This is a genomic window from Pseudomonas retamae, assembly GCF_043496865.1.
In the GTDB taxonomy this organism is placed as follows: Bacteria; Pseudomonadota; Gammaproteobacteria; order Pseudomonadales; family Pseudomonadaceae; genus Aquipseudomonas; species Aquipseudomonas retamae.
Genome location: NZ_JBIEIL010000009.1, coordinates 229,343 through 287,013 on the forward strand (window position 1 = coordinate 229,343; position 57,671 = coordinate 287,013).

Below are 57,671 nucleotides of genomic sequence, written 5' to 3' on the forward strand. Positions count from 1 at the left end.
TGCCCGCCATGCGCGGGCTGCTTTCGAGCTTGTGCAGTTCGCGGACCCATCCGCCATCGCGCTGAACCCGATGGCGCAAGGCCGAAAACTTCTCGATCCACAGCGCCAGCAGTAACACCAGAAAACTCATTGTCCTTCCTCTTGTGCCAGGGCCGCGCGGTAACGCGCCCAGTCGAACCCCGGGCCAGGATCAGTCTTGCGCCCTGGGGCAATATCACTGTGACCGCAGATGCGTGCGTCGGTGATCGCCGGAAATGCCGCTTGCAACTGCCGGGTCAACGCAATCAACGCTTGATACTGCGCATCGGTGAACGGCTGGTCATCAGTGCCTTCGAGCTCGATGCCCACGGAAAAATCGTTGCAGGTTTCCCGCCCATCGAAGACCGAGACGCCCGCATGCCACGCCCGCTCCAGACAGGAGACAAACTGGGTGACCGTGCCGTCACGTTCAATCAGAAAATGCGCCGAGACGCGCAAATCGGCAATCCCTGCAAAATAGGGATGTTCGGTGACATCCAGGCGATTCTGGAAAAACTCCTGGACCTTGCCGGTAGCGAACTGCGCTGGCGGCAGGCTGATGTTGTGGATGACCAGCAAGGAGATTTCGCCGCTCGGGCGTTCATTGAAGTTGGGCGATGGACAGACCTGCACCCCGTGACACCACCCGCTAGCGGGATCCAACTGCATACCGATTCCTTCAACGCCGACTGTGTTGGCGCCCAGTATGCCGTGATCGGCCACCGGCGCGCGATCACTTGCCGCGATTGAGTCGACGCAGATTGCCCAGCACCGACTCCAGCGCACGGTCAAACAGCAAAGTATTGTCCAGCGCACGTGCAACACCGCGACGCAACTCCAGGGCCAGCGCGGTCTTGCTACGCTCAAGCACTTTCATTCCGGTGCGATCGACGAAGACATATTTGCCAGTGGCGTCGATGATTGCCGCGAGTTTGCAGCGCAGCGTGTGCTCGTCGTCTTCGGTAAATACCACCCAACTGCCCACGCGCAATTGCTCGACCTGGCGCAGCCCGGGGTCATCATGGGGCAGGCGCACCGTTGGCAACGTGCTGTCGCCCTCGTCGGCAGCGGGCAGCACAATCTTTTGTGAGACTTCGATCATCGGCGCGGCCCGATCGGATTCGGCGGAACGCTCCAGCACGCTGACGTGCAGCGCTTCGAGCTCACTGAAAAACTCACTGGTGGCAAACGGATCGAATGCTGAGCTGTTCAAGCCATCACGCAACGACTTGAGCAACCCTGGCACCAGCGCCAGCAGGCGCAGGCTGGATTCGGCGTCTTCGTGGCGCTGCACGCTCCAGATCAGTTGTTCCATGGTCTGCACGTCGGCCTGCCATTCGGCGGACTGATCGCCATGTTTCAGGCAGGTCAGCAGCAGGACTTTGCTCCAGGCGTTCTCGACAAACGTGACCACCGATGGCGGCAGGGTTTTGCCCAGCAACGCCTGATTCAAAACCTGTTCGACCCGGCGCCGCGCCAGCTCGGTTCGGGCCCGGCCTTCTTCGGCATCGCGCAAACGCTGTTCCAGCAGTTCGCTGCGGCGGCGTTCGTCGCTGGTGAACGCGAGAAAGTCAGCCAGCAGCTCGGAAAAAATCGCCGGGTCATCGACGAAATCGGTGAGCAAGCGTTGCACCACTTGTTCGATGCGCAGATAAAGGCTGTCGCGCGCCTCGCCGTCGAAGTCGCCCCAGCCCATCGCCGCTTCGGCGATTTCGTTGAGCAGGCGCCGCGCCGGGTGCGTGCCGCGGCTGAAGAAACTCTTGTCGAGCACCGCTACCTTGAGCATCGGAATCTGCAAACGGGCGATCAGTGCCTTGAGCGAATCCGGCACATTGCGGTCTTCGAGAATGCAGTCGAAAACCATGGCGATGAGGTTGATCACGTCTTCGTCCGCATCGCCGACGATCCGCGATTTACCGCTCCTGACACTGACCCGGGTCAGCAATTGTTCGAGCTGATTGCGCAGATCGAAATCATCCTGAGTTGCCAGCGCCGGCACGTAGTGCTGCAAATGCGAGAGCAGACGCAGCAAGTCGCGGGTAGAGATCGGTTGCGCCGCAGCACTCGGCTCCAGAGTTGGCGCGACCGTGCCACGCACCTGCACGAGCAACTGCTGCAACGCAGCGAAGACTTGCTGCACATCGTCATCGGCGGGCGGCGACTCTTCATGCTCGTCGCGCTCGACATGGGCGGTCGCACGATCCAGCGCACGCCGCGCCGGCGCGGGTTTCAGTTCCGGCAGCACGCCGGTGGCGAGCAGCAGTTGATTGGCTTCGGCGTACAGTTGCTCGGTGTCGGCCAGGACATAGCGCTCGAACAGCTTGAGCAGTATCAGCTTGACCTTGATCTCCACGCCCAGATTACGTCCGGCCTGCAGGAAAAATTCGCAGAGCAGCGCCGGGCCGAGGGGGTTGTGCTGGTCGTCGAGGGTCTTGCCGAGCAACGCGTTGAGCCGCGCCGTCAACTGATCGAGGGCAAAGCCGTCACGCTTGAGCACGCGACGGACCATGGTTTCAATGGCCACGCTGCGCTCCATGTCGTCGGTGCGCGGCGCCGCCTCGTCGAACAGCAGCGTGCGCGGCAGAGCATTGTGAGTGGGGTCGTATTGGGTCAGGCCGACGAAGGCTTCGAAAAACTGCTCGAGAAAGCCGCGTTCGATGTGTTTGCGCTTGAGGCGCAGGTCACGCATCGCTTCGAAAAAGATGTTCTGCTCGACATCGTTGCGCGCCCGGTCGGCCATTTCGAACAAGGTGTCATCGGCGTTATCGAACAGTTCCTGCAAACCGTGGCGCAGTTGCTGCGCGGCCTTGTCGCGGACCTGAAGCAGAATTACCGGCAGGCGGGCGAGCGGCGAGTGATTCGCCTGATCGATAGCAACCTTGTGCAAAGGCACTACTTTTCCGTCGCTGTGCATCCAAGCCTCCTGAAACGGTGATTCGTTCGATCAAGCAACCCTCGATCCCCTGTGGGAGCGAGCCTGCTCGCGATAGCGGTGTGTCAGCCGCATCAATGTCACGGAAAAAGTGCATTAGCGAGCAGGCTCGCTCCCACAGGCTCGATCAGCACGTCAATGCTATGACGTCAAATGCAAGGCGGATTATCTTTCATAACGTGTCACACGCGCCATAGCCGTCAGGGTTTCCCCTAGCAACGCCCCTTCAATGACCACGCTATCGCCGGTTTGCTCAAAGAAAATCGACCGGCTGCAGGCTGGCACGTCTGTTCTCACCTTGGGTTGGCTCGCGCCCTGCCCCTATAATCGGGCCACTTTGTTTGTGGAGCCCGTTATGCCGAATCTACGTCTCGCCGATCTGACCGCCGAAATCGAAGCCAACGTGCGCCGTGCGTTGCTTGAAGACGTCGGCAGCGGCGACATCACCGCGCAACTGATTCCGGCCGAACGTCTGGCCAAAGCCACCATCATCACCCGTGACGATGCCGTCATCTGCGGAACGGCGTGGGTCGATGCGGTGTTCCGTCAGCTTGATCCGCGCGTTGCGGTGCATTGGCAAGTGATCGATGGCGAGCGGGTCAAACCCAATCAGCCGCTGTTCCATCTGGAAGGCCCGGCGCGTTCGCTGCTGACCGGTGAACGCAGCGCGCTGAATTTTCTCCAGTTGCTTTCCGGCGTGGCGACGCGCGCGCAGTACCTGGCCGATTTCGTCGGGCAAACCGAGGTCAAGCTGCTCGACACGCGCAAGACTTTGCCGGGCCTGCGTCTGGCGCAGAAATACGCCGTGACCTGTGGCGGCTGCCACAACCACCGCATCGGTCTGTACGACGCCTTTCTGATCAAGGAAAACCACATCGCTGCCAGCGGTGGCATCACCGAAGCCGTCGCCGCTGCACACAAGATCGCCCCGGGCAAACCGGTCGAGATCGAAGTGGAAAGTCTGCAGGAATTGAAAGAAGCACTGGACGCTGGCGCCGACATCATCATGCTCGATGAGCTGAGCCTGGACGACATGCGCGAAGCCGTGCGCCTGAACGGCGGCAAGGCCAAGCTGGAAGCCAGCGGCGGCATCAACGAGAGTACGCTGCTGCCGATCGCCGAAACCGGGGTGGATTACATCTCCATTGGTGCAATGACCAAGGATGTGAAAGCGGTGGACCTGTCGATGCGCCTCAGCCTTTAACAGCAGCTGCAGGTTTCAAGCTACAAGCCGCAAGCCAAAGCGCATCTGCTTTGACTTGCCGCCTGCAGCTTGAAGCTAGTAGCTAGTAGCTAGTAGCTAGTAGCTGCGGTTATACGACGAGATTGTTCATCTCGCAGTACTCATCCCATTCGACACCCAATACTTCAGCCGCCTCTTTGTGTAGCACTAGGCGTTGGGCCTCGAACTCCTCCGGCGAGCTGGTGTACTTGAGCGTCAACTCCCACGGCTGCAAACCCTGCGCCTCGGCTTCGTCTTCAAAGGCCCACTGAATCTGGTCTTTCTGATCATCGGGACTCAAGTCCTTGATCTCTTCCTTCAGATCGGGCACGTCCTGAAGATATTTTTCCAGCGCTTGTTCGTGACGCTGCTCTTGAGTTAATTCAGTCATGGCGTTCTCGTTGATCTGGGAATGGAGGGATGGATCTGGATCATCAAGGATCTCTCTGACGCGGACTGGCCGGCCTTCGGAACCATTCGGGATCATCTGAAAACTGCTAAGCGATGCTCATGCAGGCACCGAATATAGGACGTTTGCATGACGAATTACACGGCTCTTTACATCTCTCGCACAAAAAGCTGACTTGCGGAACATAAATGCCGATTTCAAGTCATAGCGATGTGCCACATCGGCACTCACTTACGCTGTTCACAAGGAAAACCAGTGATGCGCAGCTTCTCGAAAATTTCCGCTGTTGTCTCCACTACCACTTTGATTGCTGCCCTGGCCCTGCCGGCCAGCGCCATGGCCGTTGAGCTGAGTTCCAGCAGTCCGTCCTATGGCGACAAGGTTTCACTGATCCACAACGATTATGGCAAGACCGTCGTGATCAAAAGCGATATCAGCATCGATGAGCTGCAAAAGATGCGCGATACGCTCAATGATCAATCGCGCCAGATCGAAGAGCTCAAACGCAGCGGTGGTTCCAGCTCAAGCTCCAGCAGCAGGGAGATCGACGAACTGAAAAGCAAAGTGAAGGAACAGGACCGTGTACTTGAGTCCCTTGGCCGTCAGGTTGAAGAACTCAAGCGCAACAGCGGCTCCAGCTCCAACTCGAACAGCAGCGAGATTTCGAATTTGAAGCAGAAGGTCAACGACCAGGATCGGGACATGGATCAGCTCAAACGTACCGTCGAGGATCTGAGCCGCAAGGTGAAATAAGCGAGGGATGGTGCCCGAGACAGGAATCGAACCTGCGACCTTCGCGTTACGAGTGCGCTGCTCTACCGGCTGAGCTACACGGGCGGTGGGCTAAAACTAGCACCGCTGTTGTGGTCCGGCAACTTCGCAGAATGTCCGGGTGTTTCGCGGACAAAAAAATGCCCCGCCGTTTGCACGGCGGGGCATTTTCATTGCGCTACAGGCAGGGGGTGATTAAACGCCCGAAGCCTTGGCAGCTGCCACGTCTTTGATGGACAGCTTGATACGGCCGCGGTTGTCCACGTCCAGTACCAGCACTTCCACTTCCTGGCCTTCTTTCAGAATGTCGGTGACTTTCTCTACGCGAGCGTCGCTCAGCATCGAGATGTGCACCAGACCGTCCTTGCCCGGCAGAATGTTGACGAACGCGCCGAAGTCGACGATGCGCTCAACCTTGCCGACGTAGATCTTGCCGATCTCGGCTTCGGCGGTGATACCCAGAACGCGCTGACGAGCAGCTTCTGCAGCTTCCTTGGTTTCGCCGAAGATCTTGATCGAACCGTCGTCTTCGATGTCGATCGAAGCCTTGGTTTCTTCGCAGATCGCACGGATGGTCGCGCCACCTTTACCGATGACGTCACGGATCTTGTCGGTGTCGATCTTCATCGCGATCATGGTCGGTGCGTTGGCCGACAGTTCGGTACGCGACTGACCAATGATCTGGTTCATCTGACCGAGGATGTTCAGGCGCGCTTCCAGGGCCTGGCCCAGAGCGATCTCCATGATCTCTTCGGTGATGCCCTTGATCTTGATGTCCATCTGCAGCGCGGTCACGCCTTTGGCGGTACCGGCTACCTTGAAATCCATGTCGCCGAGGTGGTCTTCGTCACCGAGGATGTCGGTCAGAACGGCGAACTTCTCGCCTTCTTTAACCAGACCCATGGCGATACCGGCAACCGGTGCCTTCATCGGCACACCAGCGTCCATCAGGGCCAGGGAAGCGCCGCAGACGGAAGCCATCGAGCTCGAACCGTTGGATTCGGTGATTTCCGACACCACACGGATGGTGTACGGGAACACGTCAGCGGCTGGCAGCATGGCCGAAACCGAACGACGGGCCAGACGGCCGTGGCCGATTTCGCGACGACCGGCACCACCCATGCGACCACACTCGCCTACCGAGAACGGCGGGAAGTTGTAGTGCAGCATGAACGGGTCTTTTTTCTCGCCTTCCAGGGTGTCCAGCAGTTGCGCGTCACGGGCGGTGCCCAGTGTTGCAACAACCAGCGCCTGGGTTTCGCCACGGGTAAACAGTGCCGAACCGTGAGTCTTCGGCAGAACGCCGACTTCGATGTTCAGCGGACGTACGGTGCGGGTGTCGCGGCCGTCGATACGTGGCTTGCCGTTGACGATGTTTTCGCGAACGGTGCGGTATTCGATTTCGCCGAAAGCAGCTTTGACTTCAGCAGCGGAAGGCTGGCCTTCTTCGCCGGACAGCTTGGCAACTACCTGATCCTTCAGCTCGCCCAGGCGAGCGTAACGGTCGGCCTTGATGGTGATGGTGTAAGCCTGGGAGATCGCGTCGCCGAACTCGGCACGGATAGCGCCCAGCAGTTCGGTGGCTTCTGGTTGTGGTGCCCAGTTCCAGGTTGGCTTGGCAGCTTCAGCGGCCAATTCTTTAACGGCGTTGATCACGACCTGGAACTCGTCGTGGGCAAACAGTACCGCGCCCAGCATCTGGTCTTCGGTCAGCTCTTTGGCTTCCGATTCAACCATCAGCACGGCGTCGGAAGTACCGGCAACGACCATGTCCAGGCTCGAAGCGGCTTGCTGCTCGTAAGTCGGGTTCAGCAGGTAGCCGGTGCTTTCGTGGAAAGCTACACGCGCGGCGCCGATCGGGCCGTCGAACGGGATACCCGAGATAGCCAGGGCAGCCGAGGTACCGATCATCGCAGCGATGTCCGGATCGGTCTTCTTGCTGGTGGAAACGACGGTGCAGACAACCTGCACTTCGTTCATGAAGCCTTCAGGAAACAGCGGACGGATCGGACGGTCGATCAGTCGGGAAGTCAGGGTTTCTTTCTCGGAAGGACGGCCTTCACGCTTGAAGAAACCGCCAGGGATCTTACCGGCAGCGTAAGTCTTTTCCTGGTAGTGAACGGACAGAGGGAAAAAGCCCTTGCCCGGATCGGCTTGCTTGGCACCGACAACGGTCACCAATACGCTGACGTCGTCGTCAACGGTGACCAGCACTGCGCCGGAGGCCTGACGGGCAATACGGCCAGTCTCGAGGGTAACGGTCGACTGACCGAACTGGAATTTTTTGATTACCGGGTTCACGGTGTCCTACCTTCTTTGTGGCTCTTGGGGGAAACGGTTTCTTGCGAATTCTTGGGCAATCTCGGGAATCGGCCCGATATGTATTGTCCGGGTGCTACAGGTAAAGCCATGGTGCAGATAAAACTTGAGGCTGGGAGCCTGCAAGGCGCCAGCGGCGAACCGCTGACGTCTGGCAGACAACCAACCTCATAGCGCAATCGCTGATTAGCGACGCAGACCCAGGCGAGCGATCAGAGCGGCGTACCGGCTCACGTCCTTGCCTTTCAGGTAGTCCAGCAGCTTGCGACGCTGGTTTACCATGCGGATCAGACCACGACGGGAGTGGTGATCTTTACCGTTGGCCTTGAAGTGACCTTGCAGTTTGTTGATGTTGGCGGTCAGCAGTGCAACCTGCACTTCTGGCGAACCAGTGTCACCAACAGCTTGCTGGTAGTCAGCAACGATTTGAGCTTTTTCTTGAACGTCGAGAGCCATGAGGCAATCCTTCCTTATCAGGAAACTGTTTCAAAAAAACAGTTTCAACAGGCCAGGGACAAATCCCTGTATCTATAAATGAGTCGTGACCGTGCCTGTTGACAGCCACACTCGCCGACCTGCTGTGACACAGGCCGGTTCCGGTCATTCCGACCGAATCAAGCGACGTGGCGCGATGCGCCCGTCTTCGCTCACTTCACCGATGCCGATGAAGCGACCATTGTGATCCTGTACCCGTACCATGCCGAACTTCGGAGCATCCGGGGCACGTACCGGCTGGCCGTTGAGCCAATAGAACGCGCTCGCTTCCGAGAAATGCAGCAACGGCCAATCCTGCAGGCCGCTGTCCGATGGCATCAGGAAGCGATCGACCGCTTCGTTGCCGCCTTCGGCATGTACCGCTTCCAGCTCTTCGAGGGTCACCGTCTGCGCGAGGGTGAAAGGCCCGGCCTGGGTCCGGCGCAATTCTGCGACGTACGCACCACAACCGAGTTGCTCACCGATATCCTCCACCAGGGTGCGAATATAGGTGCCCTTGCTGCAGTCCACCGCAAGACGCGCAGTATCGCCTTCGAAGGCCAGCAATTCCAAGCGCGCAATAGTAACAGAACGCGGTTCGCGCTCCACTACTTCGCCTGCACGGGCCAGCTTGTACAACGGCTGGCCATCACGCTTGAGCGCTGAGTACATCGGCGGTATCTGACTGATTTGCCCGCGAAAATTCGGCAGAACCGCTTCGACATCGGCGCGACCAACGGTCACCGGGCGCTCCTGCAAAACTTCACCCTCGGCATCGGCCGTGGTGGTGGTCTTGCCCAGCTGCGCCAGGGTCTCGTAACCCTTGTCGGAATCGAGCAGGTACTGCGAGAACTTGGTCGCCTCGCCAAAGCACAACGGCAGCACGCCGGTGGCCAGCGGGTCGAGGCTGCCGGTATGACCGGCCTTCTCGGCATTGAGCAGCCAGCGCACCTTCTGCAACGCGGCGTTGGAGGTGAACCCCAGCGGCTTGTCGAGCAGGATGATGCCACTGACATTACGACGGATACGTTTGACCTGAGCCACCGAGTTACTCCTTGGTGTCTTCAGGTGCAGGCGCCGCCACGTGCTGATTGTCTTCAGCCACGGCGCGCTCGATCAGCGCCGACAAGTGCGCGCCACGCACGACGGATTCGTCGTAGTGGAAGTGCAATTGCGGCACGCTGCGCAGCTTCATTTCACGGGCCAGTTGCATGCGCAGGAAGCCTGCGGCGGCATTGAGCACCTTGATGCTTTGCGCGATGTCTTCGGCGTTGTCCTGGCCCATCACGGTGATGAAGATCTTCGCGTGACCGACGTCACGGGAGACTTCCACTGCGGTGATGGTGACCAGACCCACACGCGGGTCTTTGACTTCACGACGGATCAGTTGGGCCAGCTCGCGCTGCATCTGATCGCCGATACGTTGGGTACGGCTGTATTCTTTTGCCATGATTTGTTACCTGTTACTGCCCAGCGGTGAAACCCGCAAGGTCTGAAAGCGGCAAACGCCCGGCCTGACAAATGCCAGACCGGGCGTTGCGTTTAGAGTCCGGACGCTGCGCCGTGCATTGGCATGCTACGGCGCATCGTGGCCCTTGAAGTGCGCGAGTCAGAGGCTGCGAGCAACCTGGACCTTCTCGAAGACTTCGATCTTGTCGCCGACTTTGACGTCGTTGTAGCTCTTCACGCCGATACCGCATTCCATGCCGGCACGTACTTCGGAAGCGTCATCCTTGAAGCGGCGCAGGGATTCCAGCTCGCCTTCGAAGATAACGATGTCTTCACGCAGTACACGGATCGGACGGTTACGGTGCACAACACCTTCGATCACCATGCAACCGGCGATCGCGCCAAACTTCGGCGAACGGAACACGTCACGCACTTCGGCCACACCCAGGATGTTCTCGCGAACATCGCTGCCGAGCATGCCGGTCAGGGCTTTCTTGACGTCTTCGATGATGTCGTAGATCACGTTGTAGTAACGCATGTCCAGACCTTCCTGCTCGACGATCTTCCGTGCGCCAGCATCGGCACGCACGTTGAAGCCGAACAGTACAGCGTTGGAAGCCAGTGCCAGGTTGGCATCGGATTCGGTGATACCACCGACGCCGCCGCCCACTACGCGCACTTGAACTTCGTCGTTGCCCAGGCCATTCAAGGCACCGTTCAACGCTTCCAGCGAACCACGGACGTCGGATTTGAGGACGATGTTGAGCGTCTTCTTCTCGGCCTGACCCATGTTTTCGAAGATGTTTTCCAGCTTGCCGGCGTGAGCGCGAGCCAGTTTGACTTCGCGGAACTTGCCTTGACGGAACAGAGCCACTTCACGGGCTTTCTTCTCGTCGGCAACCACGCTCATCTCGTCGCCAGCGTCCGGGGTACCGTCCAGGCCGAGGATCTCGACAGGGATGGAAGGACCGGCTTCCTTGATCGGCTTGCCGTTCTCGTCGAGCATGGCACGCACACGGCCGTAGTTCGAACCGACCAGAACCATGTCGCCTTGACGCAGGGTACCGTCCTGAACCAGCACGGTGGCTACCGGGCCACGACCTTTGTCGAGACGCGATTCAACCACCACACCACGGCCAGGAGCCGATGGAGTCGCTTTCAGTTCGAGAACTTCGGCCTGCAGCAGAACGGCTTCAAGCAGCTCGTCTACGCCAGTACCCATTTTTGCCGACACTGGAACGAATGGAGTGTCGCCACCCCAATCTTCGGACGTCACGCCGTGAACCGACAGTTCGCTGCGGATGCGATCGAGATCGGCGCCCGGCTTGTCGATCTTGTTCACTGCAACCACCAGAGGCACGCCAGCTGCCTGAGCATGCTGGACCGCTTCGATGGTTTGCGGCATCACGCCGTCGTCGGCCGCAACCACGAGGATCACGATGTCGGTCGCCTTGGCACCACGGGCACGCATTGCGGTAAACGCAGCGTGACCCGGGGTGTCGAGGAAGGTGACCATGCCGCGATCAGTCTCAACGTGGTACGCACCGATGTGCTGGGTAATACCGCCGGCTTCGCCAGCAGCTACCTTGGCACGACGGATGTAGTCGAGCAGGGACGTTTTACCGTGGTCAACGTGGCCCATTACGGTCACAACTGGCGCACGAGAGAACGACTCACCTTCAAACTTCAGGGACTCGGCCAGGGAATCTTCCAGGGCGGTGTCGCTGACCAGGGTCACTTTGTGGCCCAGTTCTTCGGCTACCAGTTGAGCAGTTTCCTGATCAAGCACCTGGTTGATGGTCGCTGGGGTACCCAGTTTGAACATGAACTTGATGATTTCAGCCGCTTTGACCGACATCTGATTGGCGAGGTCGCCAACCGTGATGGTCTCGCCGATCTGCACATCACGCACGACAGGGCCGGTAGGGCTCTGGAAACCGTGGGCGTTGCGCTTCTTCAGCTTGGCCTTGCCGCGACCGCCGCGACGGAAGCCATCGCTTTCTTCGTCGGTAGTGCGTGGTGCCACGCGTGGAGCCGGGGCTTTTTCCTTGACCGATGCGCGATGCGGAGCGTTTTTACGCTCGCCATCACCACCGCCGCTGCGACGATTGTTGTCGTCGGCACGCGGTTTGTCCGGACGGCGCTGTTCGTTCTGCTTGTTGCGAACGTCAGCAGACGGCGCAGGAGCAGCAGCCACCGGCGCGCTTTCACGCACAGGTTCGGCCACGGCAGCCGGTGCCGCAACGGCGTCGCTGGCAGCGGCTTGCGCAGCAGCAGGCTGGCGACGCGCTTCTTCTTCGGCGCGCTGCTTGGCTTCTTCTTCAGCCTTCTGACGGGCAGCATTTTCTACTGCGCGACGCTCATCCAGTTCACGCTTGCGCTCGGCTTCGATTTCTTCCGGGCTGCGCTGTACGAAAACTTTCTTCTTGCGAACTTCTACGCTGATGCTCTTGCTACCAGCCACCCGCAGGGTGCTGGTGGTTTTACGCTGCAGCGTGATCTTGCGTGGTTCTTCCACTTTCGCCTTGTGGCTGCTTTTCAAGTGAGTCAGCAGGGACTGCTTCTCACTGTCAGTCACATTTTCGTCGGCGGCGGTGTGCGGCAGACCTGCCTCACGCATCTGCTGCAACAGGCGCTCTACCGGTGTTTTGACCTCATCGGCCAGTTGTTTCACCGTGACTTGCGTCATGCACTTCTCTCCTCAGGCCGCGCCTAATTACTCGAACCAGTGGGCTCGGGCGGCCATGATCAACTTGCCGGCACGATCATCGTCAATGCCGTCGATGTCGAGCAGGTCGTCAATAGACTGCTCGGCCAGGTCTTCGCGGGTAATTACGCCGCGCACCGCCAGTTCCATCGCCAAATCCTTGTCCATACCCTCAAGCGAGAGCAGGTCTTCGGCCGGATGGGCGTCTGCCAGCTTTTCCTCAGTAGCGATGGCTTTGGTCAACAAACGATCCTTGGCACGAGCGCGAAGCTCGTCGACGATATCCTCGTCGAAGCCGTCGATGTTGAGCATCTCCTCCACCGGTACGTAGGCAATCTCTTCCAGGCTGGTGAAGCCTTCGTCAACCAGCACCTGCGCCAGCTCTTCGTCGACTTCCAGCTCGTCGATGAAGTTGCGCAGGATGTCGCCGGTTTCCGCTTGCTGCTTGGCCTGGATGTCCGATTCGGTCATCACGTTCAGGGTCCAGCCAGTCAACTGGCTGGCCAGACGCACGTTCTGACCACCGCGACCAATGGCCTGAGCCAGGTTATCTGCGCCAACGGCGATGTCCATGGCATGGGCATCTTCGTCGACAATAATTGCCGCAACCTCGGCCGGGGACATGGCGTTGATCACGAACTGGGCCGGGTTATCGTCCCACAGCACGATGTCAACACGCTCGCCGCCCAACTCGCCCGACACTGCCTGGACGCGCGAACCGCGCATACCGATGCAAGCGCCCTGCGGGTCGATGCGTTTGTCCTTGGAGCGAACGGCGATCTTGGCGCGCGAACCCGGATCACGGGACGCGGCCATGACTTCGATCAGGCCTTCGGCAATTTCCGGCACTTCGATGCGGAACAGCTCGATCAGCATTTCCGGCGCGGTACGCGACAGGATCAGCTGCGGGCCGCGGTTCTCGGTGCGGATTTCCTTGAGCAGCGCACGCAGTCGCACGCCGACACGGAAGGTTTCGCGAGAAATGATGTCTTCGCGGGCCAGCAGCGCTTCAGCGTTGTTGCCCAGATCGACGATCACGTTATCGCGGGTGACTTTTTTCACGGTGCCGGAGATGATTTCTCCCAGGCGCTCGCGATAGGCGTCAACCACTTGAGCGCGCTCGGCTTCGCGAACTTTCTGCACGATGACCTGCTTGGCAGTCTGTGCAGCGATGCGGCCGAACTCGATGGATTCGATTTTTTCTTCGACGACGTCGCCGACCTTGGCACCCGGATGCGTTTCGGCAACCTTGCTTGGCCAGGTTTCGATGGCCGGATCGTCAAGATCATTCTCTTCAACGACCGTCCAGCGACGGAAAGTCTCGTAAGAACCGGTGTGGCGGTTGATTTCCACACGCAGGTCAACTTCGTCTTCAAAACGCTTTTTGGTAGCAGTGGCCAGAGCCAGCTCCAGCGCTTCAAAAATTACGCTTGCCGGTACGCCCTTTTCATTGGATACCGACTCAACAACCAGCAGTACTTCTTTGCTCATCGTACGCCTCGCCTTTCGCAAGCCATTGGATCCGCGGGATCCGCGTCTCAGTCAAAACTGGGAATAATGTTGGCCTTGTCGATCATATCGATCGGCAACAGGAATTCATGGTCATCTACCTGCACCACGACGTCCTGCTCTTCTACACCGCGCAGAAGGCCCTGAAAGTTGCGTCGACCTTCGAAAGGCGAGCGCAGCTTGATCTTCACTTGTTCACCAACGAACTGGGCGAACTGCTCAAGATTGAACAGTGGGCGCTCCATGCCTGGCGAGGAAACTTCAAGGGTGTATTCAACGGATATTGGATCTTCGACATCCAGTACACCGCTGATCTGACGGCTGACAATGGCGCAATCGTCCACCAGCACGCCGCCCTCTTTATCGATATAAACGCGCAACATCGAGTGCCGACCCTGAGCCGAAAACTCGATACCCCAGCATTCATAGCCCAGGGCCACGACCACCGGGGCCAGCAAGGCCTGCAACTCTTCTAGCTTGCTCGACACCTGAACCCCCTAGTGCATGATATGTGCATGCTTTGCAAAATAAAAAAATGGGCATAACGCCCATCCTTGAAACGCCGTCGAACAGCGGCGTTGAAAGTGTCCAGCTAACAAAAAGCCCCTGAAAAGGGGCTCCTTAAACTGGTTGCGGGGGCCGGATTTGAACCGACGACCTTCGGGTTATGAGCCCGACGAGCTACCAGACTGCTCCACCCCGCGACAAAGCTGGGGCGGAAGTATACGACCGATCCCTTATAGGGTCAATGTAACCTTCCACCTGCAAGAAAGCCCGCAACAGCGGGCTCTCCTGACTAATTGGTACCGAGAAGGGGACTCGAACCCCTACACCCTATGGGCACAACCACCTCAAGGTTGCGTGTCTACCAATTCCACCACCTCGGCAAAACTACATTTGAAACTCTTCTTACTTCTGCTCTTGAGCTGGAGGCACGTCAGTCGCTGGAGTAGCCGACTTTTGCTCTTGAAGCACCGGGACATCATCAGAAGCCGGTTGTTGTTGCTTAGGTACTTCCAACACTGCTGGATCTGGCAAACCTGCTTGAGTCAGCTGATGAGCCTTCTCTTTAGCAAAGTAACCTAACCCCAGGCTGGTTATGAAGAAACCGGCGGCAAGTATAGCAGTAAACTTACTAAGAAAGGTAGAGGAACCTTGGCTTCCGAACACAGTATTTGAAGCACCTGCTCCGAAAGACGCGCCAGCGTCCGCACCTTTACCCTGCTGCAGCAAAACCAGAGCAACTACGCCCAATGCACCCAGCAGATGAAAAACGACTACGACTGTTTCCAGCATTTTCTCAGTTTCCCGCGGCGCGACAGATCGCACCGAACTCATCTGCATTCAGGGAAGCCCCACCAATGAGCCCCCCATCGATATCCGGCATGCCGAACAGTTCGGCCGCATTGGCCGCCTTCACGCTGCCGCCGTATAGAAGCCGCACACCTCGTGCGACCTCAGAATTCTCTGCCGCCAGCTGCTCGCGAATGGCTTTATGCACATCCTGAGCCTGCTGCGGCGTTGCAGTCAGTCCGGTACCAATGGCCCAGACAGGCTCGTAAGCAATGACTGCCTTGGCAAAGGCACCGACACCCAGCTCCTCGATGATGCTGCCCAGCTGACGCCCGACAACCTCAAGAGTCTTACCGGCTTCGCGCTGCTCGAGGGTTTCCCCTACACACAACACCGGTATCAAGCCACATGCCTGTGCCGCTGCGAACTTGCGATTCAGCATCCCGTCGCGCTCGCCCATTATCTGGCGGCGTTCGGAGTGCCCGACAAGCACCAGGGAACAACCTGCATCCACCAACTGACTGGGAGCAATCTCACCGGTCAGTGCACCTTGCATGGCTTCCACCGCAGAATTCTGCGCGCCGACCGAAATCGACTTGCCTTTCAAGCCATCAATCACTTGATTGATATGCAAGCAAGGCGGGAATACCGCGACATCAACACCGCTTGGCAAGGCCAGATGACGAAGGCCGTTGATCAGCTCAGCGACGCTGGCGCGGGTACCGTGCATCTTCCAGTTACCAGCTACCATAGGGCGACGCATGCTGTACCTCGTCGGTCAAAGTGGGCGCAGATGTTACCCAAGAGAATGAAGGCTGGCAAGCCGAATCAGGCAGAAACTTCAGTTACCAGTTTTGCCAGTTCTTCGGCATAGCCGCGAACCTGAGTTTCGTCCTCGCCTTCGACCATTACGCGCACCAAAGGCTCTGTTCCCGACTTGCGCAAAAGCACTCGACCACGACCGGCCATTGCCTGGGTCACCCGCGCACTGGCCTCTTTGACAGCCGGGTGCTCCAGCGGGCTTTCGCCGCCACCGAAACGCACGTTGATCAAGACCTGAGGACACTTGCGCAACGCCTGACGGGTTTGCGCCAGACCTTCATTACGGGTCTTCAGCGCCATCAGCACCTGCAACGCCGCGATGATCGCATCACCGGTGGTGGTGTGATTGAAGCACACGACATGCCCGGAATTCTCGCCGCCCACCAGCCAGTTGCGTTCAAGCAGTTCGGCGATCACATAGCGATCACCGACGTTGGCTCGAACAAATGGAATCGAAAGATCGGCAAGCGCCAGCTCAAGACCCAGATTGCTCATCAGCGTGCCAACCACGCCGCCCTGCAACTTGCCGCGCTCATGCAGATCACGAGCAATGATGAACAGCAAATCGTCACCATCGACAATGGCGCCGGTGTGATCGACCATCAGAACGCGATCACCATCACCATCGAATGCGATACCAAGATCAGCGTGCTCGGCCAGCACCGCAGCCTGCAACGGCCCCATGTGGGTCGAGCCGCAGTTATCGTTGATGTTGAGCCCGTTAGGCTGCGCAGACAGCACGACCACCTCGGCACCCAGCTCGCGGAATACGCTGGGTGCAACTTTATAGGTCGCGCCATGGGCGCAATCGATGACGATCTTCATGCCGGAAAAACTGGTACCGGTTGGCACACTGCTTTTGCAGAATTCGATATAGCGGCCAGAGGCATCGTTGATTCGCGACACCTTGCCGATCTTGCTCGACTCCACCACAGTCATCGGCGTATCGAGCAATTCTTCGATCATCAGCTCCAGCTCATCTGGCAATTTCGTGCCTTTGCCGGAGAAGAACTTGATGCCGTTATCGTCGTGCGGATTGTGCGATGCACTGATCACAATTCCGGCCTCGGCCTGGAATGTGCGCGACAGATAGGCAATCGCCGGGGTCGGCATCGGGCCGAGCAGCATCACATCGGCGCCTGCCGATGTCAGGCCCGCCTCGAGCGCCGACTCGAACATGTATCCGGAGATACGCGTGTCCTTGCCGACCAGCACCTTGCAGGCGCCCATCTTGCGGAACGCCATGCCGGCGGCCCAGCCGAGCTTGAGCATGAAATCAGGAGTAATCGGGTATTCGCCGACCCGGCCACGAATGCCGTCGGTACCAAAGTATTTTTTGCTCATAAAGCGCTCCATCATTCTTATTCGGCTGATTCTACGGCCGCGATCATCCGCACGACGTCTACCGTTTCCGCCACATCATGGACGCGCAATATACACGCACCTTTTACCGATGCCAGCGCAGCAAGGGCCAGACCGCCATGGAGACGCTCGCCCACGGGGCGATTCAAGGCCTGCCCGATCATGCTCTTTCGCGAAACACCCACAAGCAATGGCCTGCCCAACGCATGCAGGGCCTCCATGTGCTTGAACAAGCTTAGATTGTGCTGCAGGGTTTTGGCGAAACCGAAACCAGGATCAAGAATGATGCGCTCGGCAGGAATGCCAGCGGCCGCACACTGTTTCATGCGCTCGGCGAGAAACTCGCCCACTTCCCGGGTGACATCCTGATACTGCGGATTGTCCTGCATGTTGCCAGGCTCGCCGAGCATGTGCATCAGACACACCGGCAAACCGGTAGCCGCCGCCGCATCCAGCGCACCATCGCGCTGCAAAGAACGAACATCATTGATCAGGCCGGCGCCGAGTCGCGCGGTTTCGCGCATGACCGCTGGCGTCGAGGTATCGACTGAGATGATCACATCGAGCTCGCGATTGATCAGCTCGACGATCGGCGCCACGCGCTCAAGCTCTTCCAGCGGTGACACCGCTCGTGCACCTGGGCGCGTGGATTCGCCACCGACATCGATCAGCGTCGCGCCGGCAGCCACCATCGCTTCAGCGTGACGCAATGCAGCGTCCAGCTGGCTGTATTGGCCACCGTCGGAGAAGGAATCAGGTGTGACGTTGAGAATGCCCATGACATGCGTCCGGGCCAAATCAAGAACCCGGTTGCCGCAAGGCAACCGGGTCAGGGACTGTACAGAAGTCATTTCAAGCCTTAAACGTCAGCAGCCGGACCGCCAATCGGTGTTTCCGGACGCTCGTCGCGGACTACCGGCGGTGGCGGAGTACCCGTGCCACCCGTCCAGTCGCGCGGCTCGCGAGGTGTACGCCCTGCCATGATGTCATCGATCTGCTCAGCGTCGATCGTTTCGTACTTCATCAGCGCATCGGCCATCGCATCGAGCTTGTCACGATTGTCGGTCAGGATCTGCTTGGCCGTGCCGTAGCAGTGATCGATGATGCTGCGCACTTCGGAGTCGATCAGCTTGGCTGTCTCACCCGAGAAGCTCGCTGCCTGACCACCGCCGCCGCGACCGAGGAACACTTCACCTTCTTCTTCCGCATACATCAGCGGACCGAGTTTTTCCGACAGGCCCCACTTCGTCACCATATTCCGCGCAATCTGGCTGGCACGCATGATGTCGTTGGAGGCACCAGTGGTGACACCGTCGAAGCCAAGGGTCATCTCTTCAGCAATACGACCGCCGTACAACGAGCAGATCTGACTGATCAACGCACGCTTTGACAGGCTGTAGCGATCCTCTTCCGGCAGGAACATGGTCACACCCAGCGCACGACCGCGCGGAATGATCGAGACCTTGTAAACCGGATCATGCTCAGGCACTACCCGACCAACAATGGCGTGGCCGGCTTCGTGATAAGCGGTGTTCTGTTTTTCTTTCTCGGACATGACCATCGATTTGCGCTCTGCGCCCATCATGATCTTGTCTTTGGCCAGTTCGAACTCTTTCATCTCGACGATGCGCTTGCCGCTGCGTGCAGCGAACAGGGACGCTTCGTTGACCAGGTTGGCCAAGTCGGCACCGGAGAAGCCTGGAGTACCACGCGCGATCACCGCTGGAGCAACATCGTCACCCATTGGCACTTTGCGCATGTGGACCTTGAGAATCTGCTCGCGACCACGGATGTCTGGCAAGCCAACCACTACCTGACGGTCGAAACGGCCCGGACGCAGCAGTGCCGGGTCAAGGACGTCCGGACGGTTGGTAGCAGCGATGACGATGATGCCATCGTTCATTTCGAAGCCGTCCATCTCTACCAGCAACTGGTTGAGAGTCTGCTCGCGCTCGTCGTGACCGCCGCCCATGCCGGCGCCACGGTGGCGACCGACAGCGTCGATTTCGTCGATGAAAATGATGCACGGAGCGTGCTTCTTGGCCTGTTCGAACATGTCACGCACACGGCTGGCACCGACGCCGACGAACATTTCGACGAAATCAGAACCGGAAATGGTGAAGAACGGCACCTTGGCTTCGCCGGCGATCGCCTTGGCCAGCAAGGTTTTACCGGTACCCGGAGGACCGACCATCAGCACACCGCGAGGAATGCGGCCACCCAGACGCTGGAATTTGCCCGGATCACGCAGGAACTCGACCAGCTCGCCGACTTCTTCCTTGGCCTCGTCGCAACCGGCGACGTCAGCCAGTGTGGTCTTGACCTGATCTTCGGAAAGCAGGCGGGCCTTGCTCTTGCCGAAGCTCATCGGCCCGCCCTTGCCACCGGCACCACCCTGCATCTGGCGCATGAAGAACATGAACACCGCGATGATCACCAGGATCGGGAAGCTGGCCACCAGCAGTTGAGTCCAGATGCTTTGCTGCTCAGGCTGCTTGCCTTCAACCACGACATGGTTGTCGACCAGATCGCCGATCAGGCCATTGTCCTGGATTGCCGGACGAATGGTCTTGAAGCTATCGCCATCGGTGCGCTTGCCGGTAATCACATAACCATCAACGGCGACGCGCTCGACCTTGCCATCCTTGACCTGCTGGATGAAGTCGGAATAGTTGAGGGTCTGCGGCTCGTTAGGGCTGGAGAAGTTGTTCATCACCGTCACCAGGACAGCCGCGATGATCAACCACAGGATCAGATTCTTTGCCATATCGTTCAATTAACTACCCTCTGAAGCAAGCTCCGCTACTGGCGCGCGCTTCGCATGATATTCACCGGCCTAACTTACTACATTACCTACAACTCTGGCAGGCGCCGTCTGTAACCCTTTGTGAAACACTTTCCACACAATATTCGTTTATGCGCGCGGGGCAAAATATGAAAAAGCTATCGCCCCGCTGAAAAACCACATTTTATTCGCCGTTGCCGCGGTAGCCCCAAGCCAGCATATATTGCTCGCGAGAGCTGCCACGCGAAGAATCCGGCTTGATCATCTGGATCTTGTCGAATTTGCGACGAGCATCCTTCAGATAAACATCAAACCCTTCGCCCTGAAAAATCTTGATGACGAAATTGCCACCCGGCTTGAGTATCCGCTCCGCCAGATCCAGCGCCAGCTCGCAGAGGAACATGGCCTTGGGCATATCCACTTCAGGCGTACCACTCATATTGGGGGCCATATCGGAAATCACAAGGTCCACTTGCGAATTACCGACGGCCTCAAGGATCCGGCCAAGCACTGAATCTTCGGTGAAGTCCCCGTGAATAAAGGTGACGTCTGGAATGCTGTCCATTTCCAGGATGTCCGAAGCGATCAAACGCCCCTGCCCACCGATCAGTCGACTGGTGACCTGCGACCAGCCACCAGGCGCGGCACCGAGGTCGACAACGCTCATGCCCGGACGGATCAGTTTGTATTTCTCCTGGATTTCCAGAAGTTTGTAACTCGCACGCGAGCGGTAGCCATCCTTCTGCGCCTGCTTCACATAGGGATCGTTGACATGTCTTTTCAGCCAACCAAGGCTTGTCTTGGAACGCGCCATTGGGCACCTCGATGATAAGGGTCGTGATTAGTTGGGCGGATCCACGAACCCTCGGGTAAAATGGCCGCCATTTTACAGAATCCAGACGAAAGGGTCAGATTATGCCGCTCACTCCAGAGCAGAAGAAACAGTACAAATCCATTGGCCACCATCTGAAACCAGTTCTGACTGTGGCTGACAACGGTCTGACTGAAGGTGTGCTAGCCGAACTCGAACGCGCCTTGGCGGATCACGAGCTGATCAAGATCAAGCTCAACATCCTCGATCGCGAGTCGCGCTTGGCGCACATTGCAGAACTGTGCAAGGTCGGCAAAGCGGACCTGGTACAGGTCATCGGCAAGATGGCACTGGTTTATCGCAAAAACTTCAGCGTCAACAAGCAGCTGTCGAACGTTCATCGCTTCAAGTGATGACAAGGGTCAAGGGTGTGCTTCGCGCACCCTGCCACTCCAGCCCGGCACCGGCTGCATGACCAGCACCAGCCCGGAAAATCCCAGCACCAGATAACTGAACACCTGCCAACGCTGCGCATCCGGCCAGCCGACACGCACGGCGACGTACATCGCACACGCATACAACGCCATCAACAGCACCTGCCCGCGAAAATCCCGCCATAGACTGCCAGGGCCCTCGGCCTGTACCAGCACCAAAGCCTGAAAGATCACGCAGACTGCAGCAAAACCCACGACCAGCACTTCAAAGGCACTGGCGACTTCGTCGACCAACAGCGGCGCCAGGCCGATCTGGCCCAACGCCGGCTGCAAACCGAGATGAATCAGCCATAGCCCGCCGACCCAAAGCATCTGGGCCAGTTGCCAAAGCATGGCGCCCGCATGCAGCGGGCGCCTTCTTTCAGATGTGACGAACTTCGACAATCTCGTACTCGATCACGCCGCTTGGCGTTTTGACGGCGACTACGTCACCCTCTTCCTTGCCAATCAAGGCACGGGCCAACGGCGAGCCGACCGAAATCTTGCCGAGTTTGAAGTCAGCTTCATCCTCACCCACGATCTGGTAAGTGACGCTTTCATCCGTCTCGACATTGGCGATTTCAACGGTAGTGCCGAAAATCACCTTGCCCGTATGCGGGATGGTCGTGACATCAATGACGACCTGATTCTGAATCCGGCCTTCGATGTCACGGATCCGCGCCTCAACCATACCCTGCTGCTCGCGGGCAGCATGGTATTCAGCGTTTTCCTTCAAGTCACCCAACTCGCGGGCCGTACCGATGTCCTGGCTGAGCTTCGGACGAACGACCTTGGTCAGGTGAGCGTGTTCTTCTTCCAGGGCGCGAGCGCCCTGAACAGTCATTGGGTACTTGGTTATGCTCATGCCTTCAATCCTGCGTGTAGATCCTGCAAGCGACGCACGGTCTTTTCCGGACCGAATTTCAGCGCTTCGCAGATCGCTTCGCCCGCAGCAATGGTGGTGGTGCAGTAGATCTTGTGCTGCAGCGCATTGCGACGAATGGAGTACGAATCGGCGATCGACTGACGCCCTTCGGTGGTGTTGATGATCAGCGTGACTTCGTCATTCTTGATCATGTCGACCACATGCGGACGACCCTCGGTCACCTTGTTCACGCGGCGCACTTTCAGGCCTGCGGCTTCGATCAGCTTGGCAGTGCCGGCAGTGGCAACCACTTCGAAACCCAAGTTGATCAGATCACGGGCCACGCCTGCAACCAGTGGCTTGTCGTCGTCACGTACGCTGATGAATGCGGTACCGCCGGTCGGCAGCACTTCGCTGGCACCCATCTGAGCCTTGGCGAACGCTTCACCGAAGGTGTCGCCGACGCCCATCACTTCACCGGTCGACTTCATCTCTGGGCCGAGGATCGGGTCAACGCCAGGGAATTTGGCGAACGGGAACACCGCCTCTTTCACGCTGTAGAAGTTCGGAATGATTTCCTTGGTGAAGCCGATTTCCTTCAGTGTCTTACCGGCCATCACGCGAGCAGCGATCATCGCCAGGGAAACGCCGATGCACTTGGACACGAACGGTACGGTACGCGAAGCGCGCGGGTTGACTTCGATGACGTAGATGTCTTCGCCTTGCAGCGCCAACTGCACGTTCATCAGGCCGACAACGCCCAGCTCCAGGGCCATTTTCTTGACCTGTTCGCGCATTTCGTCCTGGATGTGCGCCGGCAGCGAGTACGGCGGCAGCGAGCATGCGGAGTCACCGGAGTGAACGCCCGCCTGTTCGATGTGCTGCATGATCGCGCCGATCACCACATCTTTGCCGTCGCAGACCGCGTCCACGTCCATTTCGATGGCGCAGTTGAGGAAGTGGTCGAGCAGCACGGGGCTGTCGTTCGACACTTGCACCGCGTCACGCAGGTAGCGCTTGAGTTCGTCTTCCTTGTAAACGATTTCCATCGCACGGCCGCCCAGTACGTAGGACGGACGCACAACCAATGGGTAACCGATTTTCGCGGCAGCGCGAACAGCTTCGTCTTCGCTGCGCACGGTGGCGTTTGGCGGCTGACGCAGGTTCAGACGCTCAACCATTTGCTGGAAGCGCTCGCGGTCTTCGGCGCGGTCGATGGCGTCAGGGCTGGTGCCGATGATCGGCACGCCAGCAGCTTCCAGCGCGCGAGCCAGTTTCAGCGGGGTCTGGCCGCCGTACTGGACGATCACACCTTTCGGCTTCTCGACGCGGCAGATTTCCAGCACGTCTTCCAGGGTCACTGGTTCGAAGTACAGACGGTCGGAGGTGTCGTAGTCGGTTGAAACGGTCTCCGGGTTGCAGTTGACCATGATGGTTTCGTAGCCGTCTTCGCGCAGGGCGAGAGCGGCGTGAACACAGCAGTAGTCGAACTCGATGCCCTGGCCGATACGGTTCGGACCGCCACCCAGAATCATGATCTTGTCGCGGCCGGACGGCGCGGCTTCACACTCTTCCTCGTAGGTCGAATAGAGGTAAGCGGTGTCGGTGGCGAACTCGGCAGCGCAGGTGTCGACGCGCTTGTAGACCGGGAACACTTCCAGCTTCTGACGGTGCGTGCGCAGGTTTTTCTCGGTGACACCCAGCAGCTTGGCCAGACGCTGATCGGAGAAACCTTTGCGCTTGAGCTTGAACATCAGGTCGCGGTCGATCGAAGACAGACCGAGGGTCTTGACCTTCTCTTCGTCCTTGATCAGGTCTTCGATCTGCACCAGGAACCATGGATCGATCATGTTCATGCCGAAGATGTCTTCAACCGACAGACCGGCGCGGAACGCGTCAGCCACGTACCAGATACGCTCGGCGCCCGGCACGGTCAGCTCGCGCTTGAGCACGCTCATGCTTTCCGGGTTGCTCAGGTCGAGCTTCTCGTCCAGACCGCAAACGCCGACTTCCAGACCGCGCAGGGCTTTCTGCAGGGATTCCTGGAACGTCCGGCCGATGGCCATGACTTCACCCACCGACTTCATCTGAGTGGTCAGACGCGCGTCAGCCTTGGCGAACTTCTCAAAAGCGAAACGTGGCAGCTTGGTCACGACATAATCGATCGACGGTTCGAAGGACGCCGGGGTCTTGCCGCCGGTGATGTCGTTCGACAGTTCGTCGAGGGTGTAACCCACAGCCAGCTTGGCCGCGACTTTAGCAATCGGGAAACCGGTGGCTTTCGAAGCCAGCGCCGAGGAACGCGAAACACGCGGGTTCATTTCGATCACGACCATACGGCCGGTGTTCGGGCAGATGCCGAACTGAACGTTGGAACCGCCAGTCTCGACGCCGATCTCGCGCAGTACCGCCAGCGAGGCGTTACGCAGAATCTGGTATTCCTTGTCGGTCAGGGTCTGGGCTGGCGCCACGGTGATCGAGTCGCCGGTGTGCACGCCCATCGGGTCGAAGTTTTCGATCGAGCAGACGATGATGCAGTTGTCCTTTTTGTCGCGGACAACTTCCATTTCATATTCTTTCCAGCCGATCAGCGATTCGTCGATCAGCAGCTCTTTGGTCGGCGACAGGTCCAGACCACGGGCGCAGATTTCTTCGAACTCTTCACGGTTGTACGCGATACCGCCACCGGTGCCGCCCATGGTGAAGGACGGACGGATGATGCACGGGAAGCCCAGCGTCTCGAGGACGGCGTTGGCTTCTTCCATGCTGTGCGCGATACCGGAGCGCGGGCACGCCAGGCCGATGGATTTCATCGCCTTGTCGAAACGCGAACGATCTTCAGCCTTGTCGATGGTGTCGGCGTTGGCGCCGATCATTTCCACGCCGAACTTCTCCAGAACGCCTTCGCGCTCCAGGTCCAGGGCGCAGTTCAGAGCGGTCTGGCCGCCCATGGTTGGCAATACGGCGTCCGGACGTTCTTTCTCGATGATCTTGGCAACGGTCTGCCACTTGATCGGCTCGATGTAAGTGGCGTCGGCCATGTCCGGGTCGGTCATGATGGTCGCCGGGTTGGAGTTCACCAGGATGACGCGGTAACCCTCTTCGCGCAGGGCTTTGCAAGCCTGGGCGCCGGAGTAGTCGAATTCGCAGGCCTGGCCGATAACGATCGGGCCAGCGCCGAGAATCAGGATGCTTTTAATGTCTGTACGTTTTGGCATGGGTTGTCACTCAAATCCGCAGGTCAGTCGGCAAGCCGTCTTGATCGATTTCTGAAGTCCCGAAGGGGCCACCGGTGCCGGGGCCGCCCTCGAGGGCTTCTCTCTACAGTCTCAAGGCGAACGCTTAGCGTCGCTTGGCCATCTCGTTGATGAAGCGGTCGAACAGTGGCGCGACGTCGTTCGGGCCCGGGCTCGCTTCAGGGTGGCCCTGGAAGCTGAACGCGCTCTTGTCGGTGCGCTCGATGCCTTGCAGGGTGCCGTCGAACAGCGATTTGTGGATCGCGCGCACATTGCCCGGCAGGGTGGCTTCGTCGACCGCAAAACCGTGGTTCTGGCTGGTGATCATCACCACACCCGTGTCCAGATCTTGCACCGGGTGGTTGGCACCGTGGTGGCCGTGGCCCATTTTCACGGTCTTGGCGCCGGAGGCCAGAGCCAGCAACTGGTGGCCGAGGCAAATGCCGAATACCGGAATTTCGGTTTCCAGCACGTCCTTGATCGCCTGGATTGCGTAGTCGCATGGCTCCGGGTCACCCGGGCCGTTGGACAGGAACACGCCGTCCGGCTTCAGCGCCAGGACATCGGCCGCCGGGGTCTGGGCAGGCACCACGGTGACGCGGCAGCCGCGCTCGACCAGCATGCGCAGGATGTTGACCTTGACGCCGTAGTCAAAGGCCACCACGTGATACGGCAGCTCGGAAGCGTCGATGGTCGCGTGGCTGTCGGTTTTCAGGTCCCAGACGGTCGAGCGCCATTCGTATTGGGTCTTGGTGCTGACGACTTTCGCCAGGTCCATGCCCTTCAGGCCCGGGAAGCCTTGCGCAGCAGCGATGGCGGCTTCTTCGGAGATGTTGTCACCGGCCATGATGCAGCCGTTCTGCGCGCCCTTTTCACGCAGGATGCGGGTCAGACGACGGGTGTCGATACCGGCGATCGCCACAACATTATTGGCTTTCAGGTAATCGGACAGTGACATCGTGTTACGCCAGTTGCTCGCTACCAGCGGCAGGTCACGGATGACCAGGCCAGCGGACCAGACGCGGTCGGACTCGGCGTCTTCCGGCGTGGTGCCGGTGTTGCCGATGTGCGGGTAAGTCAGGGTAACGATCTGTTGGGCGTAGGAAGGATCGGTAAGGATTTCCTGATAGCCGGTCATTGCGGTGTTGAACACCACCTCACCAACGGTCTGACCGTCGGCTCCAATGGCTTCGCCGCGAAAAATGCTGCCATCAGCAAGGGCAAGTATGGCTGGCTTAGTCAAGAAGACCTCCCGTAAATAACGCATGAAAGGGCGATCGCAGGTTGTAAAAAAGCGGAGTGACGTATGGACACGTCACCCCGCTTCTTCACTGAATTATTCTGCGCGCTTTTAGTGGACACACTAAAGCTGTAGCTTACAGAAAAAGGCTTTTTTGGTCCACCGCTAAAGAGCCCTAAAGGCCGGAGAATGCGACAGGTCGTCGCCAAGCGGAGAAAAACCGGCGCAAACAGGGCGTTTGCACCGGGTTCAGCATTGCATCAACGCAGCTCGAGTACGTCCTGCATGTCGTAAAGACCCGGCTCACGACCGTCCAGCCACAGCGCAGCACGAACCGCACCTTTGGCGAAAGTCATGCGGCTCGAGGCCTTGTGCGTGATCTCCAGACGCTCGCCCTCGCAGGCGAACAACACGGTGTGATCACCCACCACGTCGCCACCGCGCACGGTGGCGAAACCGATGGTTTCACGCTCACGGGCACCGGTATGACCTTCGCGACCGTAGACCGCAACTTTCTGCAGATCACGATCCAGCGCACTGGCGATGACCTCACCCATGCGCAAGGCCGTACCCGACGGCGCATCGATCTTGTGCCGGTGATGCGCTTCGATGATTTCGATGTCCGCTTCATCACCAAGGACACGCGCCGCCATGTCGAGCAGCTTCAGCGACAGATTGACGCCGACGCTGAAGTTGGCCGCGAAGACGATCGGAATGTCCTTGCCCGCCTCGACCAGCAACTGCTTCTGCGCTGCATCCAGCCCGGTGGTGCCGATAACCATGGCCTTGCCCGCCTTGCGGCAGAACGCCAGATTTTTCAGCATCACTTCCGGCAGCGTGAAGTCGATCAGCACATCGAACTCTTCCGCCACGGCTTCGATATGCCCGGACAACGGCACACCGATGCGCCCCAGCGAAGCCAGCTCACCGGCGTCGACACCGATCAGCGTACTGCCGGGACGAACCACCGCGGCCGTCAGACCGGTCAGCGGCGCGCGCTGCTGCACGGCCTCGACCAGAATCTTGCCCATGCGCCCAGCAGCGCCCATCACAGCTATACGTCGCATGCCGACTCCTTACAGATCGCCGAAGAAACGCTTCACACCGTCGAACCAACCGGTGGTTTTCGGCGAATGACTGTTGTCGTCGGCCAGCGAGCTGCGGAATTCTTCCAGCAGCTCACGCTGACGACGGTTCAGGTTGACCGGCGTCTCGACCGCAACGCGGCACATCAAGTCGCCCGCACCACCGCCACGCACCGGCGCCACACCTTTGCCACGCACGCGGAACTGCTTGCCGGTCTGGGTGCCTTCAGGGATTTTCAGTTTGACCCGACCGTCGAGGGTCGGAATCTCCAGCTCGCCGCCCAGTGCTGCGTCGACGAAGCTGATTGGCACTTCGCAGAACAGGTGCTTGCCGTCACGCTGGAAGATGTCGTGTTCGCGAACATTGATGACCACGTACAGATCGCCCGTCGGACCACCCTGCGTCCCCGCCTCGCCTTCGCCGGACAGACGAATGCGATCGCCGGTATCGACGCCGGCCGGCACTTTGACCGACAGGGTTTTGTACTCTTCGACGCGACCGTCACCGTGGCACGAATCGCACGGATCGGAAATGATCTTGCCCTGGCCATGGCAGCGCGGGCAGGTTTGCTGCACCGAGAAGAAGCCCTGCTGCATGCGCACCTGACCGATACCGCCACAGGTCGGGCAGGTCGACGGCGACGAGCCTTTCTTCGCGCCCGAGCCATCGCACGGCTTGCAGTTGACCAGCGTCGGCACACGGATATTCACCGAGGTGCCGCGCACTGCTTCTTCCAGATTCAGCTCCAGGGTGTAGCGTAAATCGCTGCCACGCTGAGCGCCGCCACGGGAACCGCCGCGACCGCCGCCGAAGAAGTCACTGAAGACGTCGCCGAAAATATCGGAGAAGTTCTGCCCGCCGAAGCCGGCACCACCGCCACCCATGCTTGGGTCGACGCCGGCATGACCGTACTGGTCGTAGGCCGCGCGCTTGCTGGCGTCGGACAACACTTCATAGGCCTCGTTGGCCTCTTTGAACGCCTCTTCCGAAGCTTTGTCGCCCGGATTACGGTCAGGGTGGTGCTTCATTGCCAGGCGGCGATAGGCCTTCTTCAGGTCGGCTTCGCTCGTGCCTCGCTCGACACCCAATACTTCGTAATAGTCACGCTTTGCCATAAGTTCTTTGCACTCTTAAGGACGTTCGGCAAACCCCTCCTGAGCCTCGCCAAACTCGTTGAGCCCCCATGAAGGCCCGGACCCAACTCACGTCAATTCAACGATCCTGGTCTTGATTCATCGGTATTTGCGGCATGAAAAGCAGGAGCATCTTCAGCCATACCGACAGCATCCGAGCGTTGTCGCATGCTGTAAAAATTCGCGTATTCCAGATACGCCAACGCGGGAGCAAGCTCCCGCGCGGCGACATCCTACCAGTCACCGCCGCAAGGCAGTCAACCGGACGACCAACAACTTACTTGTGGTCTTTTACTTCTTCGAACTCTGCATCGACAACATCATCAGCCTTCTCGGCCGACTCGCCTTGCGGGGCTGCGCCATCAGCTGGCTGAGCCTGTTCGGCGTACATCTTCTGCGCAACCGGAGCGGAGACTTTCGACAGCTCTTCAACCTTGGCTTCGATGGCAGCCTTGTCGTCGCCTTTAACAGCGGCTTCGAGGGCAACTACAGCAGCTTCGATTGCAGTCTTCTCTTCGGCAGTCACTTTGTCACCGGCGTCAGCGACCATCTTGCGAGTCGAGTGAACCAGTGCGTCGCCCTGGTTACGGGCAGCAGCCAGCTCTTCGAACTTGCGGTCTTCCTCGGCATTCGCCTCGGCGTCACGCACCATGCGCTCGATTTCTTCGTCGGACAGACCGGAGTTGGCCTTGATCACGATCGACTGAGTCTTGCCGGTGGCCTTGTCTTTCGCACCTACGTGCAGGATGCCGTTAGCATCGATGTCGAAGGTCACTTCGATCTGCGGCACGCCACGTGGAGCAGGTGGAATGTCGGCCAGGTCGAACTTGCCCAGCGACTTGTTCTGTGCGGCTTGCTTGCGCTCGCCCTGCAGAACGTGAATGGTCACAGCGCCCTGGTTGTCGTCGGCAGTCGAGAACACTTGCGATTTCTTGGTAGGAATCGTGGTGTTTTTCTCGATCAGCGCGGTCATCACGCCACCCATGGTTTCGATACCCAGAGTCAGCGGGCTGACGTCGAGCAGCAGAACGTCTTTCACGTCACCGGCCAGAACGGCGCCCTGAATAGCAGCACCCATGGCAACAGCTTCGTCCGGGTTGACGTCTTTACGAGCTTCTTTACCGAAGAAATCGGTTACCAGCTTTTGCACCAGCGGCATACGGGTCTGACCGCCGACCAGAATCACGTCGTTGATCGCGCCAACGTCGATACCGGCGTCTTTCATAGCGATACGGCAAGGTTCGATGGTGCGCTGAACCAGGTCTTCAACCAGCGCTTCGAGCTTGGCACGCGAAATCTTCACGTTCAGGTGCTTAGGACCGGTGGCATCTGCAGTGATGTACGGCAGGTTGACGTCGGTCGACTGAGCGGACGACAGCTCGATCTTGGCTTTCTCAGCGGCTTCTTTCAGGCGCTGCATGGCCAGCGGGTCACCCTTGAGGTTCATGCCGCTTTCTTTCTTGAATTCGTCAACGAGGTAGTCGATCAGACGAATGTCGAAGTCTTCACCGCCCAGGAACGTGTCGCCGTTGGTGGCCAACACTTCGAACTGGTGCTCGCCGTCAACTTCAGCGATCTCGATCACGGATACGTCGAAAGTACCGCCACCCAAGTCATAAACGATCACGGTGTGATCGCCCTTGGCCTTGTCCATACCGTAAGCCAGAGCAGCTGCGGTTGGTTCGTTGATGATACGTTTTACGTCCAGACCCGCGATGCGGCCGGCGTCTTTGGTCGCCTGACGCTGACTGTCGTTGAAGTAGGCCGGAACGGTGATCACCGCTTCGATCACTGCTTCGCCGAGGTAGTCTTCGGCAGTCTTCTTCATCTTTTTCAGAATTTCAGCCGAGATTTGTGGCGGCGCCATTTTCTGGCCGTTCACTTCAACCCAGGCGTCATTGTTGTCAGCCTTGACGATCTTGTAAGGGACCATCTGGATGTCTTTCTGCACAACTTCTTCGTCGAAACGACGACCGATCAGACGCTTTACGGCGTACAGGGTGTTGTGCGGGTTGGTCACTGCCTGACGCTTGGCCGACTGACCTACCAGAATTTCGCCATCGTTGGCGTAAGCGATGATCGACGGCGTGGTGCGCGCGCCTTCAGCGTTTTCAATAACTTTGGCCTTGCCGTTTTCCAGCACGGAGACGCAGGAGTTGGTAGTCCCCAGGTCGATACCGATAATTTTGCCCATGTTCACTCTCCCGAAACTTTGGATTTTTTTGCCGCAACAGTGGTGGCTGACTGCGGTAATACTTAAACGCTTGACTTCTAAATGGGGGCCTTGCGGCTAATTTCAAGCCTGCTCGTCAATCGAAGGCGAAACTGGCGCAGGCGCCTTGCTGACCACAACCATGGCCGGGCGCAACAGGCGACCGTTGAGCTGGTAGCCTTTCTGGAACACCTTCAGCACGCTGTTCGGCTCGACGTCAGCGCTTTCCTGCATGGCCATGGCCTGATGCTGAACGGCGTTGAACGGTTCGCCATGCGGGTCGATCGCTTCCAGCTGATAACGCTTGAGGGTGTCGTGAAACATTTTCAGCGTCAGCTCGATGCCTTCGCGCATCGGGCGGATGCTTTCGTCGTCCGGGCTCGACAGCTCGAGGCCGCGCTCCAGGCTGTCAACGATAGGCAGCAGGTCGCCGGCGAATTTTTCCAGGGCAAACTTGTGCGCCTTCTCGACGTCCTGTTCGGCACGGCGACGGACGTTCTGCAGATCGGCAGCTACACGCAGAGACTGATCCTGCGCGGCGGCCAATTGCTCTTCGAGCACTTGTACACGGGTCGCCAGGTCGTCACCCGAACCTTCGGGCGCCTGATTGGCTTCTGGGTTTTGCGGATCTACTGTCGATTCGTCAGCCATAGAATTCTCCTTTCAATTACGTCCGCGAGCCTGACTCGCGCTTCTGCCCCGATATATGGGGCCGCAAAATCAGGCTTCAAGGGCTGGATTCGATTGTCCCTACAAAAAAGTGCTGATTAGTCATTCTCGAACGCGCTAAGAAAGTTTTTCGACCAAGCGAATCGACCTAAGCAGGGGCATTGTCAGGCTCGAACAAAACACTGTATAAATAACCAGACCTCAAGCCTGGGAGCGGCCTTTATGCTGGTGCACCTGTCCGTACACAACTACGCCATCGTTGAACATCTCGATCTCGAACTCGATCGCGGGATGAGCGTGATCACAGGGGAAACCGGCGCCGGCAAGTCGATCATGCTCGACGCGCTGGGCCTCACTCTCGGCGATCGCGCCGACAGCGGCGTGGTGCGCCCGGGCGCCGACAAGGCCGATATCCTGGCGACGTTCGATCTGGCCGACATCCCGGAAGCCAGCGCCTGGCTGGCCGAGCGCGATCTGGACATCGACGGCCCGTGCATTCTGCGCCGGGTCATCACCTCCGAAGGTCGTTCGCGCGGCTATATCAATGGCACGCCTTGCCCGCTTGGCGATCTCAAGTCGCTTGGCGAACTGCTGATCGATATCCACAGCCAGCATGAACATCAGTCGCTGCTGAAAACCGATACCCACCGGCGCTTGCTGGATGAGTATGCCGGCGCCACCGATCTCGCCCGTCAGGTGCAGCTTGCCGCCCAGCGCTGGCGCCAGACTCGTCAGGAACTGGAGCGTCTGTCCAACTCCGGCGACGAACAACGCGCCCGGCATCAGTTGCTCAGTTATCAACTTGAAGAGCTGGAAAACCTTGGCCTCGGCGAGAACGAACTGGAGCAACTGGAGCAGGAACACAAGAACCTGACCAACGCCGAAACCTTGCTGGGTATCTGCCGCCAAGTGGTCGAACAGTGCAGTGAAAGCGATTCGGGCAATGTGCTGAATGCGCTGACCGCCAGCCTCAACCGCCTGTCGAGCGTCAATCATTCCGCCGGCGCGCTGGGCGAAGCCAGCAGCCTGCTGACCAGTGCACAGATCCAGGTTGAAGAAGCCGTCGGCGAGCTCAACCGCTTTCTCGATAATTTCGATGCCGATCCGGCGCGCCTGCAATATCTGGAAGAACGACTCGACGCCATCTACACACTGGCGCGCAAGCACCGCATCCAGCCGACCGAGGTCGGTGAAATGCAGCAGAAACTGCTGGATGAAATCGAAACACTGAGTGCCAATGACGAATCCATCGAGCGCCTGGGTGAAGAGCTGGCCTCTTATGCCCGTCATTATCAAGAGAAAGCGCGTGAGCTGAGCGATCTGCGCCATCAGGCAGCCGGCAGTCTCGCCAGCGCGGTGGAACAGGAAATCCAGCGTCTGGGCATGCCCGGCGGTCGATTCACTATTGAATTGAAAGCCAACAATGGCGACGAATTGCAACCCAACGGCCTGGAGCAGGTTGAATTGCTGGTCAGCGCCAACCCTGGCCAACCGCTCAAAGCCTTGGCAAAAGTCGCTTCTGGCGGCGAGCTTTCACGGATCAGCCTGGCGATTCAGGTGATCACGGCACAGACGTCCCGCGTGCCGACGCTGGTGTTCGACGAAGTAGACGTCGGTATTGGCGGGCCAACGGCCGAGATTGTTGGCCAATTGTTGCGGCGCCTTGGCGAGCGCGGCCAGGTGCTGACCGTGACGCACTTGCCGCAAGTCGCCGCGCAGGGGCATCAGCACCTGTTCGTGCACAAGGTACGCGATGAAAAAGCCACTCACACCGCTGTCGCGAAGCTGAGCAAGAACGAACGTATCGAAGAAGTCGCGCGCATGCTCGGCGGCATCGATCTGACCAAGGAATCCTTGGCCCATGCGAAAAAAATGGTAGTGACGGCCAAGGCCTGACCGACAGCAGAAAGCACGAAGGCGACCCTTGGGTCGCCTTCGTTCGTTTCGCGAATGTGAAATTCGCGCGACATGCTTACTTTTTCTTGCGTACGTACAACACCAGGTTGTGATCAACCATTTCGAAGCCATGCTTCTCGACGATCGATTTCTGAAGTTTTTCGATTTCTTCGTCGAAGAACTCGATGACTTCACCCGATTCCACGTTGACCATATGGTCGTGGTGGCCACCGTCAGCCAGTTCGAAGACCGCGTGGCCGCCGTCGAAGTTGTGGCGGACCACGAGGCCGGCCGCTTCGAACTGGGTCAGGACACGGTAAACCGTGGCCAGACCGACGTCCTCGCCAGCTTCCATCAACGCCTTGTAGACGTCCTCGGCACTCATGTGGCGCTGCTCGGTGGAGTCGAGCATTTGCAGGATCTTGACCCGTGGCAGGGTCACTTTGAGGCCGGCTTTGCGTAGTTCGCTATTTTCAACCATGGTCAGCTTTCTCGCGATGCTGCTTCGCAGCTTCTCTTAATGCGGGTATGATCGGCGTTTACGTTGTCCCAGCCAAGATAGTGGAAGTCGCCCACCGATGCAAAACACCAAGCTCTTGCTAACCAGTTTCACCTTTGTGGGACTGCTCGCACTCGCCGGTTGTTCATTCCCCGGGGTTTACAAAATCGACATCCAGCAGGGCAATGTCGTCACGCAGGACATGATAGACCAGTTACGCCCGGGAATGACCCGGCCGCAAGTACGGTTTATCATGGGCAACCCTCTGCTTGCCGACACGTTCCATGCCGATCGCTGGGATTATCTGTACAGCCTGCAACCGGGTGGCGGTGAACGCCAACAGGAACGCGTCAGCGTTATTTTCAACTCAAACGACCAGCTTGTCAGCTTGTCCGGTGACTTCATGCCGGGTGTGAGCCGTGACGAAGCCATTCTCGGCAAGGACAGTGGCACCACCGTCACCGCGCCTGCTGAAAACGCCGAGAAGCCAGAAGCTGAAAAACCAGCCAAACCAGGCTCCTTGCTGGACCAGATTCAGAAGGATGTCGATGGCGTGGAAACCGTTCCGGTACCGACGCCAGAGCCGCTGGACACCTCGCCGCAATAATTTAGCGAGGCAATAAAAAACCCGGACATTCCGGGTTTTTTATTGCCTACGTTTTGTTGGCCTCAAAGATTTCGGGCCTTGGCCTCTGCCGCTTTGGCTGCTCGCAAACGTCGCACTTCCTTGGGATCGGCAAGCAGCGGCCGGTAGATCTCTATGCGATCTCCCGCCTGAACTACCTGCGTATCGGGCACCGCTTTGCCAAAAACGCCCAACGGGCACTCACCCAGCTTGAGCTCAGGAAAATCAGCAGCGATTCCCGACGCCTGCGCCGCCGCACGAACCGTCATGCCCTCCGGCACATTGATCGAACGCAGCACCTGGCGATCGACCGCGGCATACACCACTTCTATCTCAAGCACCGGGCTGACCATGCATCTGTTTGGCGCGCTGGCAGAAGGCGTCCACCAGCTGATTGGCCGCCTGATTGAAGAGCGGTCCCAACGTGGCACGCACCAGCGGCCCGGCATAATCGAACGAAAGGTCGAGACTGATCTTGCAGGCCTTCTCGTTCAGCGCTTTGAACACCCAGACGCCGTGCAGCTGATTGAAAGGCCCTTCTTCCAGGTTCATCTCGATCGACTGCCCCGGCACCAGGGTATTGCGCGTCACGAAATGCTGGCTGAGGCCGCCCTTGGCCACGCCGACACTGGCGCGCATATGTTCCGGCGAGCTTTCCAGCACCTCGGCAGCCGAACACCACGGCAGGAATTCCGGATACCGCGCCACGTCATTGACCAGGTCGTAGAGAAACTGCGCCGGGTAAGGCAAAAGCGCGGATCGTTGAATATGTGTCGTCATGTAAGCGTTACTTCCAGAGCTGAGCGGCAAATACTACAAGAATGCCGATAGGCGCCACGTAGCGCATCAAGAACAGGGACAGGGCAAACAGTGCCGGGTTACGGATCGACAACTCGTCGCGCACCGCCTCACGCCCCATCACCCATCCGGCGAACAACACGAAACACAAGCCACCGACGGGCAACATGATCCGCGAGGTGAAGAAATCGATCACGCCGAAGAAATCCAGACCGCTCTTCGCGCCCCATTGGTAGAGGCTGAACATTCCGCCTTCGTTCACGAAAAACTTGGCTTCCTTCCAGATATTGAAGGAAAACACCGTGCCCAATCCAACGAACCAGCAGGTAAAGGCCAGCCAGAACGTGACCCAGGCGCGACTGATTTTCGTGCGCTCGACCAGGTAGGCGACCATCGGCTCAAGCAGCGAAATCGCCGAACTCCACGCCGCCACCGCGACCAGCACAAAAAATACCACGCCCATCAATTGGCCGAAAACCACGTTACCAAAAGCGAATGGCAGGCTGACAAACATCAGCCCCGGCCCCTCACTCGGGTTCAGGCCGGCCGCAAACACAATCGGAAACAACGCCAGACCAGCGACCAGTGACACAAACGTATCGAGCAACGCGACACCGACCACGGTACGCGACAGCGAGGTGTTCTTCGGCATGTAGGCGCCGTAGATCATGATCGAGCCGACACCGACGCTCAGCGAGAAGAACGCGTGCCCCATCGCCGGCAGCAAACCATCAAGGACTTTCTCTGGATGGAAGTCGAACATGAAATGCACGCCTTCCATGAAATGCCCGGTGGTCATGCTGTAACCCAGCAGCACCAGAATCATCACAAACAACAGCGGCATCATGATGCGCAAGCTGCGTTCCAGCCCGGCAACCACGCCTTTGGCGATGACGAACGCCGACAGCAGCATGAAAATCGTGTGCCAAAGTGTCAGGCGCCATGGATCGGCGATGACATTGCCGAAATACGCGCCGACCTGATCGGGTGTCGCGCCCTGGAAATCGCCGCGACCCATGTCAACAATGTAGTCCAGCGACCAGCCGCCGACCACGCTATAGAACGACAGGATCAGCAACGCCGTGATCATCCCGGCGAAGGCGCCCCACGACCACTTGGGCGAGTGCCCGGCTTCCAGCGCCAGAACCTTTAAAGCGTTTGCCGGACTTTGCCGGGCGCGCCGGCCGATCAGGGTTTCAGCGAGCATCACCGGAACGCCGATCAGCGCGATGCAGGCCAGAAACATCAACACAAAGGCGCCGCCGCCGTAGACCCCGACCATGTAGGGGAACTTCCAGATACTACCCAGTCCCACGGCCGAACCGGTCGCGGCGAGTATGAATACCCAGCGGCTAGCCCAACTGCCGTGGACAGAAACCTTGTCTGTCGACATCGTTTATCACGCCCAAGCGTTAGAAAAAGAGGCCGCATTGTCCGGGATTCACTCAACCTGCTCAAGCACGCAGCATCACCGTAGCCGACAGCCGAACAACTCCATATAATGCCGCCCCTATGGCTAAACAGAAGAAACACCCAACAGGGACCATCGCGCAAAATAAAAAGGCGCGACACGATTACTTCATCGAGCACAAGTTCGAGGCTGGTCTGGTCCTGGCCGGCTGGGAAGTAAAAAGTCTGCGGGCGAGCAAGCTACAGCTGGTCGACAGCTACGTGCTGCTCAAGGATGGCGAAGCGTGGTTGCTCGGCAGCCACATCACGCCGCTGATGACCGCAAGCACCCACGTCATCGCCGACCCGGTGCGCACGCGCAAGCTGCTGCTCAACCGCCGCGAGCTGGACAAGCTCGCCGCCGCCGTGCAGCAAAAGGGTTACGCCTGCGTCTGCCTGTCCTGGTACTGGAGCAAGCACATGGTCAAGTGCGAGATTGCTCTGGGCAAGGGCAAGAAGGAATACGACAAGCGTGACACCGAGCGCGAACGCGATGCCGGTCGCGAATTGCAGCGCGCGGTGCGCAACAAGGGCAAGGAAGACTGACTTCCTCCTGCCTTCAGCGCGTATTCGCGAGCAGGCTCGCTCCCACCCTTGGAATGTATTTCCATGTGGGAGCGAGCCTGCTCGCGAAAGCTATTCCAGCATCAACACAAATACACCTGATCACATCCCCTTGCGCCGCTCCGCCCGTGCCATCCGCTGAACTTCCTGCCGAACCTCTTCCAGCACTTCCTGAACATACAGAATGTGGCGACTGGACACTTCCCGCGCCTGCTCCGCGCGCCCCTCGATAATCGCCAGATACAATTCCCGATGCTGAGTGATCAGCATGTCGCGGGTCTCCGTGCGCTGTTTGTACATGCCGCCGATGTTGGTCACGACGTTGCGCTTGAGCAGATCGAACAGCCCGCGAATGGTGTGCAGCAACACCGCGTTGTGGCTGGCCTCGGCAATTGCCAGATGGAATTTCGCATCAGCGGCGCCCTCCTCCGCCCGACTGACTTCGTCGTGGCGCGAATAGCAGTCCTGCAGCTCTTCGAACGCGGCCGTCAGGCGCTCGCGATCCACATCGGTCGCGCGCAATGCGGCGTAATAGGCGCACGAGGCTTCCAGAGTGTGTCGAAATTCCAACAGATCCCGCTGCGCCTCGGGGTTGCTTTCGAGCAACTGCAATAGCGGATCGCTGAACGTCGAACCCAGACTTTCGACCACATAATTGCCGCCGCCCTGACGGCTGACCAGCAAGCCCTTGGCCGCAAGTTTCTGGATCGCCTCGCGCAGCGACGGACGTGATACGCCGAATTGCTCAGCCAGCGTGCGCTCTGCCGGCAGTCGCTCACCGGACTTCAGCGTGCCTTCGAGAATCATCCCCTCGAGCCGCTCGACAATGTCGTCAGACAAACGGCGCGAACGTATCTGATCAAACCCCATAACTCATTTCTCCACGATCCCGACCGCTCGCCGGGCTCTCTATTCTGGCCCATCGGCGCCCTGCCGGCACCTGGCAGACGCCACCTGCCGAAAGCGCAGCAGATGCGATCTGCACCGCATGTTCGACAAAAGTTTTAGGGCGACAAATTGACACACCGATATCAAGGCTTTTACCCTAGCCAACAGCGATTGTAAATTGGTATTACCAATTAACCAAGAACGCTGACAGTGCCTGACCAACAACAATTAGGGGCCACCCCACTATGCAAACCTGGCAACAGCTCTACAGCCCGCTCGGCAGTCTCGGCGTCTCCGCACTCGCGGCCGTCATTCCCATCGTGTTCTTCTTTCTCGCCCTGGCGGTGTTTCGCCTCAAGGGCCATGTCGCGGGCAGCATCACGCTGGCACTGTCGATTGCCGTGGCGATCTTCGCCTTCCAGATGCCGGTCGACATGGCGTTCGCCGCGGCTGGATACGGCTTCGCCTACGGTCTTTGGCCGATTGCCTGGATCATCGTCGCGGCGGTGTTCCTCTACAAATTGACGGTCAAGAGTGGCCAGTTCGAGGTCATCCGCAGTTCGGTGCTGTCGATCACTGACGACCAGCGCCTGCAAGTGCTGCTGATCGGCTTCTGCTTCGGTGCCTTCCTCGAAGGCGCCGCCGGTTTCGGCGCACCCGTGGCGATCACCGCTGCGTTGTTAGTGGGCCTGGGTTTCAATCCGCTGTACGCCGCCGGCCTGTGCCTGATTGCCAACACTGCGCCGGTTGCCTTTGGTGCGCTGGGGATTCCGATTATCGTCGCCGGTCAAGTCACCGGCATCGACGCCTTCAAGATCGGCGCCATGACTGGTCGCCAACTGCCGCTGCTGTCGCTGTTCGTGCCGTTCTGGCTGGTGTTCATGATGGACGGCCTGCGCGGCGTGCGCGAAACCTGGCCGGCCGCGCTGGTCGCAGGCTTAAGCTTCGCCATCACCCAATACTTCACTTCAAACTTCATCGGCCCGGAACTGCCGGACATCACCTCGGCCTTGGCCAGCCTGATTTCCCTGACCCTGTTCCTGAAAATCTGGCAGCCAAAACGTGCCGCCGGGCAGCACATCGCCGGCGCTGTTTCCGCTTCGGTGGTGAGCGCCAGCGTCGGCGGTTTCGGCCAGAAGCGCACTACCGTGGCGTCGCCTTACAGCCTCGGGGAAATTTTCAAAGCGTGGTCGCCGTTCCTGATTCTCACCGTGCTGGTGACGATCTGGACGCTGAAGCCTTTCAAAGCGATGTTCGCCGCGGGCGGCTCGATGTACAGCTGGGTGTTCAACTTCGCGATTCCGCACCTTGATCAACTGGTAATCAAGACTGCGCCGATCGTGGCCAATCCAACGGCCATTCCAGCGGTATTCAAACTCGACCCGATTTCTGCGACCGGCACAGCGATTTTCTTCTCTGCGCTGATTTCTATGCTGGTGCTGAAGATCAATTTCAGAACTGGTCTGACCACTTTGAAAGAAACCTTCTACGAACTGCGCTGGCCGATTCTGTCGATCGGCATGGTGCTGGCGTTCGCCTTCGTCACCAACTACTCAGGCATGTCGTCGACCATGGCTCTGGTACTGGCCGGCACCGGCGCGGCGTTCCCGTTCTTCTCGCCGTTCCTTGGCTGGCTGGGCGTGTTCCTCACCGGCTCCGATACCTCGTCCAACGCGCTGTTCAGTTCGCTGCAAGCGACCACCGCGCACCAGATCGGCGTCAACGACACCTTGCTGGTGGCCGCCAATACCAGCGGCGGCGTGACCGGCAAAATGATCTCGCCGCAATCGATCGCCGTGGCCTGCGCCGCGACCGGGCTGGTGGGCAAGGAATCGGATCTGTTCCGCTTCACCCTCAAGCACAGCCTATTCTTTGCAACGATCGTCGGTTTGATCACCTTGGCTCAGGCCTACTGGTTCACCGGCATGCTGGTGCATTAAGCCTACAAGCAATACAGCAATAACCGACGCCGGCCCGTGATCCGGCGTCAGCCATTCACCACCGGGTCTGTAAGGCTGCTGAAAGCTATGCGCTCTATATTCAGCAGCCACAGCAGACGGATAACCGGGACCACCCGGAGACACGCCTGATGAGCGAGCTTTTTTACAACGCTGTGCCAAACGCGACCCGCGTGGCGCCGCCACTGCCCGAACCTCGGCAATACCCCAGCGAGAAACCGTCGCGGGTCTACCTGTTCGGCACGTGTGTGGTCGACCTGTTCTACCCGGAAGCCGGGATGGACGCGATTCATCTGCTGGAGCGCGAAGGCATTCGGGTCGAGTACCCGCAAGGGCAGAGCTGCTGCGGGCAACCGGCCTACACCTCGGGTTATACCGAGCAGGCGCGGACCGTGGCGCGCTCGCAACTGGCGCTGTTTGCCGGAGATTATCCGGTGGTGGTGCCGTCGGGTTCCTGCGCCGGCATGCTGCGTGAACATTACGCCGACTTGTTCAAGGATGAGCCGGAAACGTTGAAACAGGTGCAGGCCCTCGCGGCCCGCACCTATGAACTGGCCGAGTTTCTGCTGTTCGTCTGCAAGGTGCAGCTAAAGGACAACGGCAAACCGGTAAAAGTCGCGCTGCACACCTCGTGTTCGGCACGCCGCGAAATGAACACCCACCTGCATGGCCGCGAGCTGTTGGCGCAGTTGAGCAACGTGGAACGGGTCAACCACGACCACGAAAGCGAATGCTGTGGCTTCGGCGGAACATTCAGCGTCCGTATGCCAGACATTTCCGGGGCGATGGTGGCTGACAAGACCCGCGCGCTGAAGGAATCCGGCGCGCACCAGGTACTCAGTGCCGACTGTGGCTGCCTGATGAACATCAACGGCGCACTGGAGAAACAACGGGAAGCACTGCGCGGGCAACACCTGGCGAGCTTCCTGTGGCAACGAACCGGAGGTGCGCAATGAGCACCTCGACGATTATTCCTACGGTCGCCGTAGAAGAAGATTTCCGCACCCGGGCGCACAACGCCCTGGGTGACCAGCAGCTACGGAACAACTTCCGTACTGCCATGGATTCACTGATGACCAAGCGCGCCGCCGCTTTCAGTGATGCCCATGAACGAGAACATTTGCGTGCACTGGGCAATTCGATCAAGGCCCGCGCGCTGTCCAGATTGCCCGACCTGCTCGAGCAACTGGAACAGAACCTGACCCGCAACGGTGTGACAGTGCACTGGGCGGAAACGGTGGACGAAGCCAATGGCATCGTCCTCTCGATCATCCGCGCTCACGAGGCGCGGCAAGTGATCAAGGGCAAATCGATGGTCAGCGAAGAGATGGAGATGAACCATTTCCTCGAGGCTCGGGACATTGAATGTCTGGAGTCCGACATGGGGGAATACATCGTCCAGCTCGACCACGAGAAGCCTTCACACATCATTATGCCGGCGATCCACAAGAATGCCGGTCAGGTCGCGTCCTTGTTCCACGACAAACTTGGCGTGGAGTACACCAAGGACGTTGACCAACTCATTCAGATCGGTCGCAAAGTGCTGCGGCAGAAATTCTTTGAAGCCGACATCGGCGTCTCCGGCGTCAACTTCGCCGTGGCCGAAACCGGCACCCTGCTGCTGGTGGAAAACGAAGGCAACGGCCGCATGACCACAACTGTGCCGCCGGTGCACATCGCCGTCACCGGCATCGAAAAAGTCGTGGAAAACCTGCGCGACGTGGTGCCATTGCTGTCGCTGCTGACCCGCTCGGCACTGGGCATTCCGATCACCACTTACGTCAACATGATCTCCGGCCCGCGCAAGGAACACGAACTCGACGGCCCGCAGGAAGTGCATCTGGTGCTACTCGACAACGGCCGCAGCCAGGCCTTCGCCGACAGTGAGTTGCGCCAGACCCTCAACTGCATCCGCTGCGGCGCCTGCATGAATCATTGCCCGGTGTACACCCGCGTCGGCGGCCACACCTATGGCGAGGTCTACCCGGGGCCGATCGGCAAAATCATCACCCCGCACATGGTCGGCCTGGCGAAAGTGCCGGACCACCCGAGCGCGTCCTCGCTGTGCGGCGCCTGCGGTGAAGTGTGCCCGGTGAAAATTCCGATCCCGGCCATTCTGCGCCGCTTGCGCGAAGAGAACGTCAAAGCGCCGGATTCGCCGCATCAAGTGATGCGCGGTCAGGGCAGCAAGTATTCGCGCAAGGAACGTTTCATCTGGAACGCTTGGGCGAAACTCAACAGCTCGCCAACGCTGTATCGCCTGTTCGGCTTCTTCGCCACCCGACTGCGCGCGCTCACGCCGAAAAATGTCGGCCCGTGGACGCAAAACCACAGCGCACCAAAACCCGCCGCTCGCTCATTGCACGACATGGCCCGCGAGCATCTGGCCAAACAGGGAGATCGTTGATGAGCGCCAAGCACAATATCCTCGGCAAACTGAGGAAAAGTCTGACCGGCACCACGCCAATCGCCGACAACTTCGACGTCGATCTGGTGACGCAGCCTTACACCTACAGCGCCGAACAGCGCATCCCGCAACTGCGCAAATTGATGGAGGCGGTGCATACCGAAATCCATCTGACCTGCGCCGAAGCATGGCCGGCGCTGCTCGCGCAATTGCTGCGCGATCGCCAGTTGCCCAGTCTGCTGATCGCACCGACGACGCCGCACGGGCAACGCATCACACAACACTGGGCGAACAATCCGAACCTGCCTGCGCTGAAATCCTACGACCGGCCGGTAGAAGAATGGAAAGCCGAGCTGTTCAACGACACCCCGGCCAGCCTCACCGGCACCCTCGGTGCCATCGCTGCGACCGGCAGCCTGATTATCTGGCCTACCCGCGAAGAGCCGCGCTTGATGAGCCTGGTACCGCCGGTGCATTTCGCCCTGCTTAAGGCCAGCGAGATCCGCGATAACTTCTACCAGGTGCAAGCGGAATTCGAATGGGCGCAAGGCATGCCGACCAACGCCTTGCTGGTGTCCGGCCCGTCGAAAACCGCTGACATCGAGCAAGTGCTGGCCTACGGCGCGCATGGCCCGAAAGATTTGGTCGTGCTGATTCTGGAGGATCAATGAGTCTTCCTGCCGCTTTCCTGCGTGATGCCGAGCAACTGATCCCGGCCGAGCGCCGATTTGACGACCCGTTATCGACTCTGGCCTTCGGCACCGATGCCAGTTTCTATCGGTTGATTCCGCAGCTGGTGATCCGCGTCGAATCTGAAGACGAAGTCGTGACGTTGCTGAAACTGGCCCAGCGCGATCATGTTCCGGTGACCTTCCGCGCCGCCGGCACCAGTCTGTCCGGTCAAGCGATCAGCGATTCAGTGTTAATCGTGCTTGGGGATAACTGGAACGCCCGCGAGATTCGTGGCCAAGGCACGCAAATCCGCCTGCAACCGGGCGTTATCGGCGCGCAGGCCAACGCCTGGCTGGCGCCGTTCGGACGCAAGATCGGCCCGGACCCGGCGTCGATCAATGCGTGCAAAATCGGCGGCATCGTCGCCAACAACGCCAGCGGCATGTGCTGCGGCACCGCGCAAAACACCTATCACACCCTGGCCGGAATTCGTCTGGTGCTGGCCGACGGCACGCGCCTCGACACCGAAGACGCGGCCAGTGTCGCAGCGTTTCGCTCAAGCCACGGCGAGCTGCTCGAACGATTGGCGACGCTGGGCCGCGAGACCCGCGCCAATTCCGAACTGGCCGCACGAATTCGCCACAAATACCGTCTGAAAAATACCACCGGCCTGTCGCTCAACGCCTTGGTGGATTTCCACGAGCCTGTGGATATCTTGAGCCACTTGCTGGTCGGCTCCGAAGGCACCCTCGGCTTCATCAGTGCGGTGACTTACGACACCGTTGTCGACCATCCGAACAAAGCCTCGGCGCTAATCGTCTTCCCCGATGTGGAAACCTGCTGCAACGCCGTCACCGTGCTGAAAAGCCAACCGGTGTCCGCCGTCGAACTGCTCGACCGGCGTAGCCTGCGCTCGGTGCAGGACAAACCGGGCATGCCCGCTTTCGTACAACAGCTGTCGAACAATGCCTGCGCCTTGCTCATCGAATCCCGCGCCGCATCTTCCACATTACTGCACGAACAACTGGCGCAAATCATGGCGTCGCTCAGCGGATTCCCCGTCGAGAAGCAGGTCGACTTCACCGAGGATCCTGTGGAAAACGCCCGACTGTGGGCGATCCGCAAGGACACCTTCCCCGCCGTCGGCGCAGTGCGCAAAACCGGCACCACGGTGATCATCGAAGACGTGACCTTTCCGGTCGAGCAACTGGCCATCGGCGTCAATCGCCTGATCGAGCTGTTCGACAAACATGCCTACGACGAAGCGATTCTTTTCGGACACGCGCTGGAAGGCAATCTGCACTTCGTCTTCACTCAGGGCTTCAACAACCCGGAAGAAGTCGCACGCTATCAGGCGTTCATGGACGACGTCGCGCAACTGGTCGCGGTGGAATTCGGCGGCTCGCTGAAAGCCGAACACGGCACCGGGCGCAACATGGCGCCGTTCGTCGAGCTGGAATGGGGCAGCGACGCCTATCAGTTGATGTGGCAGCTCAAACGCCTGCTCGACCCCAACGGGATTCTCAACCCGGACGTGGTCCTCAGCGAAGACCCGCAGATCCACCTCAAACACCTGAAACCGCTGCCCGCCGCCGATGAGATTGTGGATAAGTGCATCGAATGCGGTTTCTGCGAACCGGTCTGCCCGTCGAAAGGCCTGACCCTGAGCCCGCGCCAGCGCATTGTCATCTTGCGCGATATTCAGGCGAAAAAACGCGCCGGCATCGACACCCGCGAACTGGAAGAAGCCTACGAGTACCAAGGCATCGAAACCTGCGCGGCGACCGGTCTGTGCGCACAACGCTGCCCGGTCGGCATCAATACCGGCGAGTTGGTGAAAAAGCTTCGCGGCCGACACGCAACCCATCACAAAACCGCCGACTGGATCGAAGGAAATTTCGCCAAGACCCTGCAAGGCGCGCGCTTCACCCTGCACGTCGCTAACGGCGCACGGATGCTGCTCGGCGCACCGCGTCTGGCGAAGCTGTCGGCAAGCCTGACTCGCTTATCCAAAGGCCAGGTGCCGCTGTGGACCAACGCGATGCCACAGCCGGAAAAAGCCATTCGCTTCAGCCCGAACGTCGCAGACGAGCGCCCGCGCGTGGTGTATCTGGCCGCGTGCGTGTCGCGGGTCATGGGCCCGGCGGCGGGCGATAAAGAGCAAATATCGCTCTACGACAAAACCCGCGGCCTGCTGGAAAAGGCCGGTTACCAGGTGGTGTTCCCGGACAATCTCGACAACCTCTGCTGCGGTCAGCCGTTTGCCTCCAAAGGCTACGCCGAACAGGCCGAACACAAGCGCCAGGAACTGATCAGCGCACTGCTGCACGCCAGCCGCGGCGGGCTCGACCCGATCTATTGCGACACCAGCCCGTGTACGTTGCGACTGGTGCAGGACGTCGGCGAATCGCGTCTGGATCTGTACGATCCGGTGCGTTTCATCCGCACTCATCTGGCAGATCGCCTGGACTTCACCCCGCAAGACGCACCGATTGCCGTACACGTGACCTGCAGCACCCAGCACCTGGGCGAAAGCCAGGCGCTGATCGAACTGGCGCGCAAATGCAGCAAAAACGTGGTCATCCCCGAAGGCATTCATTGCTGCGGGTTTGCCGGCGACAAAGGCTTCACCACGCCGGAGCTCAACAGCCACTCGCTGCGTACGCTCAAGGATGCGGTGCAGCAATGCGGCGAAGGTATTTCCACCAGCCGCACGTGCGAAATCGGCCTGACGCAACATGGCGGCATCGACTACCACGGCCTGGTCTATCTGGTGGACCGGGTGACCCGTGCAAAAGCCGTCTGAAGAAAAATAGAACCCTTGAGCGAGACGGCAGTCCACAGAACAAGCCCCGAACAATCGGGGCTTTTCCTCCATTCGGTGGCCCGTCCAATGGTCAGCGAAGCCTGGATCCCTCAGTTCAAGGAGATACACATGAAGCGTTCTGTACTGTTAGGTCTGTTCGTTACTGCCTCGATGATGGCCTCCACTTCGTTCGCCGCTGACAAGCCAGCCGATCTGTGTGAGGCCAATATTCAGACGATCAACAATTCCAAGGCGCAGTTGGCGTCTAAACCAGAGCTGGTGCAGCGCGCTGAAACCAGCGTGGCCAGAGCCCAGTCGCTGAAAGCCGAAGGCAAAATCGACGACTGCGTTGCGGAAACCTCGCAACTCATCGTGGAAATGCGCAAAGCCAGCGGCACCAACAATTGATCAACGCCGGGCCAACCTGCGGGTTGGCCTCGCGGGCTGATTGACGTACACTGTGCAGGCTTGTTGCTCAAACAGATTCACTGAGCAATGAGTTCGGGGCCGTTTAGGATTCGACGCCGGTTGCGAAACTCTAGGTGCATGCCGACTTGGTAACAGAAGTCGTAAATCCACTGTTGCAACTACTTATAGTTGCCAATGACGACCAATACGGTGTTGCTCTCGCTGCTTAATTGCAGCTGACAATGCTCCTGGTACCTTCGGGTCCAGCAATCATCAGGGGATGTCTGTAAACCCGAAATGATTGTCATATAGAACAGAATCGCCGTGCAGTACGTTGTGGACGAAGCGGCTAAAACTTACACAACTCGCCCAAAGCACCCTGCCCGTCGGGTCGCTGAGGGTTAACTTAATAGACACGGCTACGCATGTAGTACCGACAGCGGAGTACTGGCGGACGGGGGTTCAAATCCCCCCGGCTCCACCACTTCATCATCTAAAGACGTCCACGGACGTCTTTTTTTGTGCCTGAAATCCAGTAAAATCAAGGGTTTAAGCGCTACTGGGCGCTGGAGAGGTTTTTTGAGTTCCAGCCGTTTGGGTATTCCAAATGGTATTCCAAGCCATCCGGTGCTATTTTTTGGAATACCAAAACGGTGTCAGAGGTAGCTCTCATGCCTGCTCCAGCCCTTCGCCTTTCCGACCGCCAGCTCAAGGCAGTCAAGGCAAAAGACAAGGATTACGTCCTCAGCGATGGTGACGGCCTTCAGCTCCGAGTCAGGAGCAATGGCTCGATGCTGTGGAACTTCAACTACCGCGAGCCGGTAACCAAAAACCGTATCAATATGGGGCTGGGCACATACCCAGAGCTCTCGCTAGCGAACGCCAGGAAGAAAGTGGTGGAAGCACGCGAGCTGCTTGCACAAGGCATTGATCCCAAGGTGCAACGCAATGCACAGGACGAAGCCAAACGAGCGGAGACGGAACATACGTTCGAGAACGTGGCCACCGCCTGGTTCGAGCTGAAGAAGGACTCCGTCACGCCGGCGTACGCCGAAGACATTTGGCGATCGCTCACGCTGCATGTATTTCCAGACCTGAAAACAACGCCGCTCTCGAAAATTACCGCACCGATTGTCATCGAACTGCTTCGCCCAATCGAGGCCAAAGGCAGCCTCGAGACAGTGAAGCGATTGAGCCAACGGCTCAACGAGATCATGACCTACGGGGTGAACTCCGGGTTGATTTTCGCTAACCCCCTCAGTGGCATTCGGGCGGTATTCAAGAAACCCAAGAAAGAGAACATGGCCGCGCTGCGACCAGAAGAGCTTTCCGAGCTCATGATCGAAATCGCGAATGCAAGCATCAAGCGGACGACCCGTTGCCTGATCGAATGGCAACTGCACACCATGACCCGTCCTGCCGAAGCGGCTACCACCCGATGGGCAGATATCGACTTCGACAAACGCATCTGGACCATCCCGCCGGAGCGCATGAAAAAGCGTCGCCCACACACCATCCCGCTGACCGAACAGGCACTCGCGTTACTGGAGGCGCTCAAGCCCCACAGCGGCCACAGGGAATACGTGTTCCCGGCAGATAGAAATCCGCGCACCCACGCCAACAGCCAGACCGCCAACATGGCGTTGAAACGCATGGGCTTCCAGGACCGCTTGGTGAGCCACGGCATGCGCTCCATGGCCAGCACCATCCTGAACGAGCATGGATGGGACCCGGAGCTGATCGAAGTCGCGCTGGCGCATGTCGACAAGGACGAAGTCCGGAGCGCTTACAACCGAGCTGACTACATCGAACGCCGGCGCCCGATGATGGCTTGGTGGAGTGAGCACATCCAGAAAGCGGCCACTGGCAACCTCTCGGCATCTGCGATCAATCAAACCAGGGACCACAACGTCGTGCCGATACGGTGAGCGCTCACCGGACGCCGCCGGTAACCGAAAATGACTCCTTAGATGGAGTGATGGTTGATTTGGCGACAGCGGCGACACCGGCGACAACCCGTGCAATACCTGGCCTGCAGCATGGCGACAGCAGTGGCGACTGTCGCCGTTGCAAGCCTCACTCTTGGGCTTCTCGGCCAAGCCCACGCGAGCGGGAAGGCTCCGCATTCCCACTCGCATGGGCTCTGCGTAATTGCATCTCACTTGACCACCTAATTGCATTGCCACTGACCAGTTATTTGGATTCGCGCTGACCAGCTGTTTGCAGTTGATGGGTGTCAGCGGGTGCCACTCAGTGCGAGTGCGTCAGCCAAGTACTGAAGGGCTCAACCGGCCAGAAGCAGACGTTCAGAAGGTGAAAATGATCCGACTTAAGCTCTCTAACCGAACTCAAAAACATACGGTTACTGGCTTGGGATTTTGGCTCCCGTTTTGAGTATCTACTACCGGCCTCTATGCCTCTTTGTAATCATTCAGCCATCGAACTAATACATCATAATCCGCCAAAGTCACATCCCATTTGCTTGACGCTTCATGTTCGACAAATTTTTTGGCTCCAGATGTAAATGTAGAAGTTGTAACTAAAATTGTTTTATTCGGTCCATCTTTTGTATTTTTCACTCCTTGCAGCGCTCTTACCAATGCTACGCCAATTTTATTATCCTCTGCATAGCGCTTGCACTCAATGAAGTATTTGTTGCGAATGCCAAGTGAGTCCGTATGTATTGCAATTATATCTTTACCTCCATCGGCGGTTCTCTGAGTTAAATCGACCTCAAATCCCTTCGCTCTGAAAATTTCAGTTACGACCTCTTCGAAATCTCTCGCTGTGATTTCTCGCACCAGAACCGGACTCATTTTTAATGCGGTTACTAGTTCTTGTATTGACTCGTAAAATAGTAGCAGATCCTCCGCGCTGTATATTTCCCTAAGATGCTCGATGCAAGGCTCACCAAGTGTTTCTACACCTTTTGAGTTATTGGTGACGAAATTTAATAGACCTTCAGGATATTCTGAAACTTCAAAACTCAGGAAGATCGTATCTTCGCATTTTATGCAATCGAACTCATAAGAAACCTCATAAATATTTTCTTGACCCATGCCTCTTTCTGATCCGCCGACACATTCAACATCAAAGTCCTCAATTGATATCGAATCACTGTAACTACAGCAATCGCAGGCATATTGAACATTTCCAGAAAATTTCCACATTATCCCAACATTCCTTTTGTTTAAATATTCGCCCAGAGTGAGCGGTCCGGATGAGCTACCGAAGGGCTTCGAATCCCTATTCTAATGCGGTGGTAATGGACCAAAATCAGACGATTGCAGATGTAGGCGCTAGCGTACATCGGCTTCAAAAATAACGCCTTCTTATAGAAGGGCTCTCGGATTGCTTGAAAACCTCACTCGGCCTGATATATATGAATACTTAGCAACATCTTAACAAGTGTAGAGGCTGATTCTTGAACTGGTGTTGGGTTGATATACCACGGACTATCATTTTCATCAGGATTACTAAAATTGAAAAGCAAATATCCGGTCAAAAATTCGTCAAAGCCACCCTCGCCTTCCTCTCCATAGGTTTCCTCGTGATAGTAGCCCTCATCTCGAAATAGTATGTCATTCAAATCGAGGGCGGCAAGATATGCTCTTCGCAAATACTGAAGAGCGAATATTCTCGCAGAGTATAAAGAAAGAGTATTTAGCTGACTCAAACCTTCTTCATAAGTTATAGGATCTTCGGACTCTAGCTTCTTAAGTGTGCCGTGATAGGTTTGCGCGATTTTATGGGCCTCTTCGTAAAGCTTGATAAAACCTGAAACTCCATTAAGCGTAAATAAGCTGACTCTTGATGAACGGCCAATTTGGGAGATTTCATTATGGTTTAGCTGGCTGGTTAAGCTTTCACAACCTGAAATGGCTTTGGAGCAGGAGAGGCTTTCGCTAGCTTGGTAAATATTTTCGACTGCGACTTTAAGTCGGTTTATATCTAGACCATGAAGGTAAGGGTATTTATTGGTGAGGCTTTGTAGACCCCCCCACTTAAGTGAAAGCAGGGTGCTTTCTAGTAGGTAGTTTCTGATCTCGGTCCAACCAATTATGTGAAACCAAGGAAGACGGACAGCCGGCTCGACCGGAAACCGTTTATCTTCGTTTTCCTTCTCTGCTGTTTCACTGTTTTTTTCATCTACCCAAACTTGAAGTGAGGATTTCACTCTGTCATTCGAAATAAGAAAAAAATAATGAGATACAACTCCTTGATATTTTTTGAGTTTAGTAAGTTCTTGTTCTAAGTCGCTGGGATATAAGCCCTCAACAAGTTTGCATTGAGCTACGGCCAGGCTTGCCTTGCATTTGATGTCAAACCCATATTGCCTGTCTCCTTTCGTGCCTTTGTAAGTTACATAGCTAGGGCTTATTTTGTTATGTATCTTTACGCCATGATCTTTCAGTATGAATTTGAAAAGATCTAGACAGATATCCTCAAACTCAGGGTCGCTCTCCGGTGGTTTTACACTGTGAATGCTACTTTGAATTGAGCGCCTTAATGGTTTCATAACTGAATATTCCATTTCAAAATCTTTTGGCTGAAAAGCTGTACACGGATTTGAGGTGAAGAGTCGAAACGGGCCAGGTATTCTCCAAACCAATATATCAGGATGATGTCATTGAGCCTTCTATTTTCGGATGCCTCCGGGGAATCTGCTCATAGGGGCTACTGCAACCGCCAGCCAGCCAATAAGGCGGGGCGGCAATATAACCAATATTCCGGTCCAATTTCGACCCAAGCCGCTAACTGCGTAGCGTAGAGGTCGCACTGTATGGGTCGGAAACGGTCGTTCCTGAGCGTCCGCTATTAGCGAAGCTGCCGTTCGAGACCTGCTCCTTTTGGCCGTCAGAGTCCCTCAGCTCACCGCCCAGTGAGCCTCTAAGCTAGTCTCTCGCCGCGATGAAGCAATGCTCGCCCATGAACTTCAGCAAGAGCTCAGGGAGCGGTGCCAGTCCGGTTGGGCCACTGCACTGCCAGGCGCCAGCACCGTAGCTGACTCTCAACTCCTGAGAGCCTTGAAGCACAAGTGCGGGTTGGGTGTCGTCATAGGTCTCAGAGTAGTAGTAAGTCATTCCCGGCAATGCACCTTTCGAACGTTTCAGCGCAAGGAACAGAGCGTAACTACTTAGCTCCGCGTGGTACCCGGAAAGGCGCTTGCGTGACAACAAATAGATGTCACCTGATTCTTCACGGTGTATGAGACGCTCCCCGCAATAGTCAATAAGCTGCGGCTCCGCGACGACATACCTCCGCCAATCCGTGCAGACTGCAGTCTCGATGATTTGCTGCAGCGCAGCATTCGCATTGCCTTCGATGCGGTCGAGCAGATTCTGGAACTCGCGCCGACCGATCACCCTCAACCAATTCTCCGACCTGTCACGATAGGTACCAGCATCGGGTTGGCAGAAGGAGAACTTGGAGGATCCACGCCCAATCAGGTAGTCGTCCATGGACAACAAAGCACGCTCAAGAAGGTGGTCTGTGGAGGCGCGCACGCCCTCATCGAGGACGGCTCTAGCTCGCTCCGAGTAGCGGGCAAATGCGTCAAGGTCAAGTGGCCCGTCGGATGGAGTGCTGAAGTCAAGCAGAAACCCAATTTTTCCTTGCAAGTATGGATGTGCCTCCGCTTCAATAAACGAGGCTTCCCGTGTCGGATCTTCAACAATCAGTCCCACCTTGCGCACTTCTTCCTTTGCCTGCTCGCCACTGAAGCCGGCGGGAGGCTCGATCGCTTTGGATAGCGATTCGTACAGATTTCCGACGTGAGAAGCCAGGGCCTGCACCCCTTTGACAGCAAGGATGGCTATGTAGACATCGTCGACACGATGGTTAGCGAGAAGGTTTGAGGTGATGCGGTCCCATCTAGACCGCTCTCTCTCCAGTTCAGGCGAGCCTGACTTCGCCGCGGGACTATCCACCCAAGCAACCACGCAGAACAGCCTTATTAGATCGAGGTAATCGCTGTTAGGTGCCAGTGCTTTCTCCAGCGTTTTCAGATCTGACGCCGAGGCAGTGTCGCAGAAGTGGTCCAATACCACCGAGACGACTTGCGCACTCGAGGGATTGAATGCCCCTTGGGCCTCGAGTTCCCGCAGCGGGATGTAGCCGCGCGCATGGCGCAACTTCGTGATCCATTCTATTGTCGATCTTGATGCGCCATAAGCACGCTCGATTCGATTACAGGAGTCGAAGAATGCCATCACGTACATGAAGCGAAGGTAAAGCTCGTCAACCGCTTGCCCAATGGCTAAGCCCTTTTTCTTGGAGGCAAGGCGCCAGAAAAGGTCCATCCACTTCTGGTCCATTGCTAGATCGAATCTGCTGGCCCAAGGCTCTGACGCCAAACTCCTGACAAGCCATGCCTTAAAATGCTCGAAGGGCGTGAGCGGTTTGCCCCGGGCATTCATTTTAATGTACAGATCGTCGGTCAGGCCGAAGCGCTCCAAGTCGAGAAAGTGGAAAGTAATCTTGGGCTGCTGCTCATCCACGAGTCGCGCATACATGCCTTTAGTGACACCAAACTTCTGGGCAATGGAGTTGAGTGTGGTCAGACAAGCCGCGACAGTAGGATCGCTGCGCCACGACAGGAAGAACCAATTGCTGTCGACCAAGTGTGCCGAGAGTTTGCCGTTCCAATGCTTCCCGTCCGCTGGGGGCGCAATGACGGCGTTTGCGAGCGCATCGAAGAACTCAGCAGAACTAGGCCGCGTGGCATAGGTGAACCTAGAGCGTCCGCCTTTTGTCCAGCGCCCCCTGAAATCTTCCAGTTGCCCCTCGCACATTGCGATGTACCAGTGCAGGAGAAACAGAGTTGTTAGGCGCTGCTGGCCGTCAAGTAGCGAGAGCACCCTGCCTGCGCCGTCCTCAAATGTTCCATAGATGAAGTCGAGATCAAGTCCGTACTCGTGCTCACTGTTCAATGCGTCCCACAACGATATCAGAAAGCCATCCAAAACGTCGGTGGACTGCTTGCGGCCTTGGGCGTAGTCACGTTGGATGATAGGGATTTCAACGCCATCTACGCTTGAGAAGAGCGTCGCGAATGAATGCTGCCGTGCCTCGCTCATGCGCATGCTCCGTTATATGTGAAAAAGCGAACCAGCGAACTACTGAGTGCGTGCTGGTGCTCCTTCGCATCTACTCGACTCCAGACCAGCATTTCGTCGATCTTGGTGCTGTAGTACTTCAGGAAGGCATTTTTTGTACAAGGCGGAACGAAGCGCCCCGCCTTGTCCAGCGCGATGAGTTTGCGCCGCTTGTGAGGGAAGATAGCGTTCCCGTAGCTTCGGTTTGTACCAGCGTCAAGCAATGTCAAGTTACCAATGCTGTTGTCGACTTCAATATCTGAACCCGGATCGTAGCGATCTATGACGTCGTTGAACGCAACTTCAAATGCGGAAGCATCGAAGGGCTCCTTGTCACGCAGCGTCCGCAAGCGCTCAACCAGCTCCTGCTCGGATGTGGGGGGGACACGGCCTACCGCTGCCAACTCGGGCTCGGAGAAGTATTCGACAGCCTGTCCGAGCCAGGCTTTTTGGGCGTCAATACGCTGAGGCATGTCAGACTTTACCGAGCGAATATGTTCCAAGTCCCACTGATCTTTCTTAAAGTGGTCGAAAGGGAACCACGGCCCGCTATTGCCGAGTTCCAGTAACGAAGCGATGTTGAACAGCAGGAGCAGACGGCGGATGGACTCACGATGCGACTCATAGTCCAGCTGCGCGACGTGGTCTTCAACGAACCGGGCCAAATCGCTTTCACCCGCGTTGCTTCGAGATTTACCAAAGACCAGCTTGAACACTTCTGCCTTGAGCGCAGCTCGAAAGGCTGTCTTGGAACCAGAGCTTCGCGCGAGGTCGCGTATCTGTCCCACTTTGACGTCTTGGCTTAGGAGAAAGCCAACAATGTGATACAAGAACCGGTCCCTGAACCACTCGTCGAGTTGCAGAAACATTCGTTTTACTGCGTCCCACTCGCTTGTAACCGCGTCCTGCTTTTCAGTTAGATGCGTGTTGAATGCAAGGAACAGGCTGTTAGTATCCCAGCGATTCGCAACCTGCTGTAATTCGTCGGCCCGTAACCCAAGGACTAGGTCAATCCGATTCGCTTCTTGTTGTCGATTGGCCAAGAAGTACCAAAAAGCCTCTTCCTGCAGACGTCGCTCGATCTCATCCCAGTCCTGGGCAATCCTCAACTGCTGCAATTGCTTGGCGCGTATTCCTTCACCGTCGAAATTGCCACCTCGCAAGAACAGGGCCTTCACAAGCTCCGCGTTCGTGAGCGGGATTTTGCCAACATTCAGGCGCGTGAATACGTCAATCGGCTCGACGGACTGGTCAACCTCGTACCAGATGACTCTGACCTCATTCAGAAAGGCGGCCTCGATATAGTTCAGCCGGTTGCTCCTAGGCTTGAACCAATCGCGAACGGCTTGGTACGCCTGCCAGATATGGAAAAAATCGATGTTCTCCTCATGTAGCTCTTCGTCGAGGGTGCGCAGATAGCTCGCGCTGTTCTGACGAGTCTCGTAGTTGAGTGCGAACAGAGTCTTGCGCTCGTCAGCTACCAAGCGGTTGTTGAAATAGGAGAGGATCAGGAAGATCGTGGTAAGCCGTTGCTGCCCATCAATGAGTTCCCAGTGGCCGTTGCGTTGTGTAACGACGATTGGCTGCAGGCAGTAAAACTCTCCCTGAACCTGCCTTTTCCTTTCTGTGAAAGCGGCCACATCGTCAAGCAACTCAGTAACTTGCCGAGAGGTCCAGCGATAGCCACGCTGGTAAGCGGGGATGAAGAACGACTCGGTCATTAGCTGGCTGACCGAGCGCAGCTGAAGATCACCTGTGCTCATAGGACCTCGTTGGGTAGTTCCCGCATAGCGCAAACCGTGTGATTTGAGATGGCCGTCCGTTCCAGGCAGCTCTCCCTTAAATAGCTAAAGCTTGTTCGCTAGCAGACCGATTGAAACCGTGCTAACCCTGGGCCGCGAATTTCCCCAAGGCTGGGGGAAATCGGCAAAATGTTACCATCTGCCGCGCACCTTGAATCGCCCCTAGCATCGTCGACGGCGTGTTCTCTGAGCAGCTCAGGTGTAGAGCGTCCCGGAGTGACGAAGCTTGACGTATTGGGTCGTGACAAACCTGGAGATGGCGGCGACAAAATCCTGCACCAGCAGGTCGTTCAATAGGAAATCCCGCAAGGCGAAGCCGCTCTGGAGGACGTCGAAGCGCGGAAGCGGTGTATCGAGCGCCGCGCCCGACAGGTGCACTAGGTTGTTCCGGACCGCCTGCAGCACTTCGTCGAAATCCAGGGCGAGGTCTTCCGCCGTGACGCAGGCTAGCTGGTTCCGGGCGATCTCCAGCGCTACGCCGAGGCCGCCAACGGTTGGAACTCCGGCCGTTTCCACCGTCGCGGTTGTCCAGTGCTCGTGGAGTGGATTCGGCGCGACGATGTTGAGATCGACGCGCGTTCCGCTAATGTTCTTCAGCACGCGTTTCAGCTTTATCTCTACCGGTGCATCGGCAAACGAGTCGCTGAAATCGGTGACGCCTAATGGCATCGGGTCGTGGAACTTCACGATGTAGGTGCCCGTTGCGGTGTCCGCGGTGACCTGCGCGCGGCTGTAGGCGTAGACGTCCTTTGATACCGCACCGTGCGTGAAGGAATAGCCGTGGCTCGAAAGGACGTCGCGCAGCGTCGCCTCGGCCGCAATCGATAGCAGCGCCACGGCAGCGTCGTTGCGCTTCTGCCGTCGCGCCGTCGCAGCGCTTGAGAGGTAGTTGACGACGTAGGGCGGCACGACAGCGCCCCAGGGACGAGCGAACCACTCGCAGCTCATGCGCGTCTCCGGTCCGTCAGCCGGCAAGCGAACAGGCCATTCCACGATCCAACGCATGTCCGTGGAAAGCGAGATTGTTTCGTCGGGTTGTTCTGTCTCGATGCGCAGCCGATCCAGCAGATCTTGCGGCCGGTAGCCCGGAACGCCGCCTTGCTCGTCGACGTCGCGGTAGACCTCCTCAAACAGTTGAAGCGCTATCGCCAGGCCTCGCAGCATCATCGGCGATTGGAAGATCCTCGCGATCTCGTTTCTCTTCCTGCCGAATTCGGCGGGACCGGTCGGCGCGACGACGTGCGAAGGCGTGCCCACTGTCAACCGGTCCATGGCAGCGAACAGCAGGTGTTGCGAGCCGCCCAAGAGTTCGAGCACAGTATCAAGTGTCCGCTCTAGCACCCTGCCGCTCACATGAACGGGGTACTTCATACCGTCTCTCCAAGGTCGAGATCACGCACAAGGACCGAGAGCGCCTGCTCTTTCTGCTGGAGCGACCTTTCGACAACGTCGCGTTCCTCCTTGGCAAAGGCGACTCGACGGACAATCTCGGCCTGGATATTCTGAGGAGGCACGGGGATCAAAACCTGTTTCAAGGCCTCTAACCTCAGCATCGTCATTACGCTCCCGCCGGCGCGCGCAATTAAGGCCTCATGCACATAGCGACTGTTGATCGCGATCGCGAGGTACTCTGGCAGCACGAGTGCGTTGTACACGCGAATGCGGAAGATGTGCCGGTTGATGGGAAACCGGCCACTCTCGATGAGCGCAGCGGCACCTAAATAGGTGCTCAGACCGTTCATCACGATGTCGCCTTCGTTGGCGACCGCCTTGGGGTATTGCTGCACCTCGGCGTCGTCTGCTCGATCCATCGGGTCCAGCTGTATCTCCAACGGACGTATCGCGCCAGGCCCAATGAACACGACATCTCCAGCGTCCTTCGAGCGTCGGATGGCGCCGCCTTTGGTCACGAGAGCGAGGCTTTCCAGCGAATGATGCTTGAAGGAGGCGAGGGGAAGCTGCCGTTGCGCTTGGCGCGCAAGATACGGGCCGGCGCTCAGCACGC

49 protein-coding genes, 3 tRNA genes and 1 other RNA gene (2 of these 53 running past the window's edge) are annotated in these 57,671 nt (G+C 58.0%); 14 read left to right on the forward strand and 39 right to left on the reverse strand.

Annotation, left to right across the window (positions count from 1 at the left end):
- From ampE to ACGSLL_RS19045, 3 genes are all read right to left on the reverse strand, one after another.
- On the reverse strand, positions 1-130 hold the beginning of the coding sequence (gene ampE / locus ACGSLL_RS19035) for a regulatory signaling modulator protein AmpE (protein WP_394507526.1). 710 nt of this gene lie to the left of the window's left edge; only the first 130 of its 840 coding nucleotides appear in the window; the start codon lies at positions 128-130; the stop codon falls past the left edge of the window.
- Positions 127-687, reverse strand: coding sequence for a 1,6-anhydro-N-acetylmuramyl-L-alanine amidase AmpD (ampD, locus tag ACGSLL_RS19040; protein WP_394507578.1), 561 nt, complete (start codon positions 685-687; stop codon positions 127-129). The genes ampE and ampD overlap by 4 nt, the downstream gene beginning before the upstream one ends.
- Positions 688-751: 64 nt before the next feature.
- Positions 752-2,932, reverse strand: coding sequence for a DUF1631 domain-containing protein (locus tag ACGSLL_RS19045; RefSeq protein WP_394507527.1), 2,181 nt, complete (start codon positions 2,930-2,932; stop codon positions 752-754).
- Positions 2,933-3,305: 373 nt separating this feature from the next.
- Here ACGSLL_RS19045 and nadC point away from each other — a divergent pair, with 373 nt between their 5' ends.
- Positions 3,306-4,154 carry a carboxylating nicotinate-nucleotide diphosphorylase gene (gene nadC / locus ACGSLL_RS19050; RefSeq protein WP_093104768.1) on the forward strand — a complete coding sequence of 283 codons (849 nt, stop codon included), beginning with the start codon at positions 3,306-3,308 and terminating at the stop codon, positions 4,152-4,154.
- Positions 4,155-4,263: 109 nt separating this feature from the next.
- Here the strand turns inward: nadC and ACGSLL_RS19055 are convergent, their stop codons facing one another.
- Positions 4,264-4,563 carry a DUF6388 family protein gene (locus tag ACGSLL_RS19055; RefSeq protein WP_394507528.1) on the reverse strand — a complete coding sequence of 100 codons (300 nt, stop codon included), beginning with the start codon at positions 4,561-4,563 and terminating at the stop codon, positions 4,264-4,266.
- Positions 4,564-4,839: 276 nt separating this feature from the next.
- Here ACGSLL_RS19055 and ACGSLL_RS19060 point away from each other — a divergent pair, with 276 nt between their 5' ends.
- Positions 4,840-5,334 (forward strand): hypothetical protein, encoded by a 495-nt coding sequence (locus ACGSLL_RS19060; RefSeq protein WP_394507529.1) that lies wholly within the window; start codon positions 4,840-4,842, stop codon positions 5,332-5,334.
- An 8-nt stretch (positions 5,335-5,342) separates the two neighbouring features.
- Here the strand turns inward: ACGSLL_RS19060 and ACGSLL_RS19065 are convergent.
- The 16 genes from ACGSLL_RS19065 to rlmE form a co-directional block, all read right to left on the reverse strand.
- Positions 5,343-5,418, reverse strand: a tRNA-Thr gene (locus tag ACGSLL_RS19065).
- Between the two features lie 129 nt (positions 5,419-5,547).
- Positions 5,548-7,653 carry a polyribonucleotide nucleotidyltransferase gene (gene pnp, locus ACGSLL_RS19070; protein WP_206415518.1) on the reverse strand — a complete coding sequence of 702 codons (2,106 nt, stop codon included), beginning with the start codon at positions 7,651-7,653 and terminating at the stop codon, positions 5,548-5,550.
- A 204-nt stretch (positions 7,654-7,857) separates the two neighbouring features.
- The gene (gene rpsO, locus ACGSLL_RS19075; protein ID WP_016771751.1) at positions 7,858-8,127 is read right to left on the reverse strand and encodes a 30S ribosomal protein S15; all 270 of its coding nucleotides are present in this window, start codon (positions 8,125-8,127) and stop codon (positions 7,858-7,860) included.
- A gap of 144 nt (positions 8,128-8,271) precedes the next feature.
- A complete protein-coding gene (truB, locus tag ACGSLL_RS19080; RefSeq protein ID WP_203420702.1) occupies positions 8,272-9,189 on the reverse strand; it encodes a tRNA pseudouridine(55) synthase TruB in 918 nt (305 codons plus the stop codon).
- A 4-nt stretch (positions 9,190-9,193) separates the two neighbouring features.
- On the reverse strand, positions 9,194-9,595 hold the full coding sequence (rbfA, locus tag ACGSLL_RS19085) for a 30S ribosome-binding factor RbfA (protein ID WP_016771753.1): 402 nt from the start codon (positions 9,593-9,595) through the stop codon (positions 9,194-9,196).
- A gap of 159 nt (positions 9,596-9,754) precedes the next feature.
- A complete protein-coding gene (gene infB, locus ACGSLL_RS19090) occupies positions 9,755-12,283 on the reverse strand; it encodes a translation initiation factor IF-2 (protein WP_090281712.1) in 2,529 nt (842 codons plus the stop codon).
- A gap of 27 nt (positions 12,284-12,310) precedes the next feature.
- Complete coding sequence (nusA, locus tag ACGSLL_RS19095; RefSeq protein ID WP_208938784.1) at positions 12,311-13,792, reverse strand: transcription termination factor NusA; 1,482 nt, start codon at positions 13,790-13,792, stop codon at positions 12,311-12,313.
- 47 nt (positions 13,793-13,839) lie between these two features.
- Entirely contained in the window at positions 13,840-14,298 is a 459-nt protein-coding gene (gene rimP / locus ACGSLL_RS19100) for a ribosome maturation factor RimP (RefSeq protein ID WP_394507530.1), read from the reverse strand.
- A 139-nt stretch (positions 14,299-14,437) separates the two neighbouring features.
- Positions 14,438-14,514 (reverse strand) — tRNA-Met (locus ACGSLL_RS19105).
- Between the two features lie 97 nt (positions 14,515-14,611).
- Positions 14,612-14,697: transfer RNA gene (locus ACGSLL_RS19110), tRNA-Leu, on the reverse strand.
- Between the two features lie 22 nt (positions 14,698-14,719).
- A complete protein-coding gene (gene secG, locus ACGSLL_RS19115) occupies positions 14,720-15,106 on the reverse strand; it encodes a preprotein translocase subunit SecG (RefSeq protein WP_027610782.1) in 387 nt (128 codons plus the stop codon).
- Positions 15,107-15,110: 4 nt separating this feature from the next.
- Positions 15,111-15,866, reverse strand: coding sequence for a triose-phosphate isomerase (tpiA, locus tag ACGSLL_RS19120; protein WP_090281710.1), 756 nt, complete (start codon positions 15,864-15,866; stop codon positions 15,111-15,113).
- A 65-nt stretch (positions 15,867-15,931) separates the two neighbouring features.
- A complete protein-coding gene (glmM, locus tag ACGSLL_RS19125; protein WP_208938786.1) occupies positions 15,932-17,269 on the reverse strand; it encodes a phosphoglucosamine mutase in 1,338 nt (445 codons plus the stop codon).
- Positions 17,270-17,286: 17 nt separating this feature from the next.
- Entirely contained in the window at positions 17,287-18,138 is an 852-nt protein-coding gene (gene folP / locus ACGSLL_RS19130) for a dihydropteroate synthase (protein ID WP_208938787.1), read from the reverse strand.
- Positions 18,139-18,146: 8 nt separating this feature from the next.
- Positions 18,147-20,054, reverse strand: coding sequence for an ATP-dependent zinc metalloprotease FtsH (gene ftsH / locus ACGSLL_RS19135; protein WP_090281707.1), 1,908 nt, complete (start codon positions 20,052-20,054; stop codon positions 18,147-18,149).
- Positions 20,055-20,256: 202 nt separating this feature from the next.
- Positions 20,257-20,886, reverse strand: a complete 630-nt coding sequence (rlmE, locus tag ACGSLL_RS19140) for a 23S rRNA (uridine(2552)-2'-O)-methyltransferase RlmE (protein WP_090281706.1) — start codon at positions 20,884-20,886, stop codon at positions 20,257-20,259.
- Between the two features lie 101 nt (positions 20,887-20,987).
- Between rlmE and ACGSLL_RS19145 the strand changes: the two genes are divergently transcribed.
- Positions 20,988-21,296 carry a YhbY family RNA-binding protein gene (locus tag ACGSLL_RS19145; RefSeq protein WP_003221534.1) on the forward strand — a complete coding sequence of 103 codons (309 nt, stop codon included), beginning with the start codon at positions 20,988-20,990 and terminating at the stop codon, positions 21,294-21,296.
- A 9-nt stretch (positions 21,297-21,305) separates the two neighbouring features.
- Here ACGSLL_RS19145 and ACGSLL_RS19150 read toward each other — a convergent pair whose 3' ends face one another.
- The 8 genes from ACGSLL_RS19150 to grpE all read right to left on the reverse strand — a co-directional run bounded on the left by ACGSLL_RS19150 (position 21,306) and on the right by grpE (position 31,779).
- The gene (locus ACGSLL_RS19150; protein ID WP_394507531.1) at positions 21,306-21,710 is read right to left on the reverse strand and encodes an MFS transporter; all 405 of its coding nucleotides are present in this window, start codon (positions 21,708-21,710) and stop codon (positions 21,306-21,308) included.
- Positions 21,711-21,738: 28 nt separating this feature from the next.
- The gene (greA, locus tag ACGSLL_RS19155; RefSeq protein WP_093106947.1) at positions 21,739-22,215 is read right to left on the reverse strand and encodes a transcription elongation factor GreA; all 477 of its coding nucleotides are present in this window, start codon (positions 22,213-22,215) and stop codon (positions 21,739-21,741) included.
- A 2-nt stretch (positions 22,216-22,217) separates the two neighbouring features.
- On the reverse strand, positions 22,218-25,439 hold the full coding sequence (gene carB, locus ACGSLL_RS19160) for a carbamoyl-phosphate synthase large subunit (protein WP_039759558.1): 3,222 nt from the start codon (positions 25,437-25,439) through the stop codon (positions 22,218-22,220).
- 124 nt (positions 25,440-25,563) lie between these two features.
- On the reverse strand, positions 25,564-26,700 hold the full coding sequence (gene carA, locus ACGSLL_RS19165) for a glutamine-hydrolyzing carbamoyl-phosphate synthase small subunit (RefSeq protein ID WP_093104784.1): 1,137 nt from the start codon (positions 26,698-26,700) through the stop codon (positions 25,564-25,566).
- A 257-nt stretch (positions 26,701-26,957) separates the two neighbouring features.
- Positions 26,958-27,764, reverse strand: coding sequence for a 4-hydroxy-tetrahydrodipicolinate reductase (gene dapB / locus ACGSLL_RS19170; protein ID WP_090281703.1), 807 nt, complete (start codon positions 27,762-27,764; stop codon positions 26,958-26,960).
- 9 nt (positions 27,765-27,773) lie between these two features.
- Entirely contained in the window at positions 27,774-28,898 is a 1,125-nt protein-coding gene (gene dnaJ / locus ACGSLL_RS19175; RefSeq protein WP_090281702.1) for a molecular chaperone DnaJ, read from the reverse strand.
- 295 nt (positions 28,899-29,193) lie between these two features.
- Positions 29,194-31,110, reverse strand: a complete 1,917-nt coding sequence (gene dnaK / locus ACGSLL_RS19180; protein WP_394507532.1) for a molecular chaperone DnaK — start codon at positions 31,108-31,110, stop codon at positions 29,194-29,196.
- Positions 31,111-31,212: 102 nt separating this feature from the next.
- A complete protein-coding gene (gene grpE, locus ACGSLL_RS19185) occupies positions 31,213-31,779 on the reverse strand; it encodes a nucleotide exchange factor GrpE (protein ID WP_090281700.1) in 567 nt (188 codons plus the stop codon).
- A gap of 240 nt (positions 31,780-32,019) precedes the next feature.
- Here grpE and recN point away from each other — a divergent pair, with 240 nt between their 5' ends.
- Positions 32,020-33,693: a DNA repair protein RecN gene (gene recN, locus ACGSLL_RS19190; protein WP_394507533.1), complete on the forward strand. Its 1,674-nt coding sequence runs from the start codon at positions 32,020-32,022 to the stop codon at positions 33,691-33,693.
- Between the two features lie 76 nt (positions 33,694-33,769).
- Here the strand turns inward: recN and fur are convergent, their stop codons facing one another.
- Entirely contained in the window at positions 33,770-34,174 is a 405-nt protein-coding gene (gene fur, locus ACGSLL_RS19195; RefSeq protein WP_016771770.1) for a ferric iron uptake transcriptional regulator, read from the reverse strand.
- 97 nt (positions 34,175-34,271) lie between these two features.
- Between fur and ACGSLL_RS19200 the strand changes: the two genes are divergently transcribed.
- A complete protein-coding gene (locus tag ACGSLL_RS19200) occupies positions 34,272-34,799 on the forward strand; it encodes an outer membrane protein assembly factor BamE (RefSeq protein WP_093104791.1) in 528 nt (175 codons plus the stop codon).
- 62 nt (positions 34,800-34,861) lie between these two features.
- Here the strand turns inward: ACGSLL_RS19200 and ACGSLL_RS19205 are convergent, their stop codons facing one another.
- The 3 genes from ACGSLL_RS19205 to ACGSLL_RS19215 are packed head-to-tail and all read right to left on the reverse strand — an operon-like array spanning position 34,862 to position 37,008.
- Entirely contained in the window at positions 34,862-35,170 is a 309-nt protein-coding gene (locus ACGSLL_RS19205) for an RnfH family protein (protein WP_394507534.1), read from the reverse strand.
- Positions 35,151-35,597: a type II toxin-antitoxin system RatA family toxin gene (locus ACGSLL_RS19210; RefSeq protein WP_394507535.1), complete on the reverse strand. Its 447-nt coding sequence runs from the start codon at positions 35,595-35,597 to the stop codon at positions 35,151-35,153. Before ACGSLL_RS19210 ends, ACGSLL_RS19205 begins: the two co-directional genes overlap by 20 nt.
- Positions 35,598-35,604: 7 nt before the next feature.
- Positions 35,605-37,008, reverse strand: a complete 1,404-nt coding sequence (locus ACGSLL_RS19215; RefSeq protein WP_208938792.1) for a sodium-dependent transporter — start codon at positions 37,006-37,008, stop codon at positions 35,605-35,607.
- A 119-nt stretch (positions 37,009-37,127) separates the two neighbouring features.
- Between ACGSLL_RS19215 and smpB the strand changes: the two genes are divergently transcribed.
- Complete coding sequence (gene smpB / locus ACGSLL_RS19220; protein WP_007953781.1) at positions 37,128-37,610, forward strand: SsrA-binding protein SmpB; 483 nt, start codon at positions 37,128-37,130, stop codon at positions 37,608-37,610.
- A gap of 120 nt (positions 37,611-37,730) precedes the next feature.
- Here the strand turns inward: smpB and ACGSLL_RS19225 are convergent, their stop codons facing one another.
- The gene (locus tag ACGSLL_RS19225; protein WP_208938793.1) at positions 37,731-38,498 is read right to left on the reverse strand and encodes an FCD domain-containing protein; all 768 of its coding nucleotides are present in this window, start codon (positions 38,496-38,498) and stop codon (positions 37,731-37,733) included.
- Positions 38,499-38,761: 263 nt separating this feature from the next.
- Between ACGSLL_RS19225 and ACGSLL_RS19230 the strand changes: the two genes are divergently transcribed.
- The 8 genes from ACGSLL_RS19230 (at position 38,762) to ACGSLL_RS19265 (ending at position 48,695) form a co-directional block, all read left to right on the forward strand.
- On the forward strand, positions 38,762-40,456 hold the full coding sequence (locus ACGSLL_RS19230; RefSeq protein ID WP_394507536.1) for a lactate permease LctP family transporter: 1,695 nt from the start codon (positions 38,762-38,764) through the stop codon (positions 40,454-40,456).
- Between the two features lie 149 nt (positions 40,457-40,605).
- Positions 40,606-41,430 carry a (Fe-S)-binding protein gene (locus tag ACGSLL_RS19235; RefSeq protein WP_394507537.1) on the forward strand — a complete coding sequence of 275 codons (825 nt, stop codon included), beginning with the start codon at positions 40,606-40,608 and terminating at the stop codon, positions 41,428-41,430.
- Positions 41,427-42,881, forward strand: coding sequence for a LutB/LldF family L-lactate oxidation iron-sulfur protein (locus ACGSLL_RS19240; protein ID WP_394507538.1), 1,455 nt, complete (start codon positions 41,427-41,429; stop codon positions 42,879-42,881). The genes ACGSLL_RS19235 and ACGSLL_RS19240 overlap by 4 nt, the downstream gene beginning before the upstream one ends.
- Positions 42,881-43,552, forward strand: coding sequence for a LutC/YkgG family protein (locus tag ACGSLL_RS19245; RefSeq protein WP_394507539.1), 672 nt, complete (start codon positions 42,881-42,883; stop codon positions 43,550-43,552). The genes ACGSLL_RS19240 and ACGSLL_RS19245 overlap by 1 nt, the downstream gene beginning before the upstream one ends.
- Positions 43,549-46,359, forward strand: coding sequence for an FAD-binding and (Fe-S)-binding domain-containing protein (locus ACGSLL_RS19250; RefSeq protein WP_394507540.1), 2,811 nt, complete (start codon positions 43,549-43,551; stop codon positions 46,357-46,359). Before ACGSLL_RS19245 ends, ACGSLL_RS19250 begins: the two co-directional genes overlap by 4 nt.
- 129 nt (positions 46,360-46,488) lie before the next feature.
- A complete protein-coding gene (locus tag ACGSLL_RS19255; RefSeq protein WP_394507541.1) occupies positions 46,489-46,767 on the forward strand; it encodes a hypothetical protein in 279 nt (92 codons plus the stop codon).
- A gap of 95 nt (positions 46,768-46,862) precedes the next feature.
- Positions 46,863-47,251, forward strand: a transfer-messenger RNA (tmRNA) gene (gene ssrA / locus ACGSLL_RS19260).
- 187 nt (positions 47,252-47,438) lie between these two features.
- Positions 47,439-48,695 (forward strand): integrase domain-containing protein, encoded by a 1,257-nt coding sequence (locus ACGSLL_RS19265; RefSeq protein WP_038856696.1) that lies wholly within the window; start codon positions 47,439-47,441, stop codon positions 48,693-48,695.
- A gap of 483 nt (positions 48,696-49,178) precedes the next feature.
- On the opposite strand, the gene ACGSLL_RS19270 is transcribed toward ACGSLL_RS19265, so the two are convergent.
- From ACGSLL_RS19270 to ACGSLL_RS19295, 6 genes are all read right to left on the reverse strand, one after another.
- The gene (locus tag ACGSLL_RS19270) at positions 49,179-49,937 is read right to left on the reverse strand and encodes a restriction endonuclease (protein WP_394507542.1); all 759 of its coding nucleotides are present in this window, start codon (positions 49,935-49,937) and stop codon (positions 49,179-49,181) included.
- A 194-nt stretch (positions 49,938-50,131) separates the two neighbouring features.
- Positions 50,132-51,301, reverse strand: coding sequence for a hypothetical protein (locus tag ACGSLL_RS19275; protein WP_394507543.1), 1,170 nt, complete (start codon positions 51,299-51,301; stop codon positions 50,132-50,134).
- Positions 51,302-51,662: 361 nt separating this feature from the next.
- The gene (locus ACGSLL_RS19280) at positions 51,663-53,846 is read right to left on the reverse strand and encodes a DUF262 domain-containing protein (protein ID WP_394507544.1); all 2,184 of its coding nucleotides are present in this window, start codon (positions 53,844-53,846) and stop codon (positions 51,663-51,665) included.
- Positions 53,843-55,627 (reverse strand): GmrSD restriction endonuclease domain-containing protein, encoded by a 1,785-nt coding sequence (locus ACGSLL_RS19285; protein WP_394507545.1) that lies wholly within the window; start codon positions 55,625-55,627, stop codon positions 53,843-53,845. The genes ACGSLL_RS19280 and ACGSLL_RS19285 overlap by 4 nt, the downstream gene beginning before the upstream one ends.
- A 234-nt stretch (positions 55,628-55,861) precedes the next feature.
- Positions 55,862-57,037 carry a hypothetical protein gene (locus ACGSLL_RS19290; protein ID WP_394507546.1) on the reverse strand — a complete coding sequence of 392 codons (1,176 nt, stop codon included), beginning with the start codon at positions 57,035-57,037 and terminating at the stop codon, positions 55,862-55,864.
- Positions 57,034-57,671, reverse strand: the end of a protein-coding gene (locus ACGSLL_RS19295; RefSeq protein WP_394507547.1) for a type I restriction enzyme HsdR N-terminal domain-containing protein. 1,525 nt of this gene lie beyond the right edge of the window; 638 of the gene's 2,163 nt are visible here — the last part of the coding sequence; its start codon lies beyond the right edge, outside the window; the stop codon is at positions 57,034-57,036. The genes ACGSLL_RS19290 and ACGSLL_RS19295 overlap by 4 nt, the downstream gene beginning before the upstream one ends.

Bases quoted from the DNA above. Each gene is read 5' to 3' on its own strand.
- glmM (WP_208938786.1), bottom strand. From the start codon at position 17,269: ATGAGCAAAAAATACTTTGGTACCGACGGCATTCGTGGCCGGGTCGGC.
- ACGSLL_RS19235 (WP_394507537.1), top strand. From the start codon at position 40,606: ATGAGCGAGCTTTTTTACAACGCTGTGCCAAACGCGACCCGCGTGGCG.
- ampD (WP_394507578.1), bottom strand. From the start codon at position 687: ATGCAGTTGGATCCCGCTAGCGGGTGGTGTCACGGGGTGCAGGTCTGT.
- smpB (WP_007953781.1), top strand. From the start codon at position 37,128: ATGGCTAAACAGAAGAAACACCCAACAGGGACCATCGCGCAAAATAAA.
- rpsO (WP_016771751.1), bottom strand. From the start codon at position 8,127: ATGGCTCTCGACGTTCAAGAAAAAGCTCAAATCGTTGCTGACTACCAG.
- ACGSLL_RS19150 (WP_394507531.1), bottom strand. From the start codon at position 21,710: ATGCTTTGGCAACTGGCCCAGATGCTTTGGGTCGGCGGGCTATGGCTG.
- folP (WP_208938787.1), bottom strand. From the start codon at position 18,138: ATGACTTCTGTACAGTCCCTGACCCGGTTGCCTTGCGGCAACCGGGTT.
- ACGSLL_RS19255 (WP_394507541.1), top strand. From the start codon at position 46,489: ATGAAGCGTTCTGTACTGTTAGGTCTGTTCGTTACTGCCTCGATGATG.
- nusA (WP_208938784.1), bottom strand. From the start codon at position 13,792: ATGAGCAAAGAAGTACTGCTGGTTGTTGAGTCGGTATCCAATGAAAAG.
- rlmE (WP_090281706.1), bottom strand. From the start codon at position 20,886: ATGGCGCGTTCCAAGACAAGCCTTGGTTGGCTGAAAAGACATGTCAAC.
- nadC (WP_093104768.1), top strand. From the start codon at position 3,306: ATGCCGAATCTACGTCTCGCCGATCTGACCGCCGAAATCGAAGCCAAC.
- carB (WP_039759558.1), bottom strand. From the start codon at position 25,439: ATGCCAAAACGTACAGACATTAAAAGCATCCTGATTCTCGGCGCTGGC.
- ACGSLL_RS19280 (WP_394507544.1), bottom strand. From the start codon at position 53,846: ATGAGCGAGGCACGGCAGCATTCATTCGCGACGCTCTTCTCAAGCGTA.
- secG (WP_027610782.1), bottom strand. From the start codon at position 15,106: ATGCTGGAAACAGTCGTAGTCGTTTTTCATCTGCTGGGTGCATTGGGC.
- ACGSLL_RS19270 (WP_394507542.1), bottom strand. From the start codon at position 49,937: ATGTGGAAATTTTCTGGAAATGTTCAATATGCCTGCGATTGCTGTAGT.
- ACGSLL_RS19275 (WP_394507543.1), bottom strand. From the start codon at position 51,301: ATGGAATATTCAGTTATGAAACCATTAAGGCGCTCAATTCAAAGTAGC.
- ACGSLL_RS19250 (WP_394507540.1), top strand. From the start codon at position 43,549: ATGAGTCTTCCTGCCGCTTTCCTGCGTGATGCCGAGCAACTGATCCCG.
- ACGSLL_RS19060 (WP_394507529.1), top strand. From the start codon at position 4,840: ATGCGCAGCTTCTCGAAAATTTCCGCTGTTGTCTCCACTACCACTTTG.
- grpE (WP_090281700.1), bottom strand. From the start codon at position 31,779: ATGGCTGACGAATCGACAGTAGATCCGCAAAACCCAGAAGCCAATCAG.
- dapB (WP_090281703.1), bottom strand. From the start codon at position 27,764: ATGCGACGTATAGCTGTGATGGGCGCTGCTGGGCGCATGGGCAAGATT.
- ACGSLL_RS19240 (WP_394507538.1), top strand. From the start codon at position 41,427: ATGAGCACCTCGACGATTATTCCTACGGTCGCCGTAGAAGAAGATTTC.
- ACGSLL_RS19205 (WP_394507534.1), bottom strand. From the start codon at position 35,170: ATGGTCAGCCCGGTGCTTGAGATAGAAGTGGTGTATGCCGCGGTCGAT.
- ACGSLL_RS19200 (WP_093104791.1), top strand. From the start codon at position 34,272: ATGCAAAACACCAAGCTCTTGCTAACCAGTTTCACCTTTGTGGGACTG.
- fur (WP_016771770.1), bottom strand. From the start codon at position 34,174: ATGGTTGAAAATAGCGAACTACGCAAAGCCGGCCTCAAAGTGACCCTG.
- dnaK (WP_394507532.1), bottom strand. From the start codon at position 31,110: ATGGGCAAAATTATCGGTATCGACCTGGGGACTACCAACTCCTGCGTC.
- ACGSLL_RS19290 (WP_394507546.1), bottom strand. From the start codon at position 57,037: ATGAAGTACCCCGTTCATGTGAGCGGCAGGGTGCTAGAGCGGACACTT.
- ACGSLL_RS19230 (WP_394507536.1), top strand. From the start codon at position 38,762: ATGCAAACCTGGCAACAGCTCTACAGCCCGCTCGGCAGTCTCGGCGTC.
- rbfA (WP_016771753.1), bottom strand. From the start codon at position 9,595: ATGGCAAAAGAATACAGCCGTACCCAACGTATCGGCGATCAGATGCAG.
- ftsH (WP_090281707.1), bottom strand. From the start codon at position 20,054: ATGGCAAAGAATCTGATCCTGTGGTTGATCATCGCGGCTGTCCTGGTG.
- ACGSLL_RS19210 (WP_394507535.1), bottom strand. From the start codon at position 35,597: ATGACGACACATATTCAACGATCCGCGCTTTTGCCTTACCCGGCGCAG.
- ACGSLL_RS19225 (WP_208938793.1), bottom strand. From the start codon at position 38,498: ATGGGGTTTGATCAGATACGTTCGCGCCGTTTGTCTGACGACATTGTC.
- ACGSLL_RS19215 (WP_208938792.1), bottom strand. From the start codon at position 37,008: ATGTCGACAGACAAGGTTTCTGTCCACGGCAGTTGGGCTAGCCGCTGG.
- ACGSLL_RS19245 (WP_394507539.1), top strand. From the start codon at position 42,881: ATGAGCGCCAAGCACAATATCCTCGGCAAACTGAGGAAAAGTCTGACC.
- ACGSLL_RS19285 (WP_394507545.1), bottom strand. From the start codon at position 55,627: ATGAGCACAGGTGATCTTCAGCTGCGCTCGGTCAGCCAGCTAATGACC.
- dnaJ (WP_090281702.1), bottom strand. From the start codon at position 28,898: ATGGCAAAGCGTGACTATTACGAAGTATTGGGTGTCGAGCGAGGCACG.
- tpiA (WP_090281710.1), bottom strand. From the start codon at position 15,866: ATGCGTCGCCCTATGGTAGCTGGTAACTGGAAGATGCACGGTACCCGC.
- ACGSLL_RS19265 (WP_038856696.1), top strand. From the start codon at position 47,439: ATGCCTGCTCCAGCCCTTCGCCTTTCCGACCGCCAGCTCAAGGCAGTC.
- infB (WP_090281712.1), bottom strand. From the start codon at position 12,283: ATGACGCAAGTCACGGTGAAACAACTGGCCGATGAGGTCAAAACACCG.
- ACGSLL_RS19055 (WP_394507528.1), bottom strand. From the start codon at position 4,563: ATGACTGAATTAACTCAAGAGCAGCGTCACGAACAAGCGCTGGAAAAA.
- recN (WP_394507533.1), top strand. From the start codon at position 32,020: ATGCTGGTGCACCTGTCCGTACACAACTACGCCATCGTTGAACATCTC.
- ACGSLL_RS19045 (WP_394507527.1), bottom strand. From the start codon at position 2,932: ATGCACAGCGACGGAAAAGTAGTGCCTTTGCACAAGGTTGCTATCGAT.
- ACGSLL_RS19145 (WP_003221534.1), top strand. From the start codon at position 20,988: ATGCCGCTCACTCCAGAGCAGAAGAAACAGTACAAATCCATTGGCCAC.